We start from the raw sequence: 57,671 nt of genomic DNA, 5'->3' as shown, positions 1-57,671 counted from the left end.
GTTGCCAAAAGTCTCGTTCTGAATAGTCGTTTTGCTGATCAAGGATATCAGCCACGAACCTAAAGAAACAATCAAACACATCTGTAAAAATTGACAGCACTTTTAATTCATCGGGCACATCCACAGTTAAGCGTTGAATATTATCCGCCAGTACTAAATCTTTATTAAGAATAGCTATCTCCTCGGCAATATCTTTCATTATTGCTTTGGCTGGAATGTTGTTCTCAAGTAACAGGATCAAGTTTTCACCATGAGGCATAAAGACTAAGTCATGGGAGTAGAAACAATGAAGGAGTGGATCTAAGTATGCTTTTAGATATTTAGCAATCCATATATGAGTACCTATCTTGGCTGATTTTATCAAAGCAGGTAATAACGCTTGTCCTTGATTATCTATATGCAGCAGCGACGCCATGGTCATTAAGCGCTGATTACTCTTTATCTTTGGCATTGGGCTTTCACGCCAAAGTGCAGAAAGCATTTTTCGATATGGACTGTATTGATCGGTTGCTGCTTCTAGAGCGTGATTATAATAACCAATTGCTGCAACCTCACGCAGAATTGTAAAACCGGATCCAGCTAAGTACGGATCCTGTGATACTACTTGTGCTACCCAATCGTTAATTGCGGGAGTTGCACTCATATAATAAGGCGATAAACCACGCATGAATCCCATATTCAAAATTGACAGTGCGGTCTTTACATAGCGTTTATGCGGATGTGTTTTATTGAAAAAAGTACGAATAGACTGCTGCGGCTGATATTCATCTTCACTGTATCCTAAGCAAACCAAATGCTGATCAGCAATATCGTTAGAGAATAACGACGCGAGTTTATTAAACCACTGCCAAGGATGAACGGGGAAAAAGAAGTAATCGTCACTATTTACTCCACGCGCTAATAGCTTTTGCTTAAATGACTCTATGGTGTGCGTCGATAGCTCTTGCGTTATGAGTGTTTGATAATCTAAATCATCGGTGGTCGAAAACACCACTCTATCTTTATGCGCACCTAGCCAAACCAGCTGTAAGTGCGCGCCAGTCTCTGGTGCGTATTGGCGATAATCATTGGTATCAAATCCTATTCGACCATTGTTTGCTATAAAGCAAGGATGACCTTCCGTCATCGCACTCTCTACCTGTTGAAAATCCGCAGTGGTGAGTTGCTCGGCAGTCAATGCTGGCAGCTGATGCTTATAAGCACTGCCATATAAAGTACTGGCTATTTCTTCTAAATAAGTAGGCAGCATAGCTTGGCTGATACCTAAACTATGTTGTAACTCACAAATAAAGGCGATTGAATCGAGCTCGGCTACTTGGTTATCTATTTGTTTTTCAATTGAGTCTGCTGCTATATGCCAGTGATTCAAATACCCCAGCTTGGCTTTAAAGCGATAAACAATGGTTTCTTTGTCTGTACTGAGCTCAAAATATTGCCAATCTGCATCTTCATTGGTCAATTGCGGTTTTATCAGCCGCTCATGAGCAAACTCACTCAAAGCTTTGCGAACATGTAACCTATTTACATGCCGCCATAGCTGTGGCGTTAAATGACTGACGGCTTGCTCTGGGCTCAGCGGAATGTGCTTCATAGTATTATCCTTATTTAATGCGTGATAAAAGTTATCACGCGTGCAAAATGCGAGATGTGCGGTTTTATGAGTTAACCTAACCGCAGATTGATAACGAAAGCCGGCTTTAGTATTCAAACAATGAATTTTGTTATTGCGAATATCGGGTTCAACAATAACGCGCTGATTTTTGTCATTAGCAAAAATGAAATTCATCACCAGTTGAAACACCGACCAAGTAAAGCCATGCACCTTGTTATTGCTTTGGGCAATCAGAATGTGCATGCCAATATCACCTGCTTTGACGGGGTAATGATTACCTATTTCATCTAATAGAGGGTCATATAACTCAACTAAAAAACACGCGCTATTGTTTGCGTAGCCGATATAAATATCACTATGTGCTAACAGGCTTTGATATTCTTGCTGTAACTGCTCAATAGTAAATTCCTGCATGCCCCAAAACTGCGCATGAGGCTGAGTAACCCACTGGTGAATTAACGCGAGATCTTGTGCTAGGCTAAATGGCCTTAAGCTAAGCTCTGCGATATTAGTAAACTGCTGACAAAAAACAGCTGTTGTAATGGACATTATTGAGCCCTCGTGGTCGATGCCAGATTGGCGCAAGGAGTATGGCGTCGACTTTGCTTGCTCAGTAGCCATAAACAACAAGCAGATATAGCGAGCCCACCAGCGGCGACCCAAAAAGGTATTACTAAACCAGAGCTTTTAACCAGCAAACCCGCGCAGTAAGAAGCTAAAAGTACACCTAAGCTTTGGCAAAAACTGACTTTACTAAAATCTTCAGCGTACTTGTCTGGCGTACTCACTTGGTAAAGCAGCAGATCAAGACGCACAATAATAATGAATAGCGATAGACCGAACAGGCAGCGTCCTGCGATCACTACTAAGTAAAGAGGGCTGGCTTGTAATGCAACGCCTGTAATGATCAACATAAAGACAACTAATAAGTTGATGGGGTTGCGATTTGTGTGCTGCCGCCAATGATTAAAGCACAGCGCAAGCAATGCCATAAAAGCAGGGATAGAAAACACAACACTCGCTAGGACGATACTGGAGGTGTCGCTAATACTTTGCCAATATGCCGCAAAAAAAGGCCGGATCAAAAAAGCACTAAAGTAAAAGCACAACATAACAATGCCAAGTTGATATACAGGCCAACGACTTGATGAAGTGATTGATGTTTTTGCTACTGGAGGCGACTGATTTTTACTAGGCGCTAATCTTATGAGATAGGCGCACACAAAAACCTGAGTAAAATCGCTTAGAGCCATTATTAAAAATGCGGCTTTGCCAGGAAGAGCCGATAACACAAAGCCACCAGCAAGTGCGCCAAGTATGGCGCCAAAGTGCACCACAACACTAAGCATTGCAATCGTCGCAACGTGATTTGTTTTCGCTTCCAAGCTCATTAAGTATGGATAAACCAGTAAATAGCTGGCTTTAAAAGCAAACATAGCCATGGAGGAAAACCAAAACCAATTTAAGTCGCTAGCAAAAAAGCTACTGACACTAAATACACCCGCAGCAATTTGGCTATAAACCAATAAAGGTAGCACATTAATGTATTTACTAATGAAGGCCCAAATAGGAAAACATACCATGACAACAAAGCAGCTGGCAGCAATGTAAGTGCCAACATAGGCAGGGTCACTTATATTAAATACCGCACTAAAGAAAGTAGGATAAAACGGCAATAACATTGAATCACTGAGCACTGCAAATACCGTTACCGCGATCAACAAAACTTTAAACTGCTTACTCATGCGCGAAACTGCTCTACTTCGTCGCTTAACTCATAATTGGGCGCAGCAAACTCCTGAAAAGCTATTTTACGTTCTATTGGATAATATTCATGTCCGGTGATCGCACGAATAATACAAGAGTTGCGATAACATGCCATGCCTAAATCAGGAGTCACAAAACCATGGGTGTGTTGCTCTGTATTTTGTACAAAAATACGTTGATGCTGCTTGTCTATTGAGTAATTACGAGCAACTTGATAAAGCCCCGCGTCGTCACTATCAATGCAATGACTGATCCCTGCTAAAAAGCTCGGTTGGTAAGACTGATAACCCGTTGCAAAAATAACGCTTTGGGTGTTTAGTGAATAACCTTGCTGCTGTTCAGTTTGCTCTAAGCTAAGTTCAAAACCCTGCTGGTGGCTCAGGTAGGTCATATCAATCAATGCCGAGTTTGTGTGCAAGCTTACTGGCAATTTAGCTGTTAGCCGTTTGCTATACAGCAAATCAAAAATATTGTTGATCAATTCGCTATTAATACCTTTATAGAGATTATGCTGACGACGATTTAACTGCTGGCGTTTTTGTTCTGGTAATTGATAAAAATAATCAACGTATTCTGGTGAGGTCATTTCTAACGTTAATTTAGTGTATTCGAGCGGGTAAAACCGTGAAGAACGAGTAAGCCAATTTAGTTGATAATTATGCTGATCAATCTCTTGTAATAAATTATAAAAAATCTCAGCGGCACTTTGCCCGCTACCAATAATGCTGATCGACTGTTTTTGCTGTAATTGGCTTTTATTGGCTAAGTAGTTGCTAGAATGAATAACCCCCTCTTGCAACTTAAATGCTTGAGCACATTGAGGATGACGTGGCACCGGCCCGGTGCCTAACACTAAATGTTTAGCTAGATACACTTGTTCTGCTGTTTGTACTATATAAATATCTTCGTCTTGGCTGTACTCAACATGCTGAACCTCTGAATTAAAACGTATATTAGGCAGCTGCTTTGTTGCCCACTGGCAATACTGATTATATTCTTGGCGAAGTAAGAAAAAGTTTTCCCTAATATAAAAAGAATACAGTCGACCTTGCTGCTTTATATAGTTTAAAAAGCTATAAGGGCTAGTTGGGTCAGCAAGCGTTACCAAGTCAGACATAAAGGGGGTTTGTAAACTTACCTCAGGAAGCATCATGCCTGGATGCCAATTAAACTCAGCTTTTTTATCTAAAAAGAGACTGCTGACTCCTTCAAGTGGCGCAGTTAAACATGCCAGACTTAAATTAAATGGCCCTAAACCAATACCAATAACATCATAAATGGACTTATCCATAGCTAACTTCCTCCAGTGCAAGACTTAAAGGAGCATGTTCGTTCGCTAAATCACTTGCTAAGTATTGATAACCATATTGCTTTATAAGCCTTACAACTTGCTGGATATCATTGATAGTGGTGGCACAGTTCAGTAAGGTGAACTTTAAATATTGTTTATCTGCTACCTTAGTTGCCGCGATCAACGCCTCACCTTGGCGAGATAACTGTTTACGAATATATTTATTTACGGCGTCCAATTCACTATCTGTAGCACCGCTATCGCCAACAAAACGAAATACCAGTGTACTTAACTGCGGCTGATGAATAATTTCAATATCTGCTTCAGAGGCTAATAACAAATAACCTTGTCGTGCTAAATGCATCACTTGTTCAAATGCTACACCTAAGTTTTGAGCTCCTACCGTACGCAGTGAAAACCACAACTTTAACGCATCAAAACGTCGTGTGGTTTGAATGCTCTTATTGCATAGATCTGGCGTTCCCGCTTGTTGCTGACTTAATGGGTTTAAATATTCGGCATGATAAGTAACAACTGATAGATGTTGCTTATCTTTTACAAAAAAAGCACTGCAGCTAACAGGCTGAAAAAATGACTTATGGTAATCAATAGTGACCGAATCTGCGCATTCAATACCCGCTAACTTGTGTTTATTATTGGGCGTTATTAATAAGCCCCCGCCATAAGCAGCATCAACATGAAGCCACGCACCACAGCGCTTAGCTATTTCAGCTATCTGCGTTAATGGATCGATACTACCAAAATCAGTTGTTCCAGCTGTTGCAACGATGGCCATAACGATATCGCCTTGTTGCTGACAGTCTTCGATTGCCTGATTTAAAGCGGTCATATCCATTCTAAAATATTCATCACACGGAACGCTTACAACAGCATCGTAACCAAGTCCTAAAATTGCGGCGGCTTTTTGAATACTAAAATGGCTAACTTTTGAGGTGAAAATTTTTAGTCGTTTAAAGTCGTGTGGTAAACCTTGCTGTTTATTAGTATGCCCTGCATATAACTGGCACTGAAAATCACGAGCTAACAACATCGCCATCAAATTAGATTGCGTACCACCACTGGTAAATACGCCATCAGCCAGCTCACCAAGCGCTAGTTTTGAGAGTGTCCAATCTACGATACTTTGTTCAATAAAAGTGGCACCACCACTTTGATCCCAGGTCTCTACAGCAGTATTAATCGAAGTAGCGAGCAATTCAGCAAGGATACTTTGATAAACAATCGGACAATTTAAATGCGCGAGATAGCGTGGATTATTAAAATAAACAGCATCTTTAAGATAAAGCTGAGCAACTTCTTCTAGTGCGTCCGGTATATCAAACAGCGGTTGATTAAGGTCAATACCAATAAATTTTTTAGCTAGCTCCTGCGGTAATATACCGCTAAATGGTTTTTGTTGTGTTGCGATTGTTTGCTCCAACAATTGCATAACCTGCTCAAGACCTATTTTAAAATTATCTATATTTTCCTTATTAAACATTGAATTAAGCATTGAACTTGCTTCATTAGTTGAAGCTTGCTGCTGTGAATCCGCCAGTAACACATTTAACTGAACCATGAGCACGATCACCTTTAATTGAAAACAATTGATAAATCTAAATGAGAATGTATACTAATCGCGTTTCCAATAAAGTGTCAATGGTTTAATTCTAGTAAAATTTAAGGAGTGATTGTGTTAAAAAAATCAATGTTTGGACTATCTGCAATATCATTATGTTTAATGAGTAACTATGGGTTTGCTGCAGAAAAGCCAGCCGCAGACGACATAGAAAGTATTGAAGTATATGGAAAAAGTTATCGTTCAACAGGGACCAAATCGAGTTTGACGCCGATTGAATCGCCTATGAGTTTTGAGGTTTACGACAATAAATTACTAGAGTTACGCCAAGTAGATACCGTTAATGAAGCATTGCGCTATGTTTCTGGGATCACACCTGAAAATCGCAGTACAGTAACGATTTTTGACCAATATACGATTCGTGGTTTTGAAAGTTACCGTAATTTTTACGATGGTTTACCGCTGCAATACAACCTAGCTTATAACTTAGCTCCACAAGTAGATGCGTATGCAACACAAAGTGTCGAAATTTTAAAAGGCCCAGCATCGGTTTTATACGGATCGGCACCTCCAGGTGGCATGGTTAACCAAACAGCAAAAACGCCACAAGCATCCTCTGAGCACAATATTAGAGCCCGAATTGGTAGCAATAGCTTGGCTGAATTAGCTTTAGATAGCACAGGCGCTATTACCGACGGCGTTAATTATCGCTTTATTGCAATTGCCCGTAGCCGCGACGGCCAACAGCAAACAACCGAAGAAGAAAGAATCACCATTGCGCCCTCAGTAACTTTTGAGATAAGTGAGCAAACAAGCTTAAACCTTAACTTATATTATCAAGACGATCCTAAAATGGTGCCATCAACGCCATTACCCGCGAAAGGCACACTTTACGAAGCCAGTTACGGTAAGTTAGATGCTGATGCGTATGCTGGCGATGAAAACTGGGCTGAGTTTGCTCGTGAAGTCACTATGATCGGGTATAAATTAAATCATGAATTTTCAGATTCAATTTCGTTTTTACAAAACTTTCGTTATACCAATGCCGATGCCACGCAACAAAATAGCTATGACTTCGGCTTAGCGGATGCAGATAAAATTTTAACTCGTACTGCCTATAAAACCATTGAAGACGCTGAAGGCTTCGTGATTGATAACCAACTCGCTGTGCAATTTGGTTTAGCGAATACTAATCATCAGCTATTATTTGGCTTTGAATATCAAACCCTTGATTCTACATTTGACTATGCCGACACTTTTGGTGCAAATACGCCAACACTTGATTTATCAAATCCAGATCACAGCCAGTTTAATGCAGCTACTACAGCCGCTTTAGATAGCTATCGTCAATTTAGCCGTTTAGAGCAATCTCAACGCGGTTTTTATCTTCAAGATGAGATAAAGCTCGATGCGCTGACAGTGATTGCTGGCCTTCGTTATGATAATTACTACAGTGTTACAGATGATACGAAAAGCGGTATATCTAGTAGTCAAGAAATCGATCAAAGCGATACCACTTTTCGTATTGCAGCAATTTATACCTTTGATAATAACATTGCTCCTTATGCCAGTTACTCAGAATCATTCGAGCCCACTTCGGGGGTAGATACCTTAACTGGCAAAGCATTTAAACCAACGACCGCAGAGCAAATTGAAGTCGGGATGAAATATCACAACAATGATGCAACAACTAAAGTAACCGCGGCCTTTTTTGATTTGCGCAAACAAGATGTGGTGGTTAACACTCCAGACTTTATGAAATACACACAAAATGGTGAAGTACAATCGAAGGGTTTTGAGATCAGTGTTTATCAGCAACTCACTGACACTCTTGATGTTACTGTAAATCTAACAGATATGGATGTTGAGGTAATAGATAATCCACAAAACCCGGCATTGGAAGGTAAAACACCAATTTGGGTAGCAGAGCAACAAGCCTCAATGTGGTTAAATTACTTCTTTAACGATGCACTGGAATTTAATGGCGGTGTACGTTATGTCGGTGAAAGTCAGTTAGATGCCTTAAATTCCGATACAGTACCGGGTTATACCTTGCTTGATGCTGCCGCTAGCTATCGTTTTAACGACAGCTATAAAATCGGTTTAGCCGTGAGTAACTTAACAGACAAACGTTATGTGGGTGCTTGTTTTGATATAAATGGCTGTTGGATGGGCGCTGAGCGCAGTGTTGAGCTTAGTTTAAACGCCTCATTTTAAGTATTTAAACTCGTTATGAACGCTGAACAACTCGCCCTTAGTAAGCTGTTAAAGCTTGCTAAGGGCTACCACAGTGCTTTAAAAGTACCAGAACAATCAACAGATTGGCTCGATATACAATCGAGTTCATTGCTGGTTGCAAGGTTACACCAGTATTGGCAGCAGCAATACCCCGCTGCTGGGCGCAGTTATTGGGCAATCAAAAGCTGGGGAATGCTGTATTGGCAACCTGTCTATTTAGCGCTTATCAGCGTTCATGAACTTAATATGAGCTTTTCTTTGCAAAACTTTAAGCAACACTATCAGCAAGGTGTTATTGCAGGGCTGCAACTATCCACTATAAAAGCGCAGTACCATCAAAACCAGCAACAGGCAGTAACGGATATGGCTGCCCATTTGAAACGCTATGTTGTTAAGTTACTCACAGATTTAAACCTCGTTGCAAGGCTTAATGAGCGTTTGGCGATGCCCTTATTAGCTGACACGCTATTAGCAATACTACTACTTCATGCAAAGCGAAAGCCGCAGTTTAATATTCAAGTAATGGCAGCGCACTGGTTGCATGCTCTCGATATCTCAGAGGCGGGGGAGTTTATTATGCTTACAGCTTGCTCAGACTCATTAGCATTAACGCGAAAAACATGTTGTTTGCATTACCAAATAGGTAATGTTGCAAAGTGCGCTAATTGCCCAAAACAACCTCAGCAAATTAAAGTTCAACGGATGCAACAGGAGTTAATAGCAGTATGTTACAGCTAAATAAAAAGCAAAAAGCGAGTATAAACTCGCTTTTCTAGCTAAGGTAAACACTACTGCGCTTACTTTTTAACTGGGCGTTTCCAACCGGTTAAGTTGCGCTGTTTTGAACGTGCGATTGCTAGCTGTTCATCTTCAACGGTGCTAGTGATCACAGAACCTGCACCAACAGTTGCTGTTGCGCCAATGTTTACCGGTGCAACAAGCGATGAGTTAGAGCCAATAAAGGCATTATCACCAATAATGGTTTTGGCTTTATTTACGCCATCGTAGTTACAGGTAATAGTACCGGCACCAATATTTACTTTTTCGCCAATTTCAGCATCGCCTAAGTAAGAAAGATGATTTGCTTTAGAGCCTTTGCCTAAACGGGTTTTTTTCATCTCAACAAAGTTACCAATATGCGAGTCTTCTTCCATAATCGCACCTGGGCGCAGACGTGCATAAGGCCCCAAAGTACACTTGTCGGCTACGCTTGCATCATCAATTAAGGTATTAGCTTTAATAATTACGTTATCGCCAATCGTACAATTTTTAAGTACGCAGTTAGGGCCAATTTCAACGTTATTACCAAGAGTAACTTTACCTTCAAAAATAACGTTTACGTCAATTAATACATCTTCACCAGTTGTCACTTCGCCGCGTACATCAATGCGAGCAGGGTCGGCAAGCGTTGCACCATTAAGCATTAACTGTTCGGCTTGCCACGACTGATATGCGCGTTCAAGGCCTGCAAGTTGTACGCGGTTATTTGCACCTTCAACTTCCATTGGATGATCTGGTTGTGCTGAGCTTATCTCTACACCTTCACTGTGCGCCATTGCGACTATATCTGTGAGGTAGTATTCACCTTGCGCGTTTTCGTTAGATAAGTTGCCTAACCAGCTTTTCAGCAGTTTACCGTTTACAGCCATAATGCCAGTGTTTACTTCGTTAATAAGTAATTGCTCTGCGCTTGCATCTTTTTGCTCAACAATACCCACTAGCTTGCCATCAACACGTAACATACGGCCATAACCATTAGGGTTAGCTAAATTAACAGTAAGCACGGCTAAGCCGTTTTTAGGTGTGGCAGCGAGTAAACGCTCAAGGGTTGATTGCTTTGTCAGTGGTACGTCACCGTATAAAACCAATACAGTGTCTTCATCATTAATATGTGGGTTTGCTTGTGCCACTGCATGGCCAGTACCAAGCTGCTCAGCTTGAAGTACCCAGTTTACATCGTTGTCAGCAAGTTGTTGTTGTAATAATTCGCCGCCATGACCAAAAACTAAGTTAGTAGATGTCGCACCGAGTGCTTTAGCATTATCGATAACGTGTTGCACCATAGGTTTACCGGCAACTTTATGCAGCACCTTAGGTAGAGCAGAGCGCATACGAGTACCTTTACCCGCAGCAAGAATTACAGTAGTAAGTGACATTAAAACAATTTCCTTCTTTCTTTGTTTTATTGAAATAAATAAGCGCGTGTAAATTCAAAAAGATTACGTAAGTCACATCATGTGCACTTTCTCAATGGCAATCTAGCAGTAGCCACTGAATCTAAGCTGAAATCACAACTTGCTTTGTATTAGTTATATTGTAACGGGGATCGATGAAGGATATAAGTAAAAATAATGATAAAGAGCTGTAAAAGTAGAGTTTAGAAAAATGATAGCGTTCTAATAAAATAACAATGCAGTATATTTCAAGCACAAAAAAGCCCACATAAAGTGGGCTTTTTGAAAACCAGATAGGCTTACTTTTTACGTAATTGCTGAATAACGCGTAGCTGTGCAATTGCTTCTGCAAGTTGTACTGCTGCTTGTTGATAATCTAATTCAGCGGCTGAAGAATTCGCCATTTGCGCTTCAGCTTCACGTTTAGCTGCTTCTGTTGCTTGTTCGTCAAGGTCTTCACCACGAACCGCTACATCAGCCAAAATAGTCACTATGTTCGGTTGCACTTCTAGAGTACCACCAGCAACATACATTACTTCTTCGTGACCAAATTGCTTTACTAAACGTACCATACCAGGTTTAAGGGCAGTCAATAGTGGCGCATGTCCTGGGTTTACACCTAGTTCACCTTCACTACCGCTTACTTGAATCGATTCAACCAGACCAGAGAATAACTTCCGCTCTGCGCTTACTACGTCAAGATGTACAGTCATAGCTGCCATACTACCCTCCTAATTACATGTTTTTGGCTTTTTCTTGAGCTTCTTCGATAGAGCCAACCATGTAGAACGCTTGCTCTGGCATATCATCAAATTCACCGTTTAAGATGCCTTTGAAGCCAGCAATTGTGTCTTTAAGTGACACGTATTTACCCGGTGATCCTGTGAAAACCTCTGCCACGAAGAATGGCTGAGATAGGAAACGTTGGATTTTACGTGCACGAGATACAAGTTGCTTATCTTCGTCAGAAAGCTCGTCCATACCTAGGATTGCAATGATGTCTTTAAGTTCTTTATAACGCTGAAGAACTGTCTGAACGCCACGTGCTGTATCGTAGTGCTCTTGACCAATTACTAATGGATCAAGTTGACGTGAAGATGAATCAAGTGGGTCTACCGCTGGGTAGATACCAAGTGACGCGATATCACGCGAAAGTACTACTGTTGCATCTAAGTGAGCAAACGTTGTTGCTGGAGATGGATCCGTTAAATCATCCGCAGGTACGTATACCGCTTGGATTGAAGTGATTGAACCCGTCTTAGTAGATGCGATACGCTCTTGCAGTACACCCATTTCTTCAGCAAGTGTAGGCTGGTAACCTACCGCTGATGGCATACGACCAAGAAGTGCAGATACTTCAGTACCAGCAAGTGTGTAACGGTAGATGTTATCTACGAAGAAAAGTACGTCGCGACCTTCGTCACGGAACTTTTCAGCCATAGTAAGACCTGTTAACGCTACGCGTAAACGGTTACCTGGAGGCTCATTCATCTGACCGTATACAAGCGATACTTTATCAAGTACGTTTGAATCGTTCATTTCATGGTAGAAATCGTTACCCTCACGAGTACGCTCACCAACACCGGCGAATACTGAGTAGCCGCTGTGCTCGATTGCGATGTTACGAATAAGTTCCATCATGTTTACGGTTTTACCAACACCGGCACCACCGAATAAACCAACTTTACCACCTTTAGCGAATGGACATACAAGGTCGATTACCTTGATACCAGTTTCTAAAAGTTCTACTGAACTTGATTGCTCTTCGTATGAAGGCGCTGCACGGTGAATAGACATACGGTCTTCTTCGCCGATTGGACCAGCTTCATCGATTGGCTCACCAAGTACGTTCATGATACGACCAAGCGTTGCTTTACCAACTGGAACTTGAATCGCTTCACCTGTGTTTGATACTAATGCACCACGGCGTAAACCGTCAGTAGTACCTAGTGCGATAGTACGTACCACACCGCCACCTAGCTGTTGTTGAACTTCTAGAGTCAAACCAGCTAAATCGCCATCTGTTATTTTTAACGCGTCATATACGGCTGGCACGCTGTCTTGTGAAAATTCAATATCCACAACGGCGCCGATAATTTGGACGACCTTACCTAAACTCATGTCTATTCCTCTCGTTAATCTTTGCCCGAAGCATTAAACTGCTGCTGAACCAGAACAAATCTCACTAATTTCTTGTGTGATTGCCGCTTGGCGAGCCTTGTTATAAACAAGCTGTAACTCATCCATAAGGTCGCCAGCGTTATCAGTTGCAGCTTTCATTGCAACCATACGGGCGGCCTGTTCAGAGGCAGCATTTTCAACTACACCTTGGTATACTTGAGATTCCACAAAACGAACCATTAATGTATCCAAAATTGCTTTTGGATCTGGTTCGTAAATGTAATCCCAACGGTGTGCAAGTTCTTTGCTTTCGTCTTTTGGCAAAGGCAACAACTGATCGATTGTTGGCTCTTGCTTCATGGTATTTACAAACTTGTTGTAAACCACATACAAGCGGTCTAATTTGCCTTCATTGAATGCTTCTAGCATTACTTTTACCGGACCAATTACGTCGGTAATAGAAGGCGCATCGCCTAACCCTGATTTTTTGGCAAGTACTGTTCCACCAAAACGGTTAAAGAAAGTGCCGGCTTTTGAGCCCATAACTGCGAAATCTGCAGAAACACCTTTTTCTTTCCACGCTTTGATATCTAAAGATACTTTCTTAAACTCATTAGAGTTCAAGCCACCACATAAACCACGGTCGGTAGAAATGACGATATAACCAACGCGCTTGACCTCACGCTCTTCCATATATGGATGGCGATATTCAAGGTTAGCATTAGCAACATGACCGATCACTTTGCGTAAATTTTCAGCGTACGGACGGCTTGAAGCCACTCGTTCCTGTGCCTTTTTCATTTTAGACGCAGCAACCATTTCCATAGCGCTAGTGATCTTTTGAGTATTTTTAATACTACCGATCTTGCTTTTAATCTCTTTTCCGCTGGCCATGACTCTTTCTCCGAATCAAGGTGTGCTTTAGCGAACTAAAGCGCACCATTTATAACTAAATTACCAAGTTTGCGTAGATTTAAACTTCTCTAGAAGTTCTTTAAGCTGCGCTTCGATCTCGGCATTGTAGTTACCAGTTTCATTGATTTGAGCCATAAGCTCTGCGTATGTGCTGTTTGCATAAGAAAGTAACCCAGCTTCGAAATCCATGATTTTAACGATTTCGATATCTTGAAGGTAACCTTTCTCTGCTGCAAATAACGACAAAGACATTTCAGCAACAGACATTGGCGCGTACTGTTTCTGCTTCATTAGCTCTGTTACACGCTCACCATGCTCAAGTTGAGCACGAGTTGCATCATCAAGGTCAGACGCGAACTGCGAGAACGCAGCTAATTCACGATACTGAGCTAGGGCTAGACGAATACCGCCACCTAGTTTCTTAACGATTTTAGTTTGTGCAGCACCACCAACACGCGATACCGAGATACCAGCATTTACTGCCGGACGGATACCTGAGTTGAATAAGTCAGTTTCTAAGAAGATCTGACCATCGGTGATAGAGATAACGTTAGTCGGTACGAACGCAGAAACGTCGCCGCCTTGAGTTTCAATGATTGGCAATGCCGTCAATGAACCTGTTTTACCTTTCACTTCACCATTGGTGAACTTTTCAACGTACTCAGCGTTTACACGCGATGCACGCTCAAGAAGACGAGAGTGAAGATAGAATACGTCACCTGGGTATGCTTCACGACCTGGTGGACGCTTAAGTAGCAATGAGATTTGACGGTAAGCAACTGCTTGCTTAGATAAATCATCATATACGATTAATGCGTTTTCACCACGGTCACGGAAGTATTCACCCATAGTACAGCCCGCGAACGGTGCTAAGTACTGAAGTGCCGCAGACTCAGAAGCAGATGCAACAACTACGATAGTATTTGCTAATGCACCGTGCTCTTCTAATTTACGTACTACGTTAGCAATAGTAGATGCTTTTTGACCAATCGCTACGTACACACACTTAACGCCTGTGTCTTTTTGATTGATGATTGCATCGATTGCTAGTGCAGTTTTACCTGTTTGGCGGTCACCGATCACAAGTTCACGTTGACCACGACCCACTGGGATCATCGCATCGATAGATTTATAACCAGTTTGTACTGGCTCATCTACTGATTTACGTTCGATTACACCCGGTGCAATTTTTTCTACAGGTTCAAAACCGTCGTTATCTAAAGCGCCTTTACCGTCGATAGGTGCACCTAGTGTGTTTACAACACGACCAAGTAAACCAGCACCAACAGGAACTTCTAAGATACGACCAGTTGTGTATACTTTTACGCCTTCTGTAAGGTCAGCGTATGGACCCATTACTACTGCACCAATTGAGTCACGCTCAAGGTTTAGTGCGATAGCATAACGGTTGCCTGGAAGCTCAATCATTTCACCTTGCATACAGTCAGCAAGACCGTGGATGCGAATGATACCGTCAGTAACAGATACAATTGTACCTTCGTTACGAGCTTCACTTACAACTTCGAACTTCTCAATACGTTGTTTGATCAGATCAGAAATTTCAGTGGAATTAAGTTGCATGCTCTTCTTCCCAATTACGATTGTAGTGTAGTGGCTAAACGGTTTAATTTACCGCGAACAGTGCCGTCGATTACTGTGTCTCCAGCCTTAATCATAAGGCCACCAACAAGTGATTCGTCAACACTACAATTCAGCTTAACTTTGCGTGCGAAACGTTTTTCAAGTGCCGCTACCAGTGTTTCTTGCTGCGTTGCAGCAAGGGTTGTTGCAGAGGTGATGTCAACATCAATCTCTTTATCGTAATCTGCTTTAAAAGCAGAGAACAATTGTGCAACAGCTGGTAGGGCGGTCAAACGTCCATTTTCAGCCATAACCTTTACAAGGTTTTGACCGTATTCGTTGAGTTGCTCTGCACAAACAGAAATAACAATTTCTGATTGCTTATCAGCAGAGGCGCTTCCAGTTAGGAATTGAGCGACTTGTTCATTTTTCGCCACTTCTGAAGCAAAAAACAACATATCATTCCAACTCTCAACTACGCCTTTTTCAACGGCAAATTCAAAGGCCGCTTTAGCGTATGGGCGAGCGATTGTAGTCAATTCAGACATGCTCAGACCCTCCTATTAAAGCTCAGCTACAAGTTTTTCAACAATGTCGCTGTGCGCGGCTTCATTGATTTCGCGCTCTAGAATCTTCTGTGCGCCGATAACCGCTAAAGTAGCAACTTGCTTACGCAATTCTTCTTTAACACGGTTACGCTCGGCTTCAATTTCAGAATGACCTTGAGCAATGATGTTTTCGCGCTCGTCGTGACCACGAGATGTCTCTTCGTCTACGATTTGCGTTGCACGCTTCTTAGCTTGCTCGATAATTTCAGCAGCTTGTGATTTAGCTTCTTTAAGTTCTGCAGTTGCTTTTTTACGAGCAAGCTCAAGATCTTTTTCAGCTTTATCAGAGGCAGCTAAACCATCTTCAATTTTTTTCTGGCGAGCTTCAATAGCACCGTTAAGTGGTGGCCACACAAACTTCATGCAGAACCAAACAAAAACGATAAATGCTATTAATTCGCCGAGTAGAGTAAGGTTTAAACTCACAACCACTCCTCCTTAGTCAATAGTTGATCGCGGATAAAGTATTTTTTCAATATTAAAGTGCGAACAACATGTATAGACCAATACCTACACCGATCATCGCGATAGCATCGATAAGACCCGCTACGATGAACATTTTAACTTGTAGTTGTGGTGCAAGCTCAGGTTGACGAGCAGCAGACTCAAGGAATTTACCACCTAAGTTACCAAAACCGATAGCAGTACCTAAAGCACCAAAACCGATAAGTAACGCTACAGCGATATATTTAAGACCTAGTACGATTTCCATTGTTTTCTCCGATTAATTTTCAAAGTTTAAAGTTTAAGTAAAAAAATCTTTATTGAACTGACGTCTGATTAATGATCAGTTGACGCCATGCTCAGGTATACAATTGTTAGCATCATGAAGATGAATGCTTGCAATACGATTACGAGAATGTGGAACACAGCCCATACGAAGTGCAGTGGTAATTGGAATAAGCCAATCGCTGCAATCAGAATGAAGATCAATTCACCTGCGTATAAGTTACCAAATAAACGTAGTGCCAATGAGATTGGCTTAGCAAACAAGGTTACTAGCTCTAGTAACAAGTTTACTGGAATAAATAGTGCTTGAACCACTGGGTTCTTAACGTTAAACGGTTGTAATGTAAGTTCTTTAACAAAACCCATAACGCCTTTAACGCGAATCGAATAAAAGATGATAAGTGCGAATACACCTAAACCCATTGCTAACGTTAAGTTAAGATCGGTTGTAGGTACCACTTTCATATAAGTATGCGATTGACCGCTTGAAATAACATCCCAAGACTCACCACTAATCAATGCCGCAGCAGTTGGTAGGAAGTCAACAGGTATTAAATCCATTAAGTTCATCAAGAATACCCAGACAAAAATTGTCAGAGCAAGAGGGGCAATTAGTTTACTTTTACCGTGAAAGGTATCTTTCACGTTAGAGTCAACGAATTCTACGACCATCTCGATAAAGCACTGAAATTTACCAGGAACACCAAGCGTTGCTTTATTCGCAGCGCGCTTGAAGATCCATAGAAAGATCAATCCTAAACCGATAGACCATGCGAGGGTATCGACATTAAGTACCATCCACCAATTGTTAGGGTCGTCGGATAGACGCACCTGACCGTTGGTTAGGTGGTGCTTGATGTAACCCGTTAGAGTTAGCTCTTCACCTGCAGCCATGTTATATCCCAAAAGTTAATGATTAAAAAAAACTGGCGCGAACAATCCAACGAACATCACTAATATAAAACTACAAAAAAATGGCAAAAAGATTACCGGATACAGTTTAAATATCAGCGCAAACAAAAAGATTGTTAGCAAAAATTTTAATCCGTTGCCGCGTTTAAACGAGGCAAACACTTGTTTTGCTTTACTAGCACCCATATAACGGAATGCATAGATAACAAATACAAAATTAGGGAGCACCGCTACAGTGCCTCCAGCGATAGCTGAAAGGCCGGCATCTACTCCCCAACCAACAAAAATGATTACAGCAGCAACTAATGCTACAACACCCTGAAGACATATTAATTTTAATGCGGCAAGCCGATATGGCCTCGCTAACTTATTTGTCACGTTTAGTTAACCTTAGTGGCAATCTAATTGTCAGGGCATGAAAACTGGCGAAATTATACTGATTCCTACCAGTTTTGCAACTTGAGTCGGTGTATTGTGGTGCAAATTTGCGACGAATGTCTCTTTTTGGACATGATATTTATTAATGCTCGGAATTCTCTGCATTTATACGGCTTAAAATTCCATCTAACTCTTCTAAGTTAGTATACGAAATAACTAAGTTTCCTTTGCCTTTTTTGTTGTAGTTAATTTCAACTTTAGCACCCAAGTTTTCGGCTAATTGTTGTTCTAACTGTTTGACATCTGGATCTTTTTCGAAAGTTTCTTTTTTAGGGGCAGGTTCAATAATTGAACGAACTAATTTTTCTGTTTCGCGTACAGTTAAAGCCTTTGCTACAGCCAGTCGAGCAGCATCAGATTGTGCTTCACCTTCAAGGGCTAATAAACAACGCGCATGCCCCATTTCAATATCGCCATGTTCCAACAATATTTTAACATCATCATTAAGATTATTTAGTCGTAATAAATTAGTTACCGTCGTGCGTGATTTGCCTACGGCATCTGCCACTTGTTGGTGAGTTAATTCAAACTCAGTTAACAAACGGTGCAATGCAACCGCTTCTTCCATGGCATTTAGATCTTCGCGTTGAATATTTTCAATCAATGCGATGGCCACCGCAGCTTCATCAGGCACATCTTTAATGATACATGGTACTACGTCTAGCTTAGCTATTTGTGCAGCACGCCAGCGGCGTTCACCAGCAATTATCTCATAACTGTTTTCTGCTACTGGACGAACTACAATTGGCTGAATAATCCCTTGCGATCGAATTGAGCTTGCTAGCTCTTCAAGCGCTTCTTCGGACATGTCTTTACGTGGCTGATATTTACCTGAGTGTAAAAACTCAATCGGTAGCTTTTGCAGTTCACTACTGGTTGGCTGAACAATTACATCCTGCTCACTCACGTTGGGTTGTTCAGTGCGGGCACTCGGTGCTGGTTTTGACGAGCTTAATAAAGCATCGAGTCCTCGGCCTAAACCGCGTTTTTTAGCAGACATGTTCTTTTTACCTCAAGTTAGGCGACGATTGGGGATATTTTTTCTTTTCTGCGTAACATTTCACCGGCAAGTGCTAAATACGCTTTAGCGCCACTTGATGCCCGGTCATAATACATTGCGGGTGCACCAAAACTCGGCGCTTCAGCTAAACGTACATTACGTGGGATCACGGTGCGGTATACTTTATCGCCAAAATGTTGTTTAAGCTGCTCAGATACATCATTGGCCAAACGATTACGCGGATCGTACATAGTACGTAAAATCCCTTCAATCTGTAGTTTTGGATTAACTAACTTGGCTAATTGCGTAATTGTGTCCATTAATGCGGTTAAGCCTTCAAGCGCATAATATTCACATTGCATAGGCACTAAAATTGAATCCGCGGCCGCCATTGCATTCACCGTAAGCATGTTCAGTGATGGTGGGCAGTCTATAAAAATAAATTCATATTGATCAGATATTTTTTCAAGGGCATTGCGTAGTCGTACTTCTCGAGCATAAAGCTCCATCAGTTTAACTTCGGCGGCGGTAACATCACCATTGGCAGCAATTAAATGATATTCACCAGAGGTTTCTTTAGTAACAACTTCTTCAATTGGTTTATCTTCGATTAATAAATCATAAATTGTTGCCACATCGCCGTATTTGTCTACGCCGCTACCCATGGTTGCATTGCCTTGCGGATCGAGATCAATAAGCAACACTTTACGTTTAGTTGCAGCCATTGATGCCGCGAGATTAACTGCTGTGGTGGTTTTACCCACACCACCTTTTTGGTTTGCTATTGCGATGACTTTTGCCACAGTATCTCTGATCCCTAGTCTTTAGAAAGAATAATTAAATGTCTTTGCGCATCTAATTTTGGTACTTCCAAGGTGATTTTTTGCTCGAACTTAACACCTGCTGGTAAAGATTCTAGCTCTTCACTTGGAAATACGCCTTTTAAGGCAATAAACTTACCTGAATGATCAATCAAGTGCGAACACCAGTCAACCATATCTTGTAAAGATGCAAAAGCACGACTCAATACACCATCTAATTTAACACTTGGTTGATAATCTTCAACTCTAGACTGCACTGGGGTTACATTTTTCAGACCTAGCTCATGTTTTACCTGCATTAAAAAACGCACGCGTTTACCTAAACTATCTAATAAAATAAATTGTGTATCAGGTAATGCAATAGCTAATACGATACCCGGAAGGCCAGGACCCGTACCAACATCAATATAATGATGACCGGTTAGGTGAGGTGCAACAACTAAGCTATCCATAATATGCTTAATCATCATATCCTCAGGTAAACGCACTGAGGTTAAATTATAAGCTTTGTTCCATTTGTTGAGTAACTCAACATATTGAACCAATTGTTGCTGTTGTTTTTCAGTTAGCGCAATATCAGTTTGCGCTAACAAAGTAGTTAATTGTTGCTGTAACACAGTATTCCTTAATGACTACGCAATTTTACGTAGTAAGCCTTGCTTCTTCAGATAAACTAATAATAGCGAAATAGCAGCAGGCGTGATACCTGAAATACGTGATGCTTGACCGATTGTATCAGGACGCGCCTCAGTTAATTTAGCAACCACTTCATTTGATAGACCCGATACGATCGAGTAATCATAATCTTTAGGCAAAATAGTTAACTCATGACGAAGTTGCTTATTGATCTCTTCTTGCTGACGAGCAATATAACCTGCGTACTTAGTGTGGATCTCAACTTGCTCTAACGCTGTTGCATGATCAAACTCAGATCCTAATCCTTCGATCGCCATTAGATCGTTATAACGGATCTCAGGGCGACGTAATAATTCTTCTAAACTTGCTTCTCGGGTTAATGGTGTTTTAAGTAAACCATTAACTTGATCAATTACAGCGTGATCTTTATGGATCCAAGTTTCTTTGATCCGTTGAGATTCTTTTGCAATGATATCCATTTTTTCATTAAATGCTTGCCAGCGCTCATCGTTAACTAAACCAAGTTCACGACCTTTTGCTGTTAAACGAATATCAGCGTTGTCTTCACGTAGTAACAAACGGTATTCAGCACGACTAGTAAACATACGGTACGGTTCTTTGGTACCTAGTGTAGTTAAATCGTCGATTAATACACCGACATAAGCTTCATCACGGCGCGGTGTCCAAGGCTCTTTACCTTGCACTTGCAATGCTGCATTCATACCGGCAATTAAGCCTTGTGCACCGGCTTCTTCATAGCCTGTAGTGCCATTGATCTGTCCAGCAAAGAACAAACCATCAATAAATTTGGTCTCTAATGATTTCTTTAAATCGCGTGGATCAAAAAAGTCGTACTCGATAGCATAGCCTGGACGGCAAATATGTGCATTTTCAAAGCCAGTGATTGATTGCACAATCTCTAATTGCACATCAAATGGCAAACTAGTTGAAATACCATTTGGATAAAGCTCATAAGATGTTAGGCCTTCAGGCTCAACAAAAATTTGATGTTTGTCTTTATCTGCAAAGCGAACAATTTTATCTTCAATAGAAGGACAGTAACGTGGACCAATCCCTTCAATAACACCTGAGTACATAGGTGAACGATGTAAATTATTGCGGATCACATCATGAGTTTTTTCATTGGTGTATGTGATGAAGCAAGAAATTTGTTGTGGATGATCTAACTGCTTACCCATAAATGAAAACACCGGTGTTATAGCATCACCAGGTTGTTGTTCCATTTTACTAAAATCAACTGTACGGGCATCAATACGTGGTGGCGTTCCAGTTTTTAAGCGATCAACACGAAATGGTAATTCACGTAAACGATTTGCTAATGCGATTGAAGGTGGATCACCAGCGCGACCACCTTTGAAGTTTTCTAAGCCAATGTGAATTTGGCCACCAAGGAAAGTGCCTACGGTTAATACAACAGAAGGTGCGCTAAAACGCAGTCCCATTTGAGTAACAACACCTGTTACTTTATTATTTTCAACAATCAGATCATCACATGATTGCTGAAAGATCTTCAGGTTATCTTGGTGTTGTAAAATATCTTGAATAGCAGCTTTATATAAAGCGCGATCTGCTTGTGCACGAGTAGCTCTTACTGCAGGTCCCTTTGAAGAATTTAAAGTACGGAATTGAATACCGCCTTTATCAATTGCTTGGGCCATTGCACCACCTAGTGCATCAATTTCTTTAATCAAATGACCTTTGCCAATACCACCAATTGCTGGGTTACATGACATCTGACCAAGGGTATCCATATTGTGAGTCAGCAGTAGGGTATTCATACCCATACGTGCAGCAGCTAACGCAGCTTCTGTACCTGCATGTCCACCACCAACAACAATAACATCAAAATTTTCGTGAAAAATCATTTCGGGATCCTACTTAATCAACCAGCAAACTTTCAAGGGGGAGCGTATTCTACCTATAAATTTACAGAAGATAAATGATTAAACTGTGGCCAAGATCTAAGTAAATGATCTCTAATAATATAAAGGATCTTTTAAAGAGATCTTTTATTACTGTTACTACTACTGAGCATGATTTCTGTTGATAAGGTTTAGTTTACTTATTAAAACATAAAGTTAGATCGGATCTAAAGGTGTTAATATGATCGGATCTAACTGATTATAAGCTCTGATCAAAAAGGCTCTTTATGCACAGGGGGTATTGGATCAGATCTTATCCAATGGATAACATAGTCTTAAAACGCAGTTAGATCATAGCTTATCCACAATCTGATCTAAATACTCAGTAAATTGTGGGTAACTTTAAATTTGGATCTAAACTGTGATCTTAATTAAATACGCTTTATTTGCTCGATCCAGCTTGGTAACCAAGCTAATGCGGTGTCTTCTGGTAGTTCTTCATCAAGAATATTCAACTCTAAGCGCTCTGCTATACAGTGCGCGCCTTTACTTACTAAAAGTTGTTCTAGATTACGGCCAGCGAGGTTATAGGTATCATAACTGGTGTCACCTAAACCAATAACACTAAAATTTAATCCTTTTAAATCATTAACTTGATTAATATCTTCAACAAAGGATAAAAGGTTCTCAGGGTAATCACCAGCACCATAAGTAGAAGTACACAATAACCAGATAGTATTTTCTTGGTTTATCTGTGAAAAGTTAGGTTGATCATGAACTTCTGTAGTGATCCCTTGAGTAACTAACTGCTCTGCTAGTTGCTCACCTACATACTCAGCAGATCCCATTTGGCTGCCTATAATGATATTAACGGAGTTCATAATTCTATTTGATCACACAACTGCTTACTTATAGGCTTATGATAACTGAGTTTACTCAGCAGTAAAGCCTTGAATGGAAGTTTGTATAAGTATTTAAAGTACGATTTTTGATGTTTCTTATTTTTAATTCGTAATTATTTGATATATATAAATAAAATAAAGTATTCCAATATGTAATCTTCTGATCAAGCTGTTGATAAAAAGTGGGAAAGCTGGGTAGTAACAACATAAGATCTTATTTTTATTTTACTAAGATATTGATTTTACGTTTTATGAGTGGTGAATTTTCGTTTCATTAAGAGTTTTAAAACGAGTGATCAGAATGTGGATAGATCGCCTGTTGATAACGATCGTTTTGGCTATAAATTAATTTATGAAATGCCAAAAAATATTTCAAGTAGGGTGCTAAATAAGTAATTAATGGCAATTAAAGTTGATTTAGTGGGTTTATTGCTCGATTTATACTGTTATTAGCTAATAAATTGAGTACTTTTTATATGCCTCTCAGTTAAAAATGATCAAAAAAGCCCAAATTGTGGATAACAATTTGAGCTTTTGCTGATCAATTTCTAAATTAGTTACTATTTTTATCACTAATTATGATTTTAATTTTGTATAAATAGCTTTTAAAACTCCGATTAGAATAAATGATCGCTACTTTTTGTGCTATTAAAAGTACTGCTAGCGGTAAAAATATAGGCTTTTGTGGCATCAAATAGTGCATTGCCAAGCGTATATCTTTGCACGCCATGTGCAAATAATGGGCTGCTATTACTACTATTATCGCAAAGGAAATCACTTTTTAATGGCTGTGCCATCACGTTAAGTGGCACCTTAAGTGTCGTTGTTACTTGCTTTATTGCTGTTAAATCGGATAATCCAGGGATAAAAATACCATCAACGCCAGCGTCTTGATAAGCCAAAGATCGAGTTATTACATGTTCAAGAGAAGCCATATTTTGGCTGTAGCAATCACTTCTAGCATTGATAAATAGCTGTGAAAAACCATACTTTTTAAGTGTATTTTTAATCGCTTTAAGGATCTCTACTTGGTGTTCTAGGGAGCGTAACTGAGCTGTTTTTTTATCTGAATCCTCAATATTAATACCGACAGCACCTAATTTGGCTGCAGCTAAAACATGCTGACAAATAGTGTTTACGTCATTACTGTAACCTGATTCAATATCCACAGAAACAGCAATATTAACAGCATCGATTATTGGTTTTAGCTGACTTATAAACTCCTCAAATGAGCATTGTCGCCATCTTCTTGACCACGAGATTGGGCCATCCCCCAACTTGTTGTGGCGATAGCAGCAAAACCAGTATCAGCTAATATACGAGCGCTTAATGGATCCCACGCATTTGGTAATAAAAATAATTGATCTTGTTTATGTAATTGATGAAAGGTTTGGTATTTATTCATAATGATCTCAAAAGTGAATTTCATTATGACTATAAAAAGATTACGGTGACTACGCTGGCCAAATTCGGCACTGAACGTAAATTTTAGTGTGAGTTATGTTGAAATACAGCGCGAACTACTGTTATTTATAGGGGGGGTGGTCGTGTGACCCATAATGCTGCGAATGCAGCTCCTCAGGAACGTGTTACGGGCATTTAATACGCCCTTTTTCTTTATGCTCATTTCGAGCTAGTTCATAATTAAAATTATCACAGTGATCATAGATTGCAACACCTTTTTTAAGGCGGAAGGGGTGTCGAGGCATCATGAGCAGTGGCCTAGACGTGCGACTCTGCGAGTCGTCCCTACCTCTTTCGAGTAGGGACGACTTATTTTTAATTCCCAAGCCTTTTAATGATTACTTTAAAATTATTGCCATCTCGGTCATCAATTAATTCAATATCAGGATAGGCTTTAATTGCGCGCTTTATGCCACTGCCAAGTCCTCGATAAGGTAAAATTTTAGGGGCAAAAGACGCTAAAATTGGATTTCTAACATTTGAGTTTCCCATCTTAATATTTTCTATAGTTAAATTATTGGGCAAGTGACCAGGACTAACTATTTCAATTCTATCTGCAAATATTAAAACTTTAACTGGTGCCGATACAAAGTAATCGCGATGAATAAGCGCATTGGCAATAAGCTCTTCAAGCACTATTCGCGGAATTTCTGGTTCACCTATAGAGTTGATGCCTTGTTCATTCTGCATATGGCGAATGTTAGCCAAGACAAAACCTAGAACCTTTTGGAACACATCCGACAGTTTGCCGTTAATATCCTGGCTGTCAATATAATGCTCGTCTTCGATATCAACACCAGGAAAAGCCATCGCTTTTACAATAAAAACAGGTAAGCGTATTTGTGGTCGTGACGCAAACAACAAAGTGCCGCAGATGTTGAGCTGCCCATTTTTTGCCAAATTCATGTTTTCAAGCAGTTGAACGCGCGATACATCTTGGTCTTCAACTCGCTCGCTGTATTCTTTCTCGAAAAATGCGTCGAAGAACTCCTGATCAACATTAGCCGCTGAACTACCGTTCACTGGTAGCTCATCAGCATGGACTAACGCTGATGATTGAAACATTCTCAACAGCTCTTCTCGTACGCTGACTTTTGATTTGTTTGCGCTATTTTTTACCCAGACATGAAGGTTGCCATCCATATAAGGCTTGCTAATACCTTCAGGAACATCAACAACCATCACCATACCACTGGGTAAAGCAATGTTTTCCGTGGTTACGGAAAGTGGTGGTTTAACATCCTTTGCAGCATTAGAAACGAGTTGATTGATTCGCCCCATATCATCAATGGTTAACCCTTGAATGCCGCCCTCATCAGTGACTCCAATGAACAATAAACCGCCTTTAGAATTACTGAATGCTGCTAACTCGGGCACTAAACTTTCGGCTCGCGTAATATTTTGTTTAAACTGATGCCTTGAGTCTTCACCGTTGGCAATAATGGCTAAGAGTTCTTCGGTTTCCATGCTTCATATACCTGCTTACGTTTCTCGAAGGCTTCAGCACCACCTTCCATAATACTAACAATGCGTTGCTGAACTTCAGCACAGTCAATGCTGCCGTTAACTAACGCGATGTGGTCATCTTGATACTCACAAGCAATCACCTGTTCGGCATCTCCCAGCACCGGAATATTGGCGTTGTGTGTTGCGAAGATGAACTGAGTAGAAGGCTTAAGTTCTCGGATCAGCTTGATGACATCGTCATAGATGGTTTGGTTGTCCAAATCATCTTCTGGTTGGTCAATAATCACCACGTCGTTTTCTTGCTGACTCAACACAAACAGCATCAACGCAGATGCCCGTTGCCCCATAGAATGGTGCGCTAGTGCCTTGCCGTGATACTCGATGGTAAACACATTCGGTACTTGCCAGGTTAATAAGGCTTCTAGGTTGTCTTCAAAATACTGCCAGAAGGTATCAAAAGACCCGCCTAATGTGCTTTTCAGTTTTTCAACATCACGATAGACTGATGCAAAGTCACTGTATTCATCCACCACACTTTGCAAAGTTACTTCACGAATACGGCTCCCTCGATATAAATCTTGGATGTGCTTAAGCATGGCAGCTTTGTTCTCCTTAAATTGCGGCACAATTTTAAGTGGCGAATCGACCCGATTTATCTTGCTCAGCACCTGCTCAATTGTGCGGTACTCCTCCAGCCATAAATCATTAAGCTGTGCTAATTCACGTTCTAGGGATTGATTCAAATCCGCATATTGCTGCTCGCTCTTGGCTAGCACAGCTAACATTTGCTCGGCTTGGTCTAACAAGCTTTTAAGCTGTTTAAATTCTTGCGGGCTAATCGCCTGTGCACCAGCTTGCTTGAGCTCTGTGGCCAATTTGCGTTCAATCTCGGCAAACTCTTCCTTCAGCGCCTGCTTTTGTTGCACAAAGCCAGACAGCTTCTGCTGTAATAGAGCAACCGTATTGTGACCATTTAGCACCGTTTGCTTGATGCCATCAAAACCGATAATCAACTGCTGATAGGTAGCAAAAAAATCATCAAAAAATGTCTGATTTTGGGCAGATTTATACAACGCCTGATTCTTTAGCTCATCCTCAAAGCTTGCCACAAAACTATTTAGCTCAGAAAGATAATGCTTGGTACTGTGGATAATTTGCTCCGCTTTTCGTTCATCTCTATCAAAATCCACCTGTTTCTGAAGCTTGATCTCGACACCGTATCGTTGATAAAAATCTAGTCGATGTTGAGCATCTAGCTTTTTCTGCGACCACTCTTGCTTTTGCGTTGCCGCTCGGATGAGGCGTTTAATCTGATTAATAGCGTCCACCACCCGCTGTCGGCCTAGCTCAATTTTTTGCCGAACTGGCACCAGCGCTTCGCCAAGTAACTTTTCAATCAAATCTTTTTCAAAGCCAGCGCCCGTGCTGGAAAGGTCTTTCTGACCAAAGTAGATCGGCTGATATAACACCGTTTCACGCACAGACACGCCCGGTTGCAACTGACCGTTCACATACACATCGGGGCGCTCACCCAATATACGGCGGATCTGATAAGGCTGGCCGCGGCGATCAATGGCGTCGATGGTAATTTTGCCGCCACTACGCAGTAAGTGCTTTACTAGTCCTTCTTTGTATTCCACGTCCGACGACTTATCTCCAAAAGGAATATTCAGCGCGTAACGTACCCCTTCCAGCACGGATGATTTGCCACTGCCACGGATTCCAATCAGGGTATTGAGCTCAGGCGAAAGGCAAATTTCCGTACCACCTAAAGTGCCAGCCCCTTCAAAGCGGATTTTTTGAATATAGGAATGCTTATAGCTGGGCAACTCTGCACTAACTCTGGAGGCTTTATCGCGCAGCGCAAACTTAACCGCCTCAAAGCTGAATGAACCTAGCTTCAGGTAACTGGCTTTTTTACGCTCTGCCATTTGATTTAGTTGTTTGGCATCACACCCTTGCACTTCAGCCGGATAGAGATTACCTAACTCTTGCTGTATTTTTATTCGCTTATCATGCGTATCTACTTTTTGAAAGGCCAAGGCTCTGCGTCGTACTGTCGCGTTCTCAAATAGCTCTTTTATTCGACCTGGAGCAAGGCCGCCCCATAAGCCATTGGGTGCTTCAACATGAGCGAATACCAAGAAATAATCCTTGTTGTACCCATCCAATACCTTGATCGTTTCCAAAATGTCGTGGTTCGAACGAGCATTTTCTTGTTCAAAGTTTGCTTGGCCTGCGAATGTGACGCTAAGAAAACTCTGGATGTAATTCTCAGTTTCTTTGTTATTTATCCACTCATCGGCAAATACCACCAAAGTATGCACACCTGCCTGGCCATCTTTAATGGATAGCTCAATGCCCGGCAACAAACCAATGCCTGACTTGTTGGCTTTTTTGCGCAGCGCCTTAAATTCATTCAGATCAAACTTGTTGTGGTTGGTGATCACACCAAGGCCAATACCAGCATTAGCTAGCGCCGCGACATACTGGTTTGCATAGTCGTTCTCTTCACCATTATAGGTAAACTCTTTATCGGCGCGAGTATGGAGATGGAAGTCAGCTTTTAACCAGTGGCTGCCATACGAAAAAATAGAGTTACTCATGTATAACCTACCTCATTTAAAGGTGTATTTATTTTTACCTGAATGTTTCTTTGTGCCAGCATCGTTTATTGCTTATATAATATTGGACACAGTGTATTGTATCTAGAAAGATTCAATTCAAAGGTCTATGCTAAATTATGAGTTTTTACTTGCTCTAAAAGCTCCTGAAGTTCGCAGTCAAATAAAAGGCAAAGCTTATCTATAGCCACTAGATCTACCTTCTGAGCTGTTTCACGGTAAAGTAGAGTAATAGTATTTCTACTCAACCCTGTTTCTCTGGCAACGTCTGCAATTCGCATTTTGTGTTCGCCCATTAGTCTTGCGAGGTGACACTTGATCACTGTTTGCTCCCAACAAATGTGTTTACTGTCATTAGAATAACACTCAACACTTAAGAAGCAATTTTTTAAGTTGAAATGACAAAATTAGACATTAAGCCCTAAACCACTCCTTTCAAATCCTGTAAAGCCATAAATCGGAACCTTTCAAGCCGGGCACCCCTTATTTAGTAACCCTTTGGGCGATTTCTAGCTTGACTGGCTTTTCAAATAAAGGCGGGAAAGAGGGGAGGTAAATAAATTTATATTTATCTGTTTTTATTATATTTTCCCCGTATTTCAATCTAATATCCTTTATTGAAATAGACTTGGTAGGGTGGTCATAGCCTCTTTTCGTTTACGATCTATAATAACTTCCTCTTTAGTGGACCAATAGTGGCCCATAACAAAGAGAGTGGTGGGCCATTCAAGACCCATATTATGTAACTAAAGGAAACTATTGAAAGATTAAAAATCTATTAGATTTATGAATAAATTAGATATTTTAACTTTCGTTGGATGTTTGTTTCCTTCCTTTAGTTTACCTTGTTATTTACCGATACAAAACGAGCTGAAAATTTTGCCAAGTAGATCGTCAGAGGTAAATTCACCGGTGATCTCGTTTAAGTAGTTTTGTGTTAAACGTAGTTCTTCAGCGAGGATCTCACCGGCAATATGCATCTCTAATTGGTCTTTGCCAGTTTGTAAATGATGAGCTGCGCTATCGAGTGCATCCAAGTGACGACGACGGGCCATAAAACCGCCTTCGGTAGCTCCCTGAAAACCTATACATGCTTTTAAGTGAGTACGAACTAACTCTATACCATCAGCATTTTTAGCACTTAAGCTGATCACTGGATATTGCTGGTTTTCGCTCATACCTACTTCGTCACCCGATAAATCGGCTTTATTTCTGATCACGGTTACGCCCATACCGGCAGGTAGTTTGGCCATAAACTCTGGCCAAATAGCATGTGGGTCAGTGTCTTTGGTATCAGTGCCATCAAGCATAAACAACACGCGGTCGGCTTGTTTTATTTCATCCCATGCGCGTTCAATGCCTATTTGCTCAACGCGGTCTGGGCTTTCGCGCAGGCCTGCAGTATCTATAATATGTAGCGGCATGCCATCAATGTGAATGTGTTCTCGTAGTACGTCACGGGTGGTGCCGGCAATTTCAGTAACAATAGCGGCTTCACGCCCTGCAAGTGCATTTAGTAAACTAGATTTGCCTGCGTTAGGGCGCCCAGCAATCACCACGCGCATACCTTCACGCATAATGCTGCCTTGTTTTGCTTGATTGGTCACATTGCTTAGCTGGGTGATAATGGCATTTAGATCACCAGAGACTTTACCGTCAGATAAAAAGTCTATTTCCTCATCGGGAAAATCAATGGCCGCTTCAACGTACATACGCAAGTGAATGACTTTTTCAACTAAGGTATCAATGTGCTTAGAGAACTCGCCCTGGAGTGATTGTAAGGCGCGTTTGGCTGCTTGTTCTGAAGTGGCATTAATTAAGTCAGCAATTGCTTCTGCTTGGGTTAAATCCATTTTGTCGTTCATAAAGGCGCGCTCAGAAAACTCGCCTGGCTTTGCTAATCGCACACCTTCAATTTGGCTAATTTCTTTAAGTAGCATATCCAGTACTACAGGACCGCCATGGCCTTGTAGTTCAAGTACATCTTCGCCAGTGAAAGAGTTTGGCCCGGCAAAATAAATAGCAATACCTTGATCAAGTTGCTCGCCAGCAAGACTGTTAAATGGCACGTAATCGGCGTAGCGCACCTTAGGGCAACGACCAATAATCTGTTCGGCGACGGTTTTTACTAAACTGCCAGAAACGCGAATAATACCAACGCCACCACGACCAGGTGCGGTTGCTTGTGCTGCAATTGTGTCTTGATTGATCATGCTAATAATTTGCCAACTTAAAGAGTAATGGTATGAGCGTATTGTAACCTATGCAGTTATGACTGGCGAATAGCGGGCAATAAAAAAGGCGACCAATGGTCGCCTTAATTTAAGTAACTGAGCAAATTAGCCCCTGACTTTTATTCCTTGCTTTTCCATACCGCGATAGATGATCAGCATCTGTGCGATAGAGATAAGGTTTGATACTAACCAGTAAAGTACTAGACCAGATGGGAACCAAAGGAAGAACACTGAGAAGATAACCGGCATAAAGGTCATCATCTTTTGTTGCATCGGATCAGTTACCGTCATTGGTTGTAGCTTTTGCGTAATAAACATACTGGCACCAAATAAGATTGGTAGTACGTAGTATGGGTCTTTCGCAGATAAGTCAGTTAACCAAAAAATAAATTCAGCATGACGCAGTTCTGTTGATTCTAAGAATACATAAAATAGCGCTAAGAAAATTGGCATTTGCAGCAAAATAGGGAAACAGCCACCCATAGGGTTTACTTTCTCTTTGCGGTACATTTCCATGGTTGCTTGGCCGAATTTTTGACGGTCATCACCAAACTTTTCTTTTAATGCAGCCATTTTAGGCTGTAGGGCACGCATCTTCGCCATTGACGTATATTGCGCTTTGGTAAGTGGGTACATTGCTGATTTAACAATCACAGTAATGGCGATAATTGCCACACCCCAGTTACCTAGTATGCTATGTAGCCATTTTAATAGTATAAATAACGGCTGTGAGATAAACCATAACCAACCGTAATCGACAGTTAAATCTAAGTTCGGATGAATAGCTTCAAGTATATCCGACTCTTTAGGGCCCATATAGTAAGTTGCACCAAGAGTTGCTTGTTGGTTTGCTTGTACATTTATCGGCTCACCTTTAGCACCAATAATTGCTGCGTTGCCTTTAGCAATTAAGCTGTAAAGGGTATTTTGCTGTTCTTGCGAAGGAACCCACGCACTTACAAAGTAGTGCTGAATAAAAGCAATATAACCACCTTGCGTATTAATGCTAAGGTTTTTGTCGGCCATATCAGAAAAGCTATATTTCTCGTATTTTTCCTCAGCTGAACCATAGGCAGCACCTAAGTAGTTTTGGTCAACTAAGCTGCCTTTTTCTTGTACTGTGCGTTTTACTTGCGTATACAGCTGTACTTGAATTGGCTCTGCGGTAGTGTTATTTACTGAGTATTCTAAAGCAACATCGTATTGACCTTTTTTGAATACATACGTTTTAGTAAAACTAACACCTTTGCTATCAGTAAATGTAAGTGGTACGCGAAGTTCGTCACCTGTTAAAGCAAATGTTTTTTGCTCAGAGTGATAAACCGGGCGACCTTCTGCAGATGCATCTGGGCCATTTAAGCCTATTAAACCACTTTGAGAGAAATATTGTTTACCATCAAACTCACCAAGTAACATATAAGGCGTTTCGCTGCCTTTTGTTTCTTCGTATTGCAGTAAGTCAGCTTCAACAATATCACCACCACGGGTGTCAATTTTAACTTTGAATACGTCAGTCGTAATTTCAATAACTGAACGTTTCGCGGTTGTTGCTGCAGTAGGTAATTCACCATCGGTTGATGATGGAACATAATCATCAGAGTCAGGGGAATTAGTTTGTAGTGTTTGTGTGTTGGCACTAGGATCGACTTTTGGTGCGTTGTAGTCTTTATTCCACTCTTGGAACAATAAAAACGATACAAGCATCAGGCCGATGAATAAAAACGTGCGTTGCGATTCCATAACAGCTCTTATTTCTCGTGTTGGTGGTTAATATGGGTTAATTTTTCAGGTACGGGATCATCCCCACCTGAATGTAAAGGATGACATTTTAATATGCGTTTAACCGCTAACCAACTCCCTTTTACAGATCCATGCAAATTAATTGCTTGAATAGCATAACTAGAGCAGGTTGGATTAAAGCGACAATGCGGACCTAACAGCGGACTAATCCACTTTTGATAACCACGAATTAATAACACTAAACAGCGCTTAGGAAAAGCAACAAGTGGTTTTAGTAACCTCATGATGTTCAAGCCTCTGCGTAATATTTAGTGAATGGATACCATGAATTTAAACGCCCAAAATGGAATTTTAAATGCATGATTAAAAGGTGAGCTAAAGATACCTTAATTAACCATGTAATTCTATTGCTATTGGCTCTGTTTATTGGATTTAGCCGATTTGTTGGGGCGTTTTTTAAACGGCGGTGGTTTTGGTGCACCAGGTTTACAGCGTTCGTTAATCTTGCGCCATAATTTAGTGAGTTGTTTAGTTAGCTCTTCATTTGACTGTTCATCAATACCACTTTTAACCATCAGCACAATATCGACATTATCAATAGTGTGTTGGTTTAAACGAAAACTTTCGCGAGCAAGACGTTTAATACGGTTTCGTTGGCAAGCTTTTTTAACCCGTTTTTTAGCGACAGTGAGTCCTAAGCGAGGTTTTGCTTGGTCATTGGGTTTTGCTAATAAGGTAAAGAAAGGAGTTGCGGCCCGAGCGGGTTCATTAAAGATGCGAGAGTAATGCGAGGGAGTTAACAGACGTAACTCCCTGCCAAAGTTAAAGTCTTCCACTTATATATTAAGCAGAAAGAACTTTGCGGCCTTTAGCGCGGCGACGAGCTAATACTTTACGGCCATTTACAGTTGCCATGCGAGCACGGAAACCGTGTGCACGTTTGCGTTTTAAAACGCTAGGTTGAAAAGTTCTTTTCATAACAATTCCATCCGATCGGTTAAAGGTTAAAACATCCTATGCAGGTCGCGATCCTGGCACAGGTGCCATTGCGAGCGCGAGATATTATCGATGAAGTGCCTTAAAGTCAACCATAATCGCATTTATAATAGAGGGGGGATAATAGATCTGTTGGCAGGATCTGCTAGGATCCTTATATTAAAGAAGTTTTCCACAGGCTCTGTATAAAAAGTGCATAAAAGCTTGGGGTAAGTAAAATAGATCACATAATTTGATCGCGATCCAAGCCCTTTTTTGCTATGATCATACTTTGAAGTTAAAAATAATTGCTATTAAAAATCAACGTCTTGCTTGTTTTTTTTAGCCAGATCATATTTTTCAAAAAAATCAATCTTGTACTTGTGGATAAAGTGCATTCATAATACTCGGTCTTGGGTTAATAAATTGCCTAAATAATAGTAATAAATGTATGATTTCCGGCCACTAAAGATGACCGGGAATAAATACTAAGTCTTTGGGAGTTTAACTGTGTATCTGTCGGTTTGGCAAAGTTGTTTATATGTATTGCAAGATGAACTGCCTTCGCAGCAGTTCAGTATGTGGGTAAGACCACTACAAGCAGAAAGTACCGAAGATACCCTGACGATTTATGCACCTAATCGCTTTGTGCTTGATTGGGTAAGAGAAAAGTACTTAAACCGAATTAATGAATTACTTGTTGAGATTTGTAAGGATGAAGCGCCAGAGTTACGCTTTGATGTAGGTAGCAAGCCAATCCACAATGCGCAAGTGATCGCGCCTGCAACAACTGGCTCTGCGACCCCGATGAATCAGCCGGCGGCAAAGCAGCAACCAAAAGCAGCTAAAGCTGTGGTTGAGCCTGCTCCTAAGTCTGGTTACAAATCAAACATTAAAGAAAACTACACCTTTGATAGTTTTGTTGAAGGTAAATCTAACCAGTTAGCAAAAGCTGCTGCGACGCAAGTTGCGGATAATCCTGGTGCTGCCTTTAACCCGGTATTTATATATGGTGGAACGGGTTTAGGTAAAACGCATTTATTACATGCGGTTGGCAATGGCATTATGGCAAATAAGCCAGATGCAAAAATTGTTTATATGCACTCAGAACGCTTTGTGCAAGATATGGTTAAAGCCCTGCAAAATAATGCTATTGAAGAATTTAAGCGTTATTACCGCAGTGTTGATGCTTTAATGATCGATGATATTCAGTTTTTTGCTAACAAAGAACGTTCACAAGAAGAATTCTTTCATACTTTCAATGCATTACTTGAAGGTAACCAACAAATTATTTTAACCTCAGATCGTTATCCAAAAGAGATTGAAGGGGTTGAAGATCGCCTTAAATCACGTTTTGGTTGGGGTTTAACCATCGCGATTGAGCCGCCAGAGCTTGAAACGCGAGTGGCTATTTTGATGAAAAAAGCCCAGCAGAGTAAAATTAATTTACCTCACGAAGTGGCTTTTTTTATCGCTAAAAAATTACGTTCAAATGTGCGTGAGTTAGAGGGCGCGCTTAATCGTGTGATTGCTAATGCAAACTTTACTGGTCGACCAATTTCGATCGACTTTGTAAAAGAAGCATTACGTGACTTACTCGCTTTGCAGGACAAACTGGTCACGATAGACAATATTCAACGTACGGTTGCTGAATATTATCGTATTCGCGTCTCAGACCTGCTATCTAAGCGCCGCAGCCGCTCTATCGCAAGACCTCGTCAAGTTGCTATGGCATTGTCTAAAGAACTTACCAATCACAGCTTACCTGAAATTGGTGATGCCTTTGGTGGCCGCGACCACACTACAGTATTGCATGCGTGCAGAAAGATTAAATCACTACGTGATGAAAGCCACGAAGTGAAAGAAGATTATCAAAACCTAATAAGAACATTGTCATCTTAGGGCTGACTTTATTATGCAAATAACTATATCAAGAGAACAATTTTTAAAACCTTTGGTGCAAGTATCTGGCGCAATTGAGCGCAAGCATACCTTGCCTATCTTATCTAACGTTTTGTTAGAGGTTGAAAATGGCGAACTTTCAATGACAGGCACAGACCTTGAAATTGAACTTGTCGCAAAGGTTTTTGTTGGCGATGATACCGCTGATGCAAAATTGACTTTGCCAGCTAAAAAATTACTCGATATTTGTAAAAGTCTGCCAGACGGTTCAGATTTAACGTTGAGCAGTCAAGATCACCAACTATTACTGACCAGTGGAAAAAGCCGCTTTTCATTAACTACACTCGCTGCGGAAGACTTTCCTAATCTTGAGCAGTGGGATGGTGAAGTTGAATTTCAACTAACGCGCTTAGAACTGCGAAAGTTACTTGAAAGCACCCACTTTTCGATGGCCAATCAAGACGTACGCTATTACTTAAATGGTATGTCGTTTGAAGTAGATAATACTGATATAAAAACAGTGGCTACTGATGGTCACCGTTTAGCAATTGCGCAAAAACAATTAACGCAATCGTTAAACACTCAACGTCAGCTAATAATTCCGCGTAAAGGCGTACAAGAAATTATGCGTCTAATGGTTGCTGATGATGAGTTGGTGACAATTCAATTTGGTGCAAATCATATTCGTATTTTAGATACAGAGTTTACTTTTACGAGTAAATTAGTTGATGGGCGTTTTCCTGATTACCGCCGAGTATTGCCACGTGGTGGTGATAAAGTTATTACCGCAAATCGTGAATGGTTACGCAGTGCGTTTCAACGGGTATCTATTTTATCGAACGAGAAGTTTAGAGGTGTACGGTTAAACTTATCGAACGGACTATTAAAAATTACCGCCAACAACCCAGAGCAAGAGCAAGCTGAGGAAGTGGTTGAAGTGAGCTATCAAGGTGATGACTTAGAAATTGGCTTTAACGTATCGTATGTTTTAGATGTATTAAATACATTAAAAACAGAAGACGTTTTATTTACGCTTGCTGATTCAAATAGTAGTGCATTGATAGAAGGTGCTGGCGATGAAGAAGCCATGTACGTTGTTATGCCAATGCGCTTATAAGGCACTATGAGTTTAAGTCATTTGAGCCTCAATAATTTTCGGAATATTGAGGCGCTCACTGTAGAGCCAGTGAATGGTATTAACATAATTTATGGTGAAAATGGCAGTGGCAAAACCAGCCTTCTTGAGGCTATTTATTACCTTTCTCATGGCAAGTCTTTCCGTACCCCAAAACACAAAAGTATCATTACGCACCATAAAGAAAAATTCACCATTCATGGTCGTAAATCACTTTATAACTTATCAATTCCAATCGGTATTAGTAAGACTTTAAGTGGTGAGACAGAATTAAAAATACAGGGTAAGTCTAGTCGTCGAGTGTCTGAACTTGCCCAATTAATGCCAGTACAAGTGATCACCCCAGAAAGCTATTCGTTGTTTTTTGGTGGTCCAAAAGAACGCCGAAAATTTTTAGATTTAGGATTGTTCCACGTGGAACAAGACTTTTTTTATTTGTGGCAATCTTTCAATAAAGTATTAAAGCAACGTAATGCATTATTGAAAAGTAAGCCTAAGAATTATTTTGATCAAATCAAGTTTTGGGATAAAGAATTTGTTAGACTGGCAGACCAAATAAATAATTTACGAATTGCGTATATAAGTAGGTTTAAGCAGCAATTTTTTGATAAAATGTGTGCAGAATTAACGCTTATACGCGATTTAGAAATAAGTTTTTATGCTGGTTGGAAAGAAAATGAATCTCTAGCCGACGCTCTCGAACAAAGCTTTGAGCGTGATAGTCGCCAAGGTTTTACAAATAAAGGGCCGCATAAAGCTGATTTCAGTTTTAGTGTCGCTGGCAATAGTGTGGAAAACACCTTTTCACGCGGTCAATTGAAACTATTGCTTTATGCGTTAAAAGTAACGCAAAATAGTTTGATTGAGTCAGAGACAGAAAAGCAATCAATATTGCTAATAGATGATCTACCTTCAGAGTTAGGGGAAGATACGAAAGAGAAAGTAGGACAGTTATTGTCGCACTGTAGCTCTCAAATATTTATCTCTACAATTCAATCTGAAAGTATTTCTGCTGTGGTGGAACCCATGCAACGAGAACTACAAATGTTCCACGTGAAACATGGCAACCTAATAACAAGATAAGTGGGATTAACCATGTCTGAGAATTACGATTCGTCGAGTATTAAAGTACTAAAAGGATTAGACGCAGTAAGAAAGCGTCCTGGAATGTATATAGGGGACACCGATGATGGCACAGGCTTACACCACATGGTGTTTGAAGTCGTTGATAACTCTATCGATGAAGCCTTAGCAGGTCATTGTGATGACATCTTTGTCTCAATTCATTTAGATGGTTCAGTCTCTGTTCGAGATAACGGCCGTGGTATTCCAACTTCAATTCATGAAGAAGAAGGCGTGTCAGCTGCTGAAGTAATTATGACAGTACTACATGCTGGTGGTAAGTTTGATGATAACTCATATAAAGTATCAGGCGGCTTACACGGTGTTGGTGTTTCAGTAGTAAATGCGCTTTCAGAAAAATTAAAGCTAACAGTTCGTCGTGAAGGCAAGCTACATGAGCAATTTTACACTATGGGTGTTCCTGATGCGCCACTAGCTGTAATTGGCGAATCAGAAACCACAGGTACTGAACTTCGTTTTTGGCCAAGTGGTGAGACTTTCACAAATTTAGATTTCCATTACGATATTTTAGCTAAGCGCTTACGCGAGTTATCATTCCTGAATTCAGGTGTGAGTATTATTTTAAATGATGAACGCGAAGAAAATAAAACTGACCACTTTAAATATGAAGGGGGTATTCGTGCCTTCGTTGAGTATTTAAACCGTAACAAAACACCTATTCATAAAGGTGTATTCCACTTTACTCATGAACGTGAAGAAGATGGTATTAGCGTTGAAGTATCAATGCAGTGGAATGATGCTTACCAAGAAAACATTTACTGTTTTACAAACAACATTCCACAACGTGATGGTGGTACTCACTTAGCCGGTTTTAGATCTGCGCTAACTCGTACACTTAACAACTATATGGAAAAAGAAGGCTTTAACAAAAAAGCTAAAACAACCAGTAATGCAACAGGCGATGATGCCCGTGAAGGCTTAACTGCAGTTGTTAGTGTTAAAGTTCCTGATCCTAAGTTCTCATCACAAACCAAAGATAAGCTAGTTTCAAGCGAAGTTAAATCAGCTGTAGAACAAGCAATGGCTGAGAAATTCACTGAATTCTTATTAGAAAATCCAGTAGATGCAAAAATAGTTGTTGGTAAAATCATTGATGCTTCTCGTGCTCGTGAAGCGGCGCGTAAAGCCCGTGAAATGACTCGTCGTAAAGGCGCAATGGACTTAGCAGGTTTACCTGGTAAGTTAGCGGATTGCCAAGAAAAAGATCCAGCCCTGTCTGAACTATATATAGTGGAAGGGGACTCTGCTGGCGGATCAGCCAAGCAGGGTCGTAACCGTAAGAATCAAGCGATTCTTCCGCTTAAAGGTAAAATACTAAACGTAGAGAAAGCGCGTTTTGATAAGATGTTATCTTCACAAGAAGTTGCCACGTTAATTACAGCCCTTGGTTGTGGTATTGGTCGCGATGAGTATAACCCTGAAAAATTACGCTATCACCGAATCATTATCATGACCGATGCTGACGTCGATGGTTCGCACATTCGTACGTTACTATTGACCTTTTTCTACCGTCAAATGCCAGAAATCGTTGAACGTGGTTATATCTATATTGCTCAACCACCACTTTATAAAGTGAAAAAAGGTAAACAAGAGCGCTATATTAAAGATGATCCAGCACTTGTCGAATACCTAACTTCATTAGCATTAAATGGTGCCGCACTTTATACCGGTTCTGATGCATCTGCACTTGAAGGTGAAGCTTTAGAGGCTATCGTTCATGATTATCAAAACACAGTTAAAGTTATTGAGCGCTTAAAACGTAAATACCCGAATACGGTTATGGAACGTTTGATTTATCAAACAGAGCTAAACGAAACTGATTTAGCCGATGAAGCTAAAGTAATCGAGTGGACCAAAACGTTAGTCGATGACTTAGTCGCACGTGATGAAGATGCAACTATCTTCGCGGCTGCAACAGAGCATGATACTGAACGTAACTTATATTACCCAGTTATCAATATTCGCCAACACGGTGTTGATAAGGCACACGTACTAAGCCATGACTTTATCTCTTCACGTGATTATAAACGCATCGCAGTAACTGGTACTAACATTGCCAATATCTTAAGTGAAGGTGCTTATATTCAACGTGGTGAGAAGACTCTAGCTGTTGATAACTTTGTGGATGCATTGGAATGGTTGATCGCAGAATCTAAGCGTGGGCTATATATCCAGCGCTATAAAGGGCTAGGTGAGATGAATCCAAGTCAGCTGTGGGAAACTACCATGGATCCTTCAGCGCGTCGCATGTTACAAGTAACCATTGAAGATGCTGTTGGTGCAGACCAATTATTCGCAACCTTGATGGGTGACCAAGTTGAGCCGCGTCGTGAGTTTATCGAAACTAACGCACTACGTGTAGTTAACTTAGACGTATAATTAAATTATGGTAATCACAAAAAAGGAGCCTTAGGCTCCTTTTTTATTTTCTCAATTGCACAAACTGCTTAAAACATGACTACGCACAAGGTATACTGAAGGTAATTTTCACGCTACATCACAGCAGATACTAAAAGCCAAATATGCAAAAATATGACGTTAAAACCTTTCAAGGTTTGATCCTGGCTTTACAGGATTACTGGGCACAGCAAGGCTGTGTCATTATTCAGCCACTTGATATGGAAGTTGGTGCAGGCACATTTCATCCGCAAACATTTTTAAAGTCTATTGGTCCTGAACCAATGTCGAGCGCGTATGTGCAACCATGTCGTCGTCCTACCGATGGCCGTTATGGTGAGAATCCAAATCGCCTGCAACATTACTACCAGTTCCAAGTCGTATTAAAACCATCACCAGATAACATCCAGGAGCTATATTTAGGCTCATTAGCGGCTGTTGGCATTGATACCCTTACTGACGAAGTACGCTTCGTTGAAGACAACTGGGAATCACCTACGCTAGGCGCATGGGGTCTTGGTTGGGAGATCTGGTTAAACGGTATGGAAGTAACCCAGTTTACCTACTTCCAACAAGTAGGGGGCTTAGAGTGCTCTCCTGTTACTGGTGAGATCACTTATGGTCTTGAGCGTTTAGCTATGTACATTCAAGGCGTAGATAGCATCTACGATCTAGTATGGGCTGATGGCCCAATGGGTCGTGTTACTTACGGTGATGTATTCCATCAGAACGAAGTTGAGCAATCAACTTATAACTTTGAGCATGCAAATGTTGACGATTTATTTGCCCAGTTTGATAAATGCGAAGCTGAGAGCCAAAAGCTAATTGAAGCAAGCTTACCATTACCTGCTTATGAGCAAGTAATGAAAGCATCACACGCATTTAACTTATTGGATGCACGTCATGCTATTTCGGTGACAGAGCGCCAGCGTTATATCTTGCGCGTTCGTGCATTATCTAAAGCGTGTGCACAAAGTTATTATGACAAACGCGAAGCGCTTGGTTTCCCGTTGTGTAAGGATAAGTAAGCATGTCAGCACAAAATTTATTAGTAGAAATTGGCACCGAAGAGTTGCCACCAAAATCATTGCGTAAACTTGCCGAAGCATTTGCTGCAAATCTAACTGCAGAGCTTGAGAGCCTAGAGCTTAATCACCAAGGCGTAAGCTGGTATGCATCTCCTCGTCGTTTAGGTTTACAAGTAACAGCACTTGAAGCTCAGCAACAAGACAAAGAAGTAGAAAAACGTGGCCCTGCAACGAAGGCTGCATTTGATGCCGATGGCAAGCCGACCAAAGCTGCAATGGGTTGGGCTCGTGGTTGTGGTATTGAAGTAAGTGAAGCGCAAACACTCGAGACCGATAAAGGTGCATGGTTGTTACACATTGCTAAAGTAGCAGGCAAAGAAACCACAGCCTTGATGGCTGATGCGGTAAATAAAGCGTTAGCTAAACTTCCGATTCCTAAACCAATGCGTTGGGGGGCGAATAAAACACAATTTATTCGTCCTGTTCATACCGCAACTATTTTGTTTGGCGATCAGCTAATTGAAGGCGAAGTCCTTGGTAAAGCAGTGGGTAACCAACTGCAAGGCCATCGTTTTCATCATCCAGAAAAAATCACAATCAAACACGCTGATGATGTTTTTGAGGTGCTTAAGTCTGCACATGTTGTTGCTGATTACCAGCAGCGTAAAGCACAAATTCGTAGCCAAATCGAAGCTGCAGCAACAGCTGTTAATGCAGTAGTAGCTATGGATGAAGATTTACTTGAAGAGGTAACTTCATTGGTTGAATGGCCAGTAACTCTTACTGCAACATTTGAAGAAGCGTTTTTAGATGTACCAGCCGAAGCGCTGATCTACACCATGAAAGACGATCAAAAATACTTCCCATTACTTGATCAAGACGGCAAGCTACTTAACAAGTTTTTATTTGTTTCAAATATCGAAAGCAAAAACCCAAGCGTAGTTATCGCTGGTAACGAGAAAGTAGTGCGCCCGCGTTTAGCTGACGCGCAGTTCTTCTTTGAAACAGATAAAAAGAAAACTCTTGAAAGCCGTTTAGAGTCACTTAATAGCGTATTGTTCCAACAGCAATTAGGTACGCTTAAAGATAAGTCAGAGCGTATTAGTGAACTTGCTGGTTACATTGCTGAGCAATTAGGTGCCGATAAAACACTTGCTAAGCGTGCTGGTTTATTAAGTAAAACCGATCTAATGACCGAAATGGTGATGGAGTTTACTGACGTACAAGGTGTGATGGGGATGCACTATGCACGCCATGACGGTGAAGCCGAAGATGTTGCCATTGCCCAAAACGAGCAATACATGCCGCGTTTTGCCGGTGATAATTTACCTACAAACTTAATTAGCTGCGCAGTAGCGATTGCCGATAAGTTCGATACACTAGTAGGTATTTTTGGTATTGGCCAAGCACCAAAGGGTGATAAAGATCCATTTGCGCTTCGTCGTGCTGCCATTGGTGCGCTGCGTATCATGGTAGAAAAAGAACTACCACTTGATATTTTAGATCTAGTCGCAAAATCACAAACCCTGTTTGGCGATAAGCTAACTAACTTAAATGTATCAGCCGATGTATTTGAATTTATGCTAGGGCGCTTCCGCGCTTGGTATCAAGACGAAGGCATTGAAGTAGACGTTATTCAAGCAGTACTAGTGCGTCGCCCAACTAAGCCTGTTGATTTTGACCGTCGTGTTAAAGCGGTTAGTCACTTCCGTACATTAGACGCCGCAGAAGCGCTTGCAGCAGCTAATAAACGGGTAAGTAATATTCTGGCTAAAAATGATATTACAACGCAAGGCACTGTTGACGAGAGCTTATTAAACGATGATGCCGAAAAGGCATTAGCGGCACAAGTTGCTAAGTTTGCCACTGAATTAGCGCCGTTATACGCGGCTGGCGACTATCAAGAAGCGCTTGCCCAACTTGCGGGTATTCGTGAAAGTGTTGATAACTTCTTCGACAACGTGATGGTAATGGCAGACGATGAAGCCGTTAAGCAAAACCGTTTAGCATTACTAAGTCAACTGAGTGGTCTATTTTTAGATATTGCTGATATTTCTGTATTACAGAAATAAATTCAGCTTCGCTTAAAAAGCCAGCAGCTATGCTGGCTTTTTAGTATTAGAGGGAATACCTATGAAACGTATATTAACAGTGGCTCTAGTTGCTTTACTGAGTGCTTGTTCGAGCCAAATACAAATGCCAGATCTTAGCGATGTACTGCCAGGCCAAGCACTTGACCGTACAATGTACCTACGCGGCGACTTCAATTTATGGGATGCAGAAACGCAATATGAATTTACTCAAGTCGCGCCTGCGCTTTATCAAGCACAAGTAAAGTTTTCAACACCGGGTAAAGTGTATGAGTTTAAAATCGCTGATATGGAGTGGAGCGCAGGTTATAACTGTGGGTTCAGTGAACAAGATCCAACCGGTCAATCTCTGACGTTAGGGCAAAGCGTCAAAGCAGATTGCAATACTACCTATAATTACTTTAGCTTCACTCCTGCAATTAAAGGCAGCTACATCGTTAGTATCGATTATCATAATAACGATCAGCCAAAAGTAACAATAACCAAGAAGTGAGGTAGAGATTGAGGTTTGAGTACACTGATTATATTTACAAAAGTAATTACATCCTGTTAATATTGTTATTGATTTTTTGCGTTAATCGTAGTCAATCATTTTTGAGTATTATATCAAAACTTCTTTAAAATCTATAAAGAGCTCGATATCACTATACTCTGCTCGTTTATATGAATAAAAAAAATTAAAATAGGATTACAAATGTTAAAAACTACAGTAACAGCAGTTGTTTTAGCGGGGGCTTTTATAGCTGCTCCATTACAGGCTAAAGAGGGCGTTAACCCTTGGCAGGATTGTGGTATCGGCGCAATGATATTCCCAGAGAATGGAACCGCAGCAGCAATTTCAAATATTATTTGGGATTTAGGTACTACAGCAGTATCTTCAAATATATCATCTGTTGGTAGCTGTGAAGGCGCAGGTGCAAAAACAGCTCTATTTATTCAACAAACATTCCCTGTACTTGAGCAAGAAATTGCTGAAGGTGAAGGTGATTATGTTACTGCAATGTTAAATGTGCGTGGTTGTGACGCTAGTTCTCATGGTCAAATTGTAAATGCTATCCGTAGCGATTTTGCGACTAAACCTGCTCAAGACCCTCAAGCATTATATGCAATTGTTGAAAGCAAAGTGACAACACAGTTTGCAGCTACTTGCCCAGTTATTTAACTGTTAATAGAGTAGGTGTCAGCACCTACTCATACTTATGACTACAATCAAATACTTACCAGCACTAGCACTGTTTGCTACGTTTTCATCTTATTCATCTAGCTCACTTTCCGAGCATCCAACCTGGTTGAAATTAGGGCATTATAAAAATGCATCAGCTCCTCAAAGTTATATTGAGAGTGATTCATTTTTTATCTCAAAAAATGGCAAAAATAACCCTTCATCCGAGTTAAAAGCAACGATTGATGCATTTAATAAAGACGCACAAATGCAATGCAAATATCCTGCTAGATATCAGTGGTTACTATCACAAGGGCTTGAATTCTCAGAGCCAAAGGTTGAATGCACCGAACTTATAGAGTGGAGAGATAAACAACCGATTCACTCTGTAAGTTTAGTCTTTGCTTCAGGGTATATGAGTAATCCGGCTTCGCTTTATGGTCATATGCTTTTAAAGCTAAATAGATCAACGCCAGAGCACAATAAGTTACTAGATTATAGCTTAAATTATGGCGCACTAGTTCCTGATAATGAAAACGGTTTGGTCTATATTACGAAAGGGCTATTTGGCGGTTACGAGGCCGGTTTTTCTGATCAACTATTTTACCGTCATCAACATAACTATGGTGAAATAGAGCTGAGAGATATATGGGAATATAAGCTTAACTTTAGCCAAGAAGACGTCCTCTTTTTAACTAATCATTTATGGGAAATTATGGGGGCTAAGTATTCTTACTATTTTGCGGATGAAAACTGTGCATTTCATATCGCAAGGGTTGTTGAATTAATTATAGGGGAGCAGTTAACGAATGAGCTTTCGCCTTGGGTTATTCCTGCGACTATTTTTTCTCGCTTAAATAGTGCTCAATATAATAACGAAAAGCTAGTAAAACAGATTGAGTTTACTCCTTCAAGAAGTAGTGTTTTTCATCAATATGAAAACAATCTTTCAGCGAAAGACTCCAAGCTGGCTTTAGCTATTTATCATTCGCAAAATATACTTTTTGAGCCGACATTTACAAATCTAGATGTGGTAACTAAAAAACGAATTATTGAAACTCTTTTTGAGTTTGTTCAGTTGCAACAAATAAAAAAATATGATGTTGAACACATTGAAAAGTTAAAAAAAGCTCTTATTAAAGCTCGTTTAGTCCTACCTCCAGGTAAAGAAACCTCTTTTATTAATTATGATAAACATGCACCGCATTCAGCTCAGAAACCCTCAAATATATCTATTTCTTCGACTGTGTATAAAAATGAACAAAGTCTAAATTTAGGTTTCAGATTAAGTTATTTTGATTCATTAGCTTCTGATATTGCCAGAGTTCCTTACTCTAATTTAGAGATGTTGGATGTTGAAGTTGCTTTATTTGATTCGCAGTTATATCTAGAAAAATTACATCTTTTAGATCTAGAATCATTTAACCCAGCCTATAGCCAGTGGCCAAATGAAGGCGGTTGGGCATGGCAGATAAATGTAGGTTATGAAAGAAATCGCAGCCAGTGCTTTAGTTGCTCAAGTACATTTGCCATGGCAGGAGTTGGAAAGTCATGGTTATTAAATGCTAATCAGTCGCTAGTGTACGGTATGATTAATGGTTATGCTGGTGAATTACAAAGCACCCAACAATGGCTGGATACTTCAATAGAGCTAGGATTTTTAACGACTGTAACTTCTAATTTAAAACTAAGAACATCAATTGAGAAGTTTTATCACCAACAGTTAAGCGGTATTGCAACTAACATCGAGCTATCAGTGCCTATCAATCAAGATTTCGATATACGATTTGGTTATAAACATGCAACAGAGTTTCAGTGGCAGCTGAAAATAAACTTTTACTGGGATTAATGAATGTTTTAATTATGGTTAATTATTGATTTATAGCCCTTTTTTCACTAAATATCGATACGGTACTGCATCCACTTCCTTTTCTAACAATGTGTGATCCATAAAGCGGCAGAAACTGGGGATATCACGGGTGGTGGATGGGTCGTCGGCAATAATTAATAAAGTTTCGCCATTTTCCATTTTACGTACCGCGCTTCTGATCATCATTACAGGCTCCGGACAGCGTAGGCCAATGGCATCTAATTGGTGATCGGGATTCTCAAAACTCATTGCATAACCTTTACTGTTTATTTAGCGCTTAACGATTAGTTTAAGGCTGCTAGTTTAACGACCTCAGCCTGATAAATAAAGTCACTTCACTTGTGCTTATAAAGCGACATAACTTAGCTGCAAAAAATTAATTATAAAAAAGCCGCGTCGATTTATAAATCGACGCGGCTTTTTATCACCAAGGTATTACTTAATACATTTTATTAATCTTGCACACGTTCAAATACCGTTGCGATGCCTTGGCCTAAACCAATACACATAGTGGCTAAACCATAGCGTGCATTTTTATCTTCCATCAAGTGGATTAACGAGGTGCTAATACGTGAGCCAGAACAACCCAAAGGATGACCCAGAGCGATAGCGCCGCCGTTTAAATTCACTTTTTCATCAACTACATCAGCAAGACCTAGGTCTTTTAATACTGGTAGTGATTGTGCTGCGAATGCTTCGTTAAGCTCGGCAACATCGATATCATCAATAGTGATACCGGCTTGCGCTAATGCTTTTTTACTTGCTGGTACTGGGCCGTAACCCATGATTGATGGATCGCAACCTGCAACCGCCATGGCTTTAACACGTGCACGAATTGGTAAGCCTAAAGCTTTGGCTTTTTCTTCGCTCATTACTAACATAGCAGATGCGCCGTCAGAAAGAGCTGAAGACGTACCGGCAGTGACTGAGCCCGATGCTGGGTTAAATACTGGGCGTAGCTGTGATAAGCCTTCTACGGTTGTTTCCGGGCGAATTACTTCGTCATCTTCAACTAAAATCAGTGAACCATCTGCGTCATGACCTTCCATTGCGAGGATTTCGCGGCGGAAACGTCCTTCAACCGTTGCTGCATGAGCTCGTTGATGTGAGCGGTATGCAAATTGGTCTTGCTGCTCACGGGTAATACCGTGAATAGTTGCAAGGTACTCTGCGGTTAAGCCCATTGAGCCAGATGCTTGTGCAATTGAAGTTGCTAAGCCTGGGTGAAAGTCGTTACCGTGGGTCATTGGCACATGACCCATGTGCTCAACACCACCAATGATGTAGGTATCACCAGCGCCAGTCATGATTGCGCGAGCAGCATCGTGTAATGCTTGCATTGATGATCCACATAAGCGGTTTACTGTTACCGCTGGCACTGTGTGAGGAATGCCGGCAAGTAATGCGGCATTACGAGCAACGTTAAAACCTTGCTCTAAAGTTTGTTGTACACAACCCCAATAGATATCGTCAATCGATGCTGGATCAACGGCTGGGTTGCGATCAAGTAAGCCCTTCATTAAGTGGGCGCTTAAATCTTCGGCACGCTTATGTTTAAATACACCGTTTTTTGAACGGCCCATTGGCGTGCGGATACAATCTACAATTACTGGAGTATTCATGGTCTTATCCTTCCACCTTATAGAAAATACGGCCTTCTTCAGCCCATTTGCGAGTTTGTTCAGATACTTGGTAAATCGCACCTAGATGAGCGTATTTGTCAGCTGTTGCAACAAAGTTAGCTAGTCCAGTTTGATCTAAGTAACGGAACGCGCCGCCTCTAAATGGAGGGAAACCAATACCATAAATAAGTGCCATATCAGCTTCTTGTGGAGAAGCAACAATGTTTTCTTGTAAACACAGTAGCACTTCGTTGATCATTGGTATCATACAACGGTCGATAATTTCTTGTTTATCAAACTCTTTCGGTGCATCAGTGATTGAACTAAGTAGCTCAACGGCTTGTGGATCTTGAGCTTTTTTCAAGCGACCGCGACGATCCGGAGCATACTGGTAGAAACCCGCTTTGTTCTTTTGACCAAAACGCTTTTCGTTAGCGAATATTGTTACCGGATCTTTTTCGGCACGTGACATGCGCTCAGGGAAACCATCTGCCATCACGCCAGTACAGTGGTAAGCCGTATCAATACCAACAACATCAAGTAAGTATGCAGGACCCATAGGCCAGCCAAATACGTTTTCCATTACTTTATCTACTTTGGCAAAATCAGCGCCTTCAACAACTAACTTACTAAAGCCGGCAAAGTATGGGAATAATACACGGTTTACAAAGAATCCTGGGCAATCGTTAACAACGATAGGTGATTTACCTAACTTTAAGGCGTAATCAACAACAGCGTTAATAGTTTGCTCTGAGGTTTTCTCACCGCGAATAATTTCTACCAGTGGCATTTTTGGTACTGGGTTAAAGAAGTGCATACCACAGAAATTTTCAGGTTTTTCAAGAGCCGTGGCTAATTCATCAATACGAATAGTTGATGTGTTAGACGTTAGGATAGTGCCTGCAGGCATGTCTTTTTCAAGACCGGCTAAAACGGCTTGTTTAACTTTAGGGTTTTCGACAACTGCTTCAACAATGATATCAGCGCTTTGTAAATCGCTATCATTAAGAGTTGGTTTGATTTTACCTAACGTTGCTACCATTTTGTCCATCGCCATATGGCCGCGTTGAACTTTTTGACCTAATAGCTTAGATGCTTCACCCATACCTAAATCAAGCGCATCCTGTTGGATGTCTTTCATTATAATAGGTGTTCCTTTATAAGCTGACTGGTAAGCGATACCGCCACCCATAATGCCAGCACCAAGTACTGCAGCTTGTTTAATTACTACATCACTAGTTTTAGCTTGCTTGCGCGCTTTACCTTTGATGTATTGATCTGCTAAGAAAATACCCGTTTGGGCTGCCGCTTCTGGGGTGCGTGCTAATTTAGCAAAGTTGGCATTTTCAATCGCCATTGCTTCGGCGCGTTCACAGTTTGCTGCTGCTTTAATAGTGCGAACTGCCATAATAGGAGCAGGATAGTGGCCTTTGGTTTTACCCATAACCATACCTTCAGCCATTGCAAAGCTCATACCTTGCTCAACACGGTTCAATTTAAGTGGTTGTAATTTTACTTGTCGCTTAGCTTGCCAATCTAGTTTTCCAGAGATAGCTAATTCAAGCGTTGAAATTCCTGACTCTATAAGTTTGTCAGCACTAACTACAGCGTCAACAGCACCTACTTTTAAAGCATCAGCTGCGCGGTTTTCGGCACCAGAGGTGATCCAAAGCATCGCATTATCAGCACCAACAATGCGTGGTAAGCGAACTGTGCCGCCAAATCCAGGCATGATGCCAAGTTTTACTTCTGGTAGGCCAATTTTAGCATCAGTGCTAGCAACACGATAATCGGTAGCGAGTACCCACTCACAACCACCACCAAGTGCTAAGCCATTGATAGCGCTTAAAGTTGGGAATGGTAAATCTTCTAGCGCGTCAAAAACATCAGTGGCATCTTTGATCCACGTTACTAATTCAGCTTCTGGTTTAGTAAAGGTAGGTAAAAACTCGAAAATATCGGCGCCAATAATAAAGTGTTCTTTATCACTGGTAAAAATCATGCCTTTGATATCACTGTTTGCGGCTAATTCTTTTAATGCAGAGGCGCAATCTTTCAAGGTTTGCTGAGACAAAGTGTTTACAGAACCTGCAACACAAAATTTGAACTCGGCGATATTATCCTTGATGAAAGCAACTTCAAAGGAATCGCTTTTATATAACATTATTATTCTCCCTAGTTAGTGAACTAAGACTGGTACGATGAGTTTGCATTTCAATCAGTGTGCTTGCTTTAAATTAAAAATGCAACGAAAAATTTACTGTGGTGTCTTACTACTGGTTAAAATATAGCTTGTTTGGTGCTAAGGTGTAGGCGAAGTGTTTGTCTTTTATTTACCTTTGAATATTTAAGGTCATCATGAAAAAACAATTTTTAAGTGTAACGGCAGCAGCATTATTATTTCCTTTATTTTCTGCCTACGCTAATACGGAGCATGACGCATTTTTAGATGCTGAAAAAAAAGTCAAATATGCTAGTTATCAAGAGTTTAAGGAAGTCGTTGCACAGCTAGACCATCCATTAAAGCCTTATGTAGAGCAACTCTATTGGCAGCGCCATCCTGATATTGAGCATCAATCTGAAATAGAGCGTTATTTAACTATTTATCAAAGTACGCCTTTAGAGTGGCCGGTGCGCAAAGCATGGCTGCAGAATTTACAAAAGCAAAACCGCAAAGCTGCTTTTATTAATAATTATCGCGAGACTACAAATAGTGAGCTGACTTGCACTTACCTGCAGTATCAGCTTGATTTAGGGGCGCCGGAACAAGCGATAATGAGTCAAGTAACAAATTTATGGACTGTCGGGAAATCACAGCCAGAAGAATGCGATTCACTATTTAATGTTTGGCGTAAAAAAGGTTATATGAGCCAAGAGCAAATATGGCAACGCATTACGTTATCGGCACAAGGTGGCTCGCAAAGCTTACTGCCATACTTAAAAACCTTATTACCGAAAAATGAGCAATACTTGGCTGACTTTTACCGAAAAGTTCGCAGTGATCCCAGTGCAGTAGCAGGAATGTACCGCTATAAGCATAAAACAGTTAAAGAAAGTGAAATTGCACACTATGGAATTAAACGCTTAATTTGGCGAGATAAAACCTTGGCACTTAAGGCGTGGGAAAAGTTAGACAAAATGTTTAACTATTCTGACGAGCAAAAGGCTGATGTTTATTATAGTTTTGCTTTATCGCTGGCATCAAGTGGCCACCCTGAGGCGCGTTTTTGGTTGAGTAAAGTGCCCAAAGATCGCCAAGATCGTAAATTAATGCAATGGCAGTTAGGCAATATGCTAAAAACCCAAGATTGGTCGGGCATTGTGGCGTTTTTTACAGGTAAAGAAAATCTTAGTCTGGGTCAGCAATATTGGTTAGCGTATAGTTTAGAACAACGAGGTGATACACAGCGTGCTAAAGCTATTTGGCAAATAGTCGCAAAAGAGCGTGATTATTATGGATTTTTGGCTGCTGCGCGGTTGGGTTTACCTATTGAGCTCAATAATCAACCATTGTTAGTGAGCGACAAATTAATGCATGAGGTGGCTAATGCCCCTGGTTTTAAACGTGCTAAAGCGATGTATGAACTTGAGCGGTTTACTTCTGCTCGTCGCGAATGGAATTATTTAACAAGCACTTCTAGCGATGAAGAAAAGCTCGCGGCTTCAAAACTCGCAGCAGAATTAGATTGGTACGACAGTACTATTTATACTTTAGCGCAAATTAAGGCATGGGATTATGTAGAGTTACGTTTCCCATTTGCTTTTCAAGATTTATTTGAACGTTATAGTAAACGTAATCATATAGATGTTACTTGGAGCATTGCTATTTCGCGCCGTGAAAGCTCTTTTGCACCTGATGCACGTTCTCATGCTAATGCGCGTGGCTTAATGCAGCTATTACCAAGTACAGCAAAGTATGTAAATAAAAGTACTGTTTCAGGAAACCGTTTAAGTCAACCTAAGACCAATATACGTTTAGGTACAGAGTATTTAGAATACTTAAAAAAGAAAAACCATGGCAACGAAATACTAGCTACAGCCTCGTATAACGCCGGTTACCATAGAATCAGAAAGTGGCTACCAGATGAAGCCATGCCTGCTGAATTATGGATTGAGCTTATCCCGTATCGTGAAACTCGGGAGTACGTAAAAAATGTATTTGCATATCGTCAGGTTTATCACACGCGTTTAGGGCGCGAAGGAAATATATTGGCACCAATATTGGATATGAAGATGGGTGGCTAAGGCACAAGTGCTTTAGCGCATCTGCATTGGGGTTAAACAGGGTCTATGTTAGACTTGAAATAAGTTAAATTTAACAGATGGGTTTTCTATGGATAAATTAGCCGTTTTATATGCCGAACATATTGCAACACTGCAGCAGCGTACTCGTACTATTATTGAACGTGAAGGATTAGAAGGTTTAGTGATCCATTCTGGACAAGCTAAACGTCAGTTTTTAGACGATATGTATTATCCGTTTAAAGTTAACCCGCATTTTAAAGCTTGGTTACCGGTCATCGATAATCCACATTGTTGGATTGTTGTAAATGGCAGTGATAAGCCAAAACTAATTTTTTATCGCCCAGTCGACTTTTGGCACAAAGTGCCAGATGAGCCACGAGATTTTTGGGCTGATTACTTTGATATCGAGCTATTATTACAGCCTGATCAAGTTGAAAAACTATTACCGTACGATAAAGCGAAGTACGCTTATATCGGAGAATACCTAGAAGTAGCCCAAGCGCTAGGCTTTAGCATTATGAATCCAGAGCCGGTGCTCAATTACTTTAATTACCACCGCGCTTATAAAACTCAATACGAACTTGAATGCTTACGCCAAGCTAACCGTATTGCGGTTGATGGCCATAAAGCGGCGCGTGATACCTTTTTTAACGGTGGCTCTGAATTTGATATTCAGCAAGCGTATTTAATGGCTACTCGCCAAAGCGAAAACGAAATGCCGTATGGCAATATTGTTGCGCTTAACGAAAATTGCGCTATTTTGCACTACACTCATTTTGAGCCTCAAGCCCCAAAGGCACATCATTCGTTCTTAATTGATGCTGGCGCTAACTTTCATGGTTATGCTGCAGATATAACTCGTACTTATGATTTTAAAAAGTCGGGCGAGTTTGCCGAATTAATTGCCGCAATGACACAACACCAAATTGCATTGGGTAAAGCATTGAAACCAGGCTTGTTATACGGTGAACTGCACTTAGATTGCCATCAACGTATTGCTCAGGTGCTTAGTGATTTTAATATTGTTAAGTTACCAGCTGCTGAGATCGTTGAGCGCGGTATTACGTCGACTTTCTTCCCGCATGGACTTGGTCATCATCTTGGTTTACAAGTACATGATATGGGTGGTTTTATGGCTGATGAAAAGGGTACACATCAAGCCCCACCTGAAGGTCATCCATTCTTGCGTTGCACGCGCTTGATTGAGAAAAACCAAGTATTCACGATTGAACCTGGTTTGTACTTTATCGATTCATTACTTGGCGATTTAGCGCAAACTGACAACAAACAGTTTATTAACTGGGAAAAGGTTGAAGCGTTTAAACCATTTGGTGGTATTCGTATCGAGGACAATATTATTGTTCACGAAGATAGCTTAGAAAATATGACCCGTGATTTATCGTTAGATTAATTATCAGGTGTTAAAAGTTGGGGCCATATGGCCCCATTTTTTGCTTCATTATTTGGGTTTATTAAAGAATGTCAGAATATAAGTACCCAGCAGCAACCGTTTTTCATCAAGAAGAAATAAAAAAAAGCACCTTTATTGTGCATATCGCTCATACGCCAGATTTAGCCTCGGCAAAAGCGTTTATCCGTGAGATTGAAAGTAAATACAGTGATGCTCGTCATAACTGTTGGGCGCATGTTGCAGGCAATCCAGGTGGTAGTCATGTTTATGGTTTCTCTGATGATGGTGAACCAAATGGTACGGCAGGAAAGCCTATGCTTAATGTGTTAATGGGCTCTGGGCTTGGAGAAATCACTGCTGTGGTTACTCGTTACTTTGGCGGTATAAAATTAGGCACTGGCGGATTAGTCAGAGCATATGGTGGCTCGCTAAATAATGCCTTGGCACATTTAACAACCACATTAAAAGTTCCTAGTGTTGAGCTGGTGGGCTGTAGTGATTACAGCACGCAAGGAGCGATAGAGCAGTTACTAAAAACGCAATATCAAGTACTTAACATAGAAAAGCAATTTACTGCTAATATTGAATGGGTTATCACTATAGATAGCCGCCAAGCCACACAAGCCATAAAAGATATTTATGATTTGAGTCATGGCGCGGTTGAGTTAAGTATTAAAGAGTAAGACAATAGCATTCACGCACTAATCATTACTTAATAAAAAAGCGATAGCTCAATGCAATTTCGTACCATCATAAAAATTCTCGGCCAATTGGTTGTACTGTTTAGTATCACTATGGTGCCGCCGGCAATTGTATCGCTCATTTATAAAGATGGTGGTGGTGTGCCATTTGTCCTCGCATTTATATTCAGTGTAATTATTGGCTTAATTGCTTACTACCCTAACCGCCATGAGCATGGGGATTTGAAAGCACGCGAAGGCTTTTTAATTGTGGTGCTATTTTGGTTAGTTCTAGGGGCATTCGCATCTTTACCGCTGATTTTTTTACAAGAACCTAATTTATCCTTAGCAGATGCGGTATTTGAAGCGTTCTCAGGTTTAACGACGACAGGAGCAACTGTACTCACGGGCATTGAGTATCTTCCTAAATCGGTATTATTTTATCGTCAGCAATTACAATGGTTTGGCGGTATGGGGATAATCGTACTTGCGGTTGCGATACTACCCATGCTTGGTGTGGGTGGTATGCAGTTGTATCGAGCTGAAATTCCGGGACCTGTAAAAGACTCCAAAATGACGCCACGTATTGCCGATACCGCAAAACATCTTTGGTATATTTATGTGTCGTTAACTACGGCGTGTACTTTGGCATATTGGGCTGCAGGAATGAATTGGTTTGATGCAATTTGTCATTCATTTTCTACAGTTGCAATAGGCGGATTCTCTACTTACGATGCTTCTATGGGACACTTCGACAGTCCATTAATCAACTTTATTTGCGTGATATTTCTAATCATCGCTGCCGTTAATTTCACCTTGCATTACGCGGCTGTTTCGAGTCGAAATCTCAGGGTGTATATCCGCGACCCTGAGTTTAAAGTGTTTTTGTTTATTCAACTAGCGCTGGTGATTGTGTGTTTTACGGTACTGTCGTCCAATAATATATATGCAAACGGTGACGAAACGCTCGATCAGGCATTATTTCAAGCGGTATCAATTAGTACTACTGCGGGTTTTGCCACCGATAATTTTTCAGCATGGCCGTTGTTCTTGCCTATTTTACTGATATTTTCGAGTTTTATTGGTGGTTGTGCGGGTTCCACTGGCGGCGGTATGAAAGTAGTTCGGGTGTTTTTACTTTATCTGCAAGGAATACGTGAGCTTAATCGATTAGTGCATCCTCGTGCTATTTACTCTATTAAACTTGGTCGTAAGGCATTACCAGATAAAGTAGTTGAAGCCGTATGGGGATTTTTCTCTGCTTATGCGTTGGTATTTGTCATTATTATGTTAGCGTTAATGGGGACCGGTATGGATAACATAACGGCGTTCTCAGCCACCGCAGCTTGCTTAAATAACCTCGGCCCTGGTTTGGGGGATGTTGCGTCGCATTATGGCGCTATTAGTGATGGCGCTAAATGGCTATTAACCATTGCGATGGTGTTTGGGCGATTAGAGATATTCACCTTATTAGTGTTGTTTACACCGACCTTCTGGCGTGGTTAATTTGTATAAAAGCGATTACTTGTACAAGATGATTTATTTGTAGTTGGAAAGGAAATGGCAAAAACAAGACAACAATTAAACTTAGAAAACCTTGCCTATATTAGTGCTGGTAGCATTGTTGATGTCGAAATCTTAACACCCACAGCCAGCAAACGAGTTAAAACTGAATTTGTTGGTTTATTGCATGAGCGTTTTGTGATCTTAAATTACCCCTCAGCAAAGCGTTTAGGTAACGCGGGGGAATATTTAAAAGATGGTGTTGTGGTGATCGTCAGAGCGGTGCTTGAAAGCGGTGGTGGGCAAGTTATAGCATTTCGTCAGCAGGTTATGTCAGTGTCGTCGCACCCGGCACGGCTTATTTATTTAAACTTCCCAACTGAAGTGCAATTATTTAGTTTACGATCACAAACTCGTATTCCCACATTATTAGCTGCAAAAATAAAGTTTAATGACGAACGCGAGATGCAAGGAGTTATTAAAGATATCTCAGTAACTGGGGTGATGTTTGATGTAAAAAGCAAAGCTGATCTCAGTGAATTAAAGAATACTCAGTGTCATATTATGCTCGATAAAAATAATAAAGGTGTTACTGAGTTTAGCGGACAAATATGCAGTGTTAAAAGCCATGCCACTAGCGCGCAGTTTGGTATTCAACTAACGGCAAGTGAAGACGAGATGAAAACTTTCATGAAAGACCACTTTATTGACCTTTCAGTGCTTGAGCCGCTGGTGTAAATTTGTGCATATTCGCTATTTTGCGACAAAATAGCGGATATACCGTAACCTACCTTAAAGAACTCTAAATTTATTTTTATTGTTATTAATTATCAGTAACATAGATTTTTTATTTATTTCAGTTGCTAGTTTTCAGCTGGTTAATTTCAGCGCCTGTCACTTTTCTTGCCTATAAAAATATAAATACGAACACTGTAAGTACTGATCTGTGTCTTTTCTATTAAACCTAATCAATTGATTTTTATAAACTATATTTTATAGGTGGTTTACGTGTTGCTAAAAAGCAACAAAAAACACCGTAAATAGCCAGTCAAAAGTAAAATTTATTTTTAACAATTTGATTTTAAAGGTTTTTTAAAATGTGGCACCGAAGTTGTAATAGTCTAGTTGTACAGAACGAAAATGTGATTAGCACATCGTTCGAAACCATAAACATTGAAGGAATATTTATTATGAACACATTAAATAAAACGTTGGCACTTATTGCTCTAGCATCTTCTTCAGCCGCATTTGCTGCAACAGACTTTGACACATTAGATGTTGATGGTAATGGCGCAATTAGCCAAAGTGAAGCTTCAGTTGATGCTGAGCTTATGAGCCAATTTGCAGAGCTTGATAGCGACGGTAACGGCGAGCTTTCAAAAGCAGAGTTTTCAAAAGCTTAATGTCGCTTTTTGACAGGGAAAAATGAAAAGGACTTCGTAACACACTATTCATCATCTCAGGTGAAAGGAGATAACCAATGAACATACTAAATAAAGCGATAGTACTTATTGCATTAACCTCTTCATCAGCAGCATTTGCCTTTGAGGCGTTAGACTTCGATACCCTTGATGTTGATGAAAATGGTGTGATCAGTCAAGTTGAAGCCGCAGAAGATGCTGAGCTTTTAAATAGATTTGCAGAGCGTGATACTGACCAAAACGGTGAGTTATCAAAAGAAGAGTTTTCAAAAGCTTAATAACCTAATACTGAGTTTATCCTGAGTTGCCAAAGACAACCTAAGTGGGCAGGGAACCCATGATAAAGGATAA

General features: G+C 40.6%; 48 protein-coding genes and 1 pseudogene (1 of these 49 only partly in view). 18 read left to right on the top strand and 31 right to left on the bottom strand.

The genetic code is table 11. The features are described 5' to 3' along the window. The 4 genes in view from H5232_RS05400 to H5232_RS05385 are tightly spaced (each overlapping or abutting the next) and all read right to left on the bottom strand, a layout consistent with a single transcriptional unit that may run on beyond the window. Positions 1-2,161, bottom strand: partial view of a GNAT family N-acetyltransferase gene (locus H5232_RS05400; RefSeq protein WP_182830618.1) — the 5' portion only. It extends 242 nt beyond the left edge of the window; the window shows 2,161 of its 2,403 coding nt (coding positions 1-2,161); its start codon is at positions 2,159-2,161; its stop codon lies off the left edge, out of view. After that, positions 2,161-3,357, bottom strand: coding sequence for an MFS transporter (locus H5232_RS05395; RefSeq protein WP_182718522.1), 1,197 nt, complete (start codon positions 3,355-3,357; stop codon positions 2,161-2,163). The genes H5232_RS05400 and H5232_RS05395 overlap by 1 nt, the downstream gene beginning before the upstream one ends. Continuing rightward, positions 3,354-4,670 (bottom strand): lysine N(6)-hydroxylase/L-ornithine N(5)-oxygenase family protein, encoded by a 1,317-nt coding sequence (locus tag H5232_RS05390; protein WP_182830617.1) that lies wholly within the window; start codon positions 4,668-4,670, stop codon positions 3,354-3,356. Before H5232_RS05390 ends, H5232_RS05395 begins: the two co-directional genes overlap by 4 nt. Next, positions 4,663-6,249, bottom strand: a complete 1,587-nt coding sequence (locus H5232_RS05385) for an aspartate aminotransferase family protein (protein ID WP_259398814.1) — start codon at positions 6,247-6,249, stop codon at positions 4,663-4,665. The genes H5232_RS05390 and H5232_RS05385 overlap by 8 nt, the downstream gene beginning before the upstream one ends. 129 nt (positions 6,250-6,378) lie before the next feature. On the opposite strand from H5232_RS05385, the gene H5232_RS05380 reads away from it, so the two are divergent. Then, a complete protein-coding gene (locus H5232_RS05380) occupies positions 6,379-8,466 on the top strand; it encodes a TonB-dependent siderophore receptor (RefSeq protein ID WP_182740445.1) in 2,088 nt (695 codons plus the stop codon). A gap of 15 nt (positions 8,467-8,481) precedes the next feature. Further along, positions 8,482-9,225, top strand: coding sequence for a siderophore ferric iron reductase (locus tag H5232_RS05375; protein ID WP_182762622.1), 744 nt, complete (start codon positions 8,482-8,484; stop codon positions 9,223-9,225). Positions 9,226-9,284: 59 nt separating this feature from the next. Here the strand turns inward: H5232_RS05375 and glmU are convergent, their stop codons facing one another. The 24 genes and pseudogenes from glmU to rpmH form a co-directional block, all read right to left on the bottom strand. After that, entirely contained in the window at positions 9,285-10,643 is a 1,359-nt protein-coding gene (gene glmU, locus H5232_RS05370) for a bifunctional UDP-N-acetylglucosamine diphosphorylase/glucosamine-1-phosphate N-acetyltransferase GlmU (RefSeq protein WP_145241677.1), read from the bottom strand. 317 nt (positions 10,644-10,960) lie between these two features. Further along, positions 10,961-11,383, bottom strand: a complete 423-nt coding sequence (locus H5232_RS05365) for a F0F1 ATP synthase subunit epsilon (protein ID WP_145241679.1) — start codon at positions 11,381-11,383, stop codon at positions 10,961-10,963. 13 nt (positions 11,384-11,396) lie between these two features. Then, on the bottom strand, positions 11,397-12,782 hold the full coding sequence (gene atpD, locus H5232_RS05360; protein WP_145241681.1) for a F0F1 ATP synthase subunit beta: 1,386 nt from the start codon (positions 12,780-12,782) through the stop codon (positions 11,397-11,399). Positions 12,783-12,815: 33 nt separating this feature from the next. Continuing rightward, a complete protein-coding gene (atpG, locus tag H5232_RS05355; protein ID WP_145241683.1) occupies positions 12,816-13,676 on the bottom strand; it encodes a F0F1 ATP synthase subunit gamma in 861 nt (286 codons plus the stop codon). Positions 13,677-13,736: 60 nt separating this feature from the next. Then, positions 13,737-15,278, bottom strand: coding sequence for a F0F1 ATP synthase subunit alpha (atpA, locus tag H5232_RS05350; RefSeq protein ID WP_145241685.1), 1,542 nt, complete (start codon positions 15,276-15,278; stop codon positions 13,737-13,739). A gap of 14 nt (positions 15,279-15,292) precedes the next feature. Continuing rightward, the gene (gene atpH / locus H5232_RS05345; RefSeq protein WP_145241687.1) at positions 15,293-15,826 is read right to left on the bottom strand and encodes a F0F1 ATP synthase subunit delta; all 534 of its coding nucleotides are present in this window, start codon (positions 15,824-15,826) and stop codon (positions 15,293-15,295) included. Between the two features lie 15 nt (positions 15,827-15,841). After that, positions 15,842-16,312, bottom strand: a complete 471-nt coding sequence (atpF, locus tag H5232_RS05340; protein ID WP_145241689.1) for a F0F1 ATP synthase subunit B — start codon at positions 16,310-16,312, stop codon at positions 15,842-15,844. Between the two features lie 52 nt (positions 16,313-16,364). Continuing rightward, positions 16,365-16,598 carry a F0F1 ATP synthase subunit C gene (gene atpE / locus H5232_RS05335; RefSeq protein ID WP_009838908.1) on the bottom strand — a complete coding sequence of 78 codons (234 nt, stop codon included), beginning with the start codon at positions 16,596-16,598 and terminating at the stop codon, positions 16,365-16,367. A 68-nt stretch (positions 16,599-16,666) separates the two neighbouring features. Beyond that, positions 16,667-17,509, bottom strand: a complete 843-nt coding sequence (gene atpB / locus H5232_RS05330; RefSeq protein WP_145241691.1) for a F0F1 ATP synthase subunit A — start codon at positions 17,507-17,509, stop codon at positions 16,667-16,669. A 15-nt stretch (positions 17,510-17,524) separates the two neighbouring features. Then, a complete protein-coding gene (locus tag H5232_RS05325; RefSeq protein WP_145241693.1) occupies positions 17,525-17,905 on the bottom strand; it encodes an ATP synthase subunit I in 381 nt (126 codons plus the stop codon). A 142-nt stretch (positions 17,906-18,047) separates the two neighbouring features. Beyond that, positions 18,048-18,965 (bottom strand): ParB/RepB/Spo0J family partition protein, encoded by a 918-nt coding sequence (locus H5232_RS05320; protein WP_145241695.1) that lies wholly within the window; start codon positions 18,963-18,965, stop codon positions 18,048-18,050. 17 nt (positions 18,966-18,982) lie between these two features. Next, on the bottom strand, positions 18,983-19,768 hold the full coding sequence (locus H5232_RS05315) for a ParA family protein (RefSeq protein ID WP_145241697.1): 786 nt from the start codon (positions 19,766-19,768) through the stop codon (positions 18,983-18,985). Positions 19,769-19,782: 14 nt separating this feature from the next. Further along, a complete protein-coding gene (gene rsmG / locus H5232_RS05310) occupies positions 19,783-20,403 on the bottom strand; it encodes a 16S rRNA (guanine(527)-N(7))-methyltransferase RsmG (RefSeq protein ID WP_182830616.1) in 621 nt (206 codons plus the stop codon). Positions 20,404-20,418: 15 nt separating this feature from the next. Further along, complete coding sequence (gene mnmG / locus H5232_RS05305; protein ID WP_182830615.1) at positions 20,419-22,308, bottom strand: tRNA uridine-5-carboxymethylaminomethyl(34) synthesis enzyme MnmG; 1,890 nt, start codon at positions 22,306-22,308, stop codon at positions 20,419-20,421. A gap of 428 nt (positions 22,309-22,736) precedes the next feature. Further along, positions 22,737-23,186, bottom strand: a complete 450-nt coding sequence (locus H5232_RS05300; RefSeq protein WP_182830614.1) for a flavodoxin domain-containing protein — start codon at positions 23,184-23,186, stop codon at positions 22,737-22,739. A 638-nt stretch (positions 23,187-23,824) separates the two neighbouring features. After that, positions 23,825-24,612 (bottom strand): annotated as a pseudogene (locus H5232_RS05295) (isocitrate lyase/phosphoenolpyruvate mutase family protein). A 374-nt stretch (positions 24,613-24,986) separates the two neighbouring features. Continuing rightward, positions 24,987-26,138: an RNA-binding domain-containing protein gene (locus tag H5232_RS05285; RefSeq protein WP_182830611.1), complete on the bottom strand. Its 1,152-nt coding sequence runs from the start codon at positions 26,136-26,138 to the stop codon at positions 24,987-24,989. Next, positions 26,117-28,744, bottom strand: a complete 2,628-nt coding sequence (locus H5232_RS05280; RefSeq protein ID WP_182830610.1) for a TrlF family AAA-like ATPase — start codon at positions 28,742-28,744, stop codon at positions 26,117-26,119. Before H5232_RS05280 ends, H5232_RS05285 begins: the two co-directional genes overlap by 22 nt. Before the next feature lie 125 nt (positions 28,745-28,869). Then, the gene (locus H5232_RS05275; RefSeq protein ID WP_169021194.1) at positions 28,870-29,085 is read right to left on the bottom strand and encodes a helix-turn-helix transcriptional regulator; all 216 of its coding nucleotides are present in this window, start codon (positions 29,083-29,085) and stop codon (positions 28,870-28,872) included. A 525-nt stretch (positions 29,086-29,610) separates the two neighbouring features. After that, positions 29,611-30,975 carry a tRNA uridine-5-carboxymethylaminomethyl(34) synthesis GTPase MnmE gene (mnmE, locus tag H5232_RS05270; RefSeq protein WP_182830609.1) on the bottom strand — a complete coding sequence of 455 codons (1,365 nt, stop codon included), beginning with the start codon at positions 30,973-30,975 and terminating at the stop codon, positions 29,611-29,613. A 126-nt stretch (positions 30,976-31,101) separates the two neighbouring features. Then, positions 31,102-32,736, bottom strand: coding sequence for a membrane protein insertase YidC (gene yidC, locus H5232_RS05265; protein WP_182830608.1), 1,635 nt, complete (start codon positions 32,734-32,736; stop codon positions 31,102-31,104). A gap of 8 nt (positions 32,737-32,744) precedes the next feature. Then, the gene (gene yidD / locus H5232_RS05260; protein ID WP_064668255.1) at positions 32,745-33,020 is read right to left on the bottom strand and encodes a membrane protein insertion efficiency factor YidD; all 276 of its coding nucleotides are present in this window, start codon (positions 33,018-33,020) and stop codon (positions 32,745-32,747) included. Positions 33,021-33,146: 126 nt separating this feature from the next. Further along, the gene (rnpA, locus tag H5232_RS05255) at positions 33,147-33,572 is read right to left on the bottom strand and encodes a ribonuclease P protein component (protein WP_145241711.1); all 426 of its coding nucleotides are present in this window, start codon (positions 33,570-33,572) and stop codon (positions 33,147-33,149) included. Between the two features lie 7 nt (positions 33,573-33,579). Further along, positions 33,580-33,714 carry a 50S ribosomal protein L34 gene (gene rpmH, locus H5232_RS05250; protein ID WP_004335215.1) on the bottom strand — a complete coding sequence of 45 codons (135 nt, stop codon included), beginning with the start codon at positions 33,712-33,714 and terminating at the stop codon, positions 33,580-33,582. A gap of 507 nt (positions 33,715-34,221) precedes the next feature. Here rpmH and dnaA point away from each other — a divergent pair. The 9 genes from dnaA (at position 34,222) to H5232_RS05205 (ending at position 46,417) form a co-directional block, all read left to right on the top strand. Next, on the top strand, positions 34,222-35,613 hold the full coding sequence (dnaA, locus tag H5232_RS05245; RefSeq protein ID WP_145241713.1) for a chromosomal replication initiator protein DnaA: 1,392 nt from the start codon (positions 34,222-34,224) through the stop codon (positions 35,611-35,613). 13 nt (positions 35,614-35,626) lie between these two features. Beyond that, on the top strand, positions 35,627-36,730 hold the full coding sequence (gene dnaN, locus H5232_RS05240; RefSeq protein WP_149983170.1) for a DNA polymerase III subunit beta: 1,104 nt from the start codon (positions 35,627-35,629) through the stop codon (positions 36,728-36,730). A 6-nt stretch (positions 36,731-36,736) separates the two neighbouring features. Continuing rightward, the gene (recF, locus tag H5232_RS05235; RefSeq protein WP_145241717.1) at positions 36,737-37,831 is read left to right on the top strand and encodes a DNA replication/repair protein RecF; all 1,095 of its coding nucleotides are present in this window, start codon (positions 36,737-36,739) and stop codon (positions 37,829-37,831) included. Positions 37,832-37,843: 12 nt separating this feature from the next. Continuing rightward, positions 37,844-40,270 carry a DNA topoisomerase (ATP-hydrolyzing) subunit B gene (gene gyrB / locus H5232_RS05230; RefSeq protein ID WP_182830607.1) on the top strand — a complete coding sequence of 809 codons (2,427 nt, stop codon included), beginning with the start codon at positions 37,844-37,846 and terminating at the stop codon, positions 40,268-40,270. Between the two features lie 143 nt (positions 40,271-40,413). Beyond that, a complete protein-coding gene (gene glyQ / locus H5232_RS05225; RefSeq protein WP_145241722.1) occupies positions 40,414-41,316 on the top strand; it encodes a glycine--tRNA ligase subunit alpha in 903 nt (300 codons plus the stop codon). 2 nt (positions 41,317-41,318) lie between these two features. After that, a complete protein-coding gene (gene glyS / locus H5232_RS05220) occupies positions 41,319-43,388 on the top strand; it encodes a glycine--tRNA ligase subunit beta (protein WP_182767839.1) in 2,070 nt (689 codons plus the stop codon). A 61-nt stretch (positions 43,389-43,449) separates the two neighbouring features. Continuing rightward, a complete protein-coding gene (locus tag H5232_RS05215) occupies positions 43,450-43,899 on the top strand; it encodes a hypothetical protein (RefSeq protein ID WP_182830606.1) in 450 nt (149 codons plus the stop codon). A gap of 201 nt (positions 43,900-44,100) precedes the next feature. Then, a complete protein-coding gene (locus tag H5232_RS05210) occupies positions 44,101-44,568 on the top strand; it encodes a DUF3015 family protein (RefSeq protein ID WP_182830605.1) in 468 nt (155 codons plus the stop codon). Positions 44,569-44,605: 37 nt separating this feature from the next. After that, positions 44,606-46,417 carry a DUF4105 domain-containing protein gene (locus H5232_RS05205; protein WP_182761696.1) on the top strand — a complete coding sequence of 604 codons (1,812 nt, stop codon included), beginning with the start codon at positions 44,606-44,608 and terminating at the stop codon, positions 46,415-46,417. Positions 46,418-46,447: 30 nt separating this feature from the next. Here the strand turns inward: H5232_RS05205 and tusA are convergent, their stop codons facing one another. The 3 genes from tusA to fadB form a co-directional block, all read right to left on the bottom strand. After that, on the bottom strand, positions 46,448-46,687 hold the full coding sequence (gene tusA, locus H5232_RS05200; RefSeq protein WP_182718508.1) for a sulfurtransferase TusA: 240 nt from the start codon (positions 46,685-46,687) through the stop codon (positions 46,448-46,450). 203 nt (positions 46,688-46,890) lie between these two features. Then, the gene (gene fadA / locus H5232_RS05195; protein ID WP_149983177.1) at positions 46,891-48,060 is read right to left on the bottom strand and encodes an acetyl-CoA C-acyltransferase FadA; all 1,170 of its coding nucleotides are present in this window, start codon (positions 48,058-48,060) and stop codon (positions 46,891-46,893) included. Positions 48,061-48,064: 4 nt separating this feature from the next. Further along, positions 48,065-50,224, bottom strand: a complete 2,160-nt coding sequence (gene fadB, locus H5232_RS05190; RefSeq protein ID WP_182718507.1) for a fatty acid oxidation complex subunit alpha FadB — start codon at positions 50,222-50,224, stop codon at positions 48,065-48,067. Between the two features lie 194 nt (positions 50,225-50,418). Between fadB and H5232_RS05185 the strand changes: the two genes are divergently transcribed. From H5232_RS05185 to H5232_RS05155, 7 genes are all read left to right on the top strand, one after another. Beyond that, positions 50,419-52,305: a transglycosylase SLT domain-containing protein gene (locus H5232_RS05185; RefSeq protein ID WP_182740623.1), complete on the top strand. Its 1,887-nt coding sequence runs from the start codon at positions 50,419-50,421 to the stop codon at positions 52,303-52,305. Between the two features lie 88 nt (positions 52,306-52,393). Continuing rightward, positions 52,394-53,716, top strand: coding sequence for a Xaa-Pro dipeptidase (gene pepQ, locus H5232_RS05180; RefSeq protein ID WP_182740624.1), 1,323 nt, complete (start codon positions 52,394-52,396; stop codon positions 53,714-53,716). Between the two features lie 68 nt (positions 53,717-53,784). After that, a complete protein-coding gene (locus H5232_RS05175; protein WP_182740625.1) occupies positions 53,785-54,399 on the top strand; it encodes a YigZ family protein in 615 nt (204 codons plus the stop codon). 51 nt (positions 54,400-54,450) lie between these two features. Then, complete coding sequence (locus H5232_RS05170) at positions 54,451-55,902, top strand: TrkH family potassium uptake protein (RefSeq protein WP_182718503.1); 1,452 nt, start codon at positions 54,451-54,453, stop codon at positions 55,900-55,902. 54 nt (positions 55,903-55,956) lie between these two features. Further along, positions 55,957-56,637, top strand: a complete 681-nt coding sequence (locus H5232_RS05165) for a flagellar brake protein (protein WP_182740626.1) — start codon at positions 55,957-55,959, stop codon at positions 56,635-56,637. A gap of 452 nt (positions 56,638-57,089) precedes the next feature. After that, positions 57,090-57,302 carry a calmodulin gene (locus H5232_RS05160; protein WP_182718501.1) on the top strand — a complete coding sequence of 71 codons (213 nt, stop codon included), beginning with the start codon at positions 57,090-57,092 and terminating at the stop codon, positions 57,300-57,302. Between the two features lie 77 nt (positions 57,303-57,379). Further along, on the top strand, positions 57,380-57,598 hold the full coding sequence (locus H5232_RS05155) for a calmodulin (protein WP_145241750.1): 219 nt from the start codon (positions 57,380-57,382) through the stop codon (positions 57,596-57,598). Positions 57,599-57,671 lie beyond the last annotated feature (73 nt).

This window comes from Pseudoalteromonas sp. SG41-5 (genome assembly GCF_014164495.1).
GTDB classification, from domain to species: domain Bacteria; phylum Pseudomonadota; class Gammaproteobacteria; order Enterobacterales; family Alteromonadaceae; genus Pseudoalteromonas; species Pseudoalteromonas rhizosphaerae.
This window is presented reverse-complemented; position numbering and strand designations above follow the sequence as displayed.

What these genes read in the sequence shown, in the direction of transcription:
- H5232_RS05375 (WP_182762622.1), top strand. Translation starts at nt 8,482, where the DNA reads ATGAACGCTGAACAACTCGCCCTTAGTAAGCTGTTAAAGCTTGCTAAG.
- yidD (WP_064668255.1), bottom strand. Translation starts at nt 33,020, where the DNA reads ATGAGGTTACTAAAACCACTTGTTGCTTTTCCTAAGCGCTGTTTAGTG.
- atpA (WP_145241685.1), bottom strand. Translation starts at nt 15,278, where the DNA reads ATGCAACTTAATTCCACTGAAATTTCTGATCTGATCAAACAACGTATT.
- H5232_RS05165 (WP_182740626.1), top strand. Translation starts at nt 55,957, where the DNA reads ATGGCAAAAACAAGACAACAATTAAACTTAGAAAACCTTGCCTATATT.
- H5232_RS05280 (WP_182830610.1), bottom strand. Translation starts at nt 28,744, where the DNA reads ATGAGTAACTCTATTTTTTCGTATGGCAGCCACTGGTTAAAAGCTGAC.
- gyrB (WP_182830607.1), top strand. Translation starts at nt 37,844, where the DNA reads ATGTCTGAGAATTACGATTCGTCGAGTATTAAAGTACTAAAAGGATTA.
- glyS (WP_182767839.1), top strand. Translation starts at nt 41,319, where the DNA reads ATGTCAGCACAAAATTTATTAGTAGAAATTGGCACCGAAGAGTTGCCA.
- yidC (WP_182830608.1), bottom strand. Translation starts at nt 32,736, where the DNA reads ATGGAATCGCAACGCACGTTTTTATTCATCGGCCTGATGCTTGTATCG.
- H5232_RS05155 (WP_145241750.1), top strand. Translation starts at nt 57,380, where the DNA reads ATGAACATACTAAATAAAGCGATAGTACTTATTGCATTAACCTCTTCA.
- H5232_RS05175 (WP_182740625.1), top strand. Translation starts at nt 53,785, where the DNA reads ATGTCAGAATATAAGTACCCAGCAGCAACCGTTTTTCATCAAGAAGAA.
- H5232_RS05395 (WP_182718522.1), bottom strand. Translation starts at nt 3,357, where the DNA reads ATGAGTAAGCAGTTTAAAGTTTTGTTGATCGCGGTAACGGTATTTGCA.
- rpmH (WP_004335215.1), bottom strand. Translation starts at nt 33,714, where the DNA reads ATGAAAAGAACTTTTCAACCTAGCGTTTTAAAACGCAAACGTGCACAC.
- H5232_RS05170 (WP_182718503.1), top strand. Translation starts at nt 54,451, where the DNA reads ATGCAATTTCGTACCATCATAAAAATTCTCGGCCAATTGGTTGTACTG.
- H5232_RS05380 (WP_182740445.1), top strand. Translation starts at nt 6,379, where the DNA reads ATGTTTGGACTATCTGCAATATCATTATGTTTAATGAGTAACTATGGG.
- H5232_RS05385 (WP_259398814.1), bottom strand. Translation starts at nt 6,249, where the DNA reads ATGGTTCAGTTAAATGTGTTACTGGCGGATTCACAGCAGCAAGCTTCA.
- mnmE (WP_182830609.1), bottom strand. Translation starts at nt 30,975, where the DNA reads ATGATCAATCAAGACACAATTGCAGCACAAGCAACCGCACCTGGTCGT.
- H5232_RS05365 (WP_145241679.1), bottom strand. Translation starts at nt 11,383, where the DNA reads ATGGCAGCTATGACTGTACATCTTGACGTAGTAAGCGCAGAGCGGAAG.
- dnaN (WP_149983170.1), top strand. Translation starts at nt 35,627, where the DNA reads ATGCAAATAACTATATCAAGAGAACAATTTTTAAAACCTTTGGTGCAA.
- atpB (WP_145241691.1), bottom strand. Translation starts at nt 17,509, where the DNA reads ATGGCTGCAGGTGAAGAGCTAACTCTAACGGGTTACATCAAGCACCAC.
- atpD (WP_145241681.1), bottom strand. Translation starts at nt 12,782, where the DNA reads ATGAGTTTAGGTAAGGTCGTCCAAATTATCGGCGCCGTTGTGGATATT.
- tusA (WP_182718508.1), bottom strand. Translation starts at nt 46,687, where the DNA reads ATGAGTTTTGAGAATCCCGATCACCAATTAGATGCCATTGGCCTACGC.
- H5232_RS05205 (WP_182761696.1), top strand. Translation starts at nt 44,606, where the DNA reads ATGACTACAATCAAATACTTACCAGCACTAGCACTGTTTGCTACGTTT.
- fadA (WP_149983177.1), bottom strand. Translation starts at nt 48,060, where the DNA reads ATGAATACTCCAGTAATTGTAGATTGTATCCGCACGCCAATGGGCCGT.
- H5232_RS05285 (WP_182830611.1), bottom strand. Translation starts at nt 26,138, where the DNA reads ATGGAAACCGAAGAACTCTTAGCCATTATTGCCAACGGTGAAGACTCA.
- pepQ (WP_182740624.1), top strand. Translation starts at nt 52,394, where the DNA reads ATGGATAAATTAGCCGTTTTATATGCCGAACATATTGCAACACTGCAG.
- glyQ (WP_145241722.1), top strand. Translation starts at nt 40,414, where the DNA reads ATGCAAAAATATGACGTTAAAACCTTTCAAGGTTTGATCCTGGCTTTA.
- H5232_RS05185 (WP_182740623.1), top strand. Translation starts at nt 50,419, where the DNA reads ATGAAAAAACAATTTTTAAGTGTAACGGCAGCAGCATTATTATTTCCT.
- H5232_RS05320 (WP_145241695.1), bottom strand. Translation starts at nt 18,965, where the DNA reads ATGTCTGCTAAAAAACGCGGTTTAGGCCGAGGACTCGATGCTTTATTA.
- mnmG (WP_182830615.1), bottom strand. Translation starts at nt 22,308, where the DNA reads ATGATTTTTCACGAAAATTTTGATGTTATTGTTGTTGGTGGTGGACAT.
- recF (WP_145241717.1), top strand. Translation starts at nt 36,737, where the DNA reads ATGAGTTTAAGTCATTTGAGCCTCAATAATTTTCGGAATATTGAGGCG.
- H5232_RS05390 (WP_182830617.1), bottom strand. Translation starts at nt 4,670, where the DNA reads ATGGATAAGTCCATTTATGATGTTATTGGTATTGGTTTAGGGCCATTT.
- atpH (WP_145241687.1), bottom strand. Translation starts at nt 15,826, where the DNA reads ATGTCTGAATTGACTACAATCGCTCGCCCATACGCTAAAGCGGCCTTT.
- H5232_RS05160 (WP_182718501.1), top strand. Translation starts at nt 57,090, where the DNA reads ATGAACACATTAAATAAAACGTTGGCACTTATTGCTCTAGCATCTTCT.
- atpE (WP_009838908.1), bottom strand. Translation starts at nt 16,598, where the DNA reads ATGGAAATCGTACTAGGTCTTAAATATATCGCTGTAGCGTTACTTATC.
- glmU (WP_145241677.1), bottom strand. Translation starts at nt 10,643, where the DNA reads ATGTCACTTACTACTGTAATTCTTGCTGCGGGTAAAGGTACTCGTATG.
- H5232_RS05300 (WP_182830614.1), bottom strand. Translation starts at nt 23,186, where the DNA reads ATGAACTCCGTTAATATCATTATAGGCAGCCAAATGGGATCTGCTGAG.
- H5232_RS05215 (WP_182830606.1), top strand. Translation starts at nt 43,450, where the DNA reads ATGAAACGTATATTAACAGTGGCTCTAGTTGCTTTACTGAGTGCTTGT.
- atpG (WP_145241683.1), bottom strand. Translation starts at nt 13,676, where the DNA reads ATGGCCAGCGGAAAAGAGATTAAAAGCAAGATCGGTAGTATTAAAAAT.
- fadB (WP_182718507.1), bottom strand. Translation starts at nt 50,224, where the DNA reads ATGTTATATAAAAGCGATTCCTTTGAAGTTGCTTTCATCAAGGATAAT.
- H5232_RS05210 (WP_182830605.1), top strand. Translation starts at nt 44,101, where the DNA reads ATGTTAAAAACTACAGTAACAGCAGTTGTTTTAGCGGGGGCTTTTATA.